This is a genomic window from Streptomyces sp. NPDC111516 (assembly GCF_055635345.1).
Window position 1 is genome coordinate 1 of the sequence record NZ_JBVKBV010000027.1, and the last position, 57108, is coordinate 57108.

The 57108-nt window shown below is 70.0% G+C and carries 48 protein-coding genes and 5 pseudogenes (1 of these 53 only partly in view); 21 read left to right on the forward strand and 32 right to left on the reverse strand.

Annotation, left to right across the window (positions count from 1 at the left end; translation table 11 throughout):
* Positions 1–142: 142 nt before the first annotated feature.
* The 3 genes and pseudogenes from ACZ7L9_RS32870 to ACZ7L9_RS32880 form a co-directional block, all read left to right on the forward strand.
* Positions 143–331, forward strand: a pseudogene (locus ACZ7L9_RS32870) (IS5/IS1182 family transposase); the annotation flags it as partial.
* Between the two features lie 194 nt (positions 332–525).
* Entirely contained in the window at positions 526–708 is a 183-nt protein-coding gene (locus ACZ7L9_RS32875; RefSeq protein WP_471421023.1) for a hypothetical protein, read from the forward strand.
* 690 nt (positions 709–1398) lie between these two features.
* Positions 1399–2748, forward strand: coding sequence for an NADH-quinone oxidoreductase subunit D (locus tag ACZ7L9_RS32880; protein ID WP_471421171.1), 1350 nt, complete (start codon positions 1399–1401; stop codon positions 2746–2748).
* Between the two features lie 529 nt (positions 2749–3277).
* On the opposite strand, the gene ACZ7L9_RS32885 is transcribed toward ACZ7L9_RS32880, so the two are convergent.
* From ACZ7L9_RS32885 to ACZ7L9_RS32895, 3 genes are all read right to left on the reverse strand, one after another.
* Positions 3278–5335, reverse strand: a complete 2058-nt coding sequence (locus ACZ7L9_RS32885) for an aconitate hydratase (RefSeq protein ID WP_471421025.1) — start codon at positions 5333–5335, stop codon at positions 3278–3280.
* A gap of 169 nt (positions 5336–5504) precedes the next feature.
* Positions 5505–5627 (reverse strand): DUF2267 domain-containing protein, encoded by a 123-nt coding sequence (locus ACZ7L9_RS32890; RefSeq protein ID WP_471421027.1) that lies wholly within the window; start codon positions 5625–5627, stop codon positions 5505–5507.
* A gap of 179 nt (positions 5628–5806) precedes the next feature.
* The gene (locus tag ACZ7L9_RS32895) at positions 5807–6370 is read right to left on the reverse strand and encodes an SLAC1 family transporter (protein ID WP_471421028.1); all 564 of its coding nucleotides are present in this window, start codon (positions 6368–6370) and stop codon (positions 5807–5809) included.
* A 349-nt stretch (positions 6371–6719) separates the two neighbouring features.
* On the opposite strand from ACZ7L9_RS32895, the gene ACZ7L9_RS32900 reads away from it, so the two are divergent.
* Entirely contained in the window at positions 6720–7328 is a 609-nt protein-coding gene (locus ACZ7L9_RS32900) for a MarR family winged helix-turn-helix transcriptional regulator (protein ID WP_471421031.1), read from the forward strand.
* Positions 7329–7471: 143 nt separating this feature from the next.
* Here the strand turns inward: ACZ7L9_RS32900 and ACZ7L9_RS32905 are convergent, their stop codons facing one another.
* Both ACZ7L9_RS32905 and ACZ7L9_RS32910 read right to left on the reverse strand, forming a co-directional pair.
* The gene (locus tag ACZ7L9_RS32905) at positions 7472–7801 is read right to left on the reverse strand and encodes a DUF3040 domain-containing protein (protein WP_471421033.1); all 330 of its coding nucleotides are present in this window, start codon (positions 7799–7801) and stop codon (positions 7472–7474) included.
* Positions 7802–7884: 83 nt separating this feature from the next.
* On the reverse strand, positions 7885–8337 hold the full coding sequence (locus ACZ7L9_RS32910; protein ID WP_471421035.1) for an SPW repeat protein: 453 nt from the start codon (positions 8335–8337) through the stop codon (positions 7885–7887).
* A 364-nt stretch (positions 8338–8701) separates the two neighbouring features.
* On the opposite strand from ACZ7L9_RS32910, the gene ACZ7L9_RS32915 reads away from it, so the two are divergent.
* The 3 genes and pseudogenes from ACZ7L9_RS32915 to ACZ7L9_RS32925 all read left to right on the forward strand — a co-directional run bounded on the left by ACZ7L9_RS32915 (position 8702) and on the right by ACZ7L9_RS32925 (position 10877).
* Complete coding sequence (locus ACZ7L9_RS32915; RefSeq protein ID WP_471421037.1) at positions 8702–9673, forward strand: patatin-like phospholipase family protein; 972 nt, start codon at positions 8702–8704, stop codon at positions 9671–9673.
* Positions 9674–9768: 95 nt separating this feature from the next.
* Positions 9769–10355, forward strand: a pseudogene (locus ACZ7L9_RS32920) (IS5 family transposase); the annotation flags it as partial.
* 51 nt (positions 10356–10406) lie between these two features.
* Positions 10407–10877, forward strand: a complete 471-nt coding sequence (locus ACZ7L9_RS32925) for a hypothetical protein (RefSeq protein WP_471421039.1) — start codon at positions 10407–10409, stop codon at positions 10875–10877.
* Between the two features lie 27 nt (positions 10878–10904).
* Here the strand turns inward: ACZ7L9_RS32925 and ppc are convergent, their stop codons facing one another.
* The gene (gene ppc, locus ACZ7L9_RS32930) at positions 10905–13634 is read right to left on the reverse strand and encodes a phosphoenolpyruvate carboxylase (RefSeq protein WP_471421041.1); all 2730 of its coding nucleotides are present in this window, start codon (positions 13632–13634) and stop codon (positions 10905–10907) included.
* Between the two features lie 335 nt (positions 13635–13969).
* Here ppc and ACZ7L9_RS32935 point away from each other — a divergent pair.
* The 3 genes and pseudogenes from ACZ7L9_RS32935 to ACZ7L9_RS32945 all read left to right on the forward strand — a co-directional run bounded on the left by ACZ7L9_RS32935 (position 13970) and on the right by ACZ7L9_RS32945 (position 16352).
* Positions 13970–14972, forward strand: a pseudogene (locus tag ACZ7L9_RS32935) (acyl-CoA desaturase).
* Positions 14969–15655 carry a TetR family transcriptional regulator gene (locus ACZ7L9_RS32940; protein ID WP_471421043.1) on the forward strand — a complete coding sequence of 229 codons (687 nt, stop codon included), beginning with the start codon at positions 14969–14971 and terminating at the stop codon, positions 15653–15655. Before ACZ7L9_RS32935 ends, ACZ7L9_RS32940 begins: the two are co-directional and overlap by 4 nt.
* Before the next feature lie 94 nt (positions 15656–15749).
* The gene (locus ACZ7L9_RS32945; RefSeq protein ID WP_471421173.1) at positions 15750–16352 is read left to right on the forward strand and encodes a Uma2 family endonuclease; all 603 of its coding nucleotides are present in this window, start codon (positions 15750–15752) and stop codon (positions 16350–16352) included.
* A 3-nt stretch (positions 16353–16355) separates the two neighbouring features.
* Here the strand turns inward: ACZ7L9_RS32945 and ACZ7L9_RS32950 are convergent, their stop codons facing one another.
* Entirely contained in the window at positions 16356–16721 is a 366-nt protein-coding gene (locus tag ACZ7L9_RS32950; protein ID WP_471421044.1) for a VOC family protein, read from the reverse strand.
* Positions 16721–17518: a trans-aconitate 2-methyltransferase gene (locus tag ACZ7L9_RS32955; protein ID WP_471421046.1), complete on the reverse strand. Its 798-nt coding sequence runs from the start codon at positions 17516–17518 to the stop codon at positions 16721–16723. Before ACZ7L9_RS32955 ends, ACZ7L9_RS32950 begins: the two co-directional genes overlap by 1 nt.
* 88 nt (positions 17519–17606) lie before the next feature.
* Between ACZ7L9_RS32955 and ACZ7L9_RS32960 the strand changes: the two genes are divergently transcribed.
* Positions 17607–18101, forward strand: a complete 495-nt coding sequence (locus ACZ7L9_RS32960; protein ID WP_471421048.1) for a MarR family winged helix-turn-helix transcriptional regulator — start codon at positions 17607–17609, stop codon at positions 18099–18101.
* On the opposite strand, the gene ACZ7L9_RS32965 is transcribed toward ACZ7L9_RS32960, so the two are convergent.
* The 4 genes from ACZ7L9_RS32965 to galT all read right to left on the reverse strand — a co-directional run bounded on the left by ACZ7L9_RS32965 (position 18063) and on the right by galT (position 22387).
* Positions 18063–18884, reverse strand: coding sequence for a LuxR C-terminal-related transcriptional regulator (locus tag ACZ7L9_RS32965; RefSeq protein ID WP_471421050.1), 822 nt, complete (start codon positions 18882–18884; stop codon positions 18063–18065). The genes ACZ7L9_RS32960 and ACZ7L9_RS32965 overlap by 39 nt on opposite strands.
* A gap of 319 nt (positions 18885–19203) precedes the next feature.
* Positions 19204–20370 carry a galactokinase gene (gene galK, locus ACZ7L9_RS32970; RefSeq protein ID WP_471421052.1) on the reverse strand — a complete coding sequence of 389 codons (1167 nt, stop codon included), beginning with the start codon at positions 20368–20370 and terminating at the stop codon, positions 19204–19206.
* Positions 20367–21347 (reverse strand): UDP-glucose 4-epimerase GalE, encoded by a 981-nt coding sequence (gene galE, locus ACZ7L9_RS32975; RefSeq protein ID WP_471421054.1) that lies wholly within the window; start codon positions 21345–21347, stop codon positions 20367–20369. Before galE ends, galK begins: the two co-directional genes overlap by 4 nt.
* Complete coding sequence (galT, locus tag ACZ7L9_RS32980; protein WP_471421056.1) at positions 21344–22387, reverse strand: galactose-1-phosphate uridylyltransferase; 1044 nt, start codon at positions 22385–22387, stop codon at positions 21344–21346. The genes galE and galT overlap by 4 nt, the downstream gene beginning before the upstream one ends.
* A gap of 100 nt (positions 22388–22487) precedes the next feature.
* On the opposite strand from galT, the pseudogene ACZ7L9_RS32985 reads away from it, so the two are divergent.
* A pseudogene (locus ACZ7L9_RS32985) lies at positions 22488–22673 on the forward strand (Na+/galactose cotransporter); the annotation flags it as partial.
* A 123-nt stretch (positions 22674–22796) separates the two neighbouring features.
* On the opposite strand, the gene ACZ7L9_RS32990 reads toward ACZ7L9_RS32985, so the two are convergent.
* From ACZ7L9_RS32990 to rsmI, 11 genes are all read right to left on the reverse strand, one after another.
* Entirely contained in the window at positions 22797–23492 is a 696-nt protein-coding gene (locus ACZ7L9_RS32990; RefSeq protein WP_471421058.1) for a helix-turn-helix transcriptional regulator, read from the reverse strand.
* Between the two features lie 277 nt (positions 23493–23769).
* A complete protein-coding gene (locus tag ACZ7L9_RS32995) occupies positions 23770–25659 on the reverse strand; it encodes an outer membrane protein assembly factor BamB family protein (RefSeq protein WP_471421060.1) in 1890 nt (629 codons plus the stop codon).
* Positions 25660–25819: 160 nt separating this feature from the next.
* The gene (locus ACZ7L9_RS33000; RefSeq protein ID WP_471421062.1) at positions 25820–27733 is read right to left on the reverse strand and encodes an outer membrane protein assembly factor BamB family protein; all 1914 of its coding nucleotides are present in this window, start codon (positions 27731–27733) and stop codon (positions 25820–25822) included.
* Between the two features lie 243 nt (positions 27734–27976).
* Positions 27977–28105: a hypothetical protein gene (locus tag ACZ7L9_RS33005; RefSeq protein WP_471421064.1), complete on the reverse strand. Its 129-nt coding sequence runs from the start codon at positions 28103–28105 to the stop codon at positions 27977–27979.
* An 8-nt stretch (positions 28106–28113) separates the two neighbouring features.
* The gene (locus ACZ7L9_RS33010) at positions 28114–29928 is read right to left on the reverse strand and encodes an ABC-F family ATP-binding cassette domain-containing protein (protein ID WP_471421066.1); all 1815 of its coding nucleotides are present in this window, start codon (positions 29926–29928) and stop codon (positions 28114–28116) included.
* Positions 29929–30049: 121 nt separating this feature from the next.
* Positions 30050–30943 (reverse strand): 4-(cytidine 5'-diphospho)-2-C-methyl-D-erythritol kinase, encoded by an 894-nt coding sequence (locus ACZ7L9_RS33015; RefSeq protein ID WP_471421068.1) that lies wholly within the window; start codon positions 30941–30943, stop codon positions 30050–30052.
* Positions 30940–31845 (reverse strand): 16S rRNA (adenine(1518)-N(6)/adenine(1519)-N(6))-dimethyltransferase RsmA, encoded by a 906-nt coding sequence (rsmA, locus tag ACZ7L9_RS33020; RefSeq protein ID WP_471421070.1) that lies wholly within the window; start codon positions 31843–31845, stop codon positions 30940–30942. The genes ACZ7L9_RS33015 and rsmA overlap by 4 nt, the downstream gene beginning before the upstream one ends.
* 79 nt (positions 31846–31924) lie before the next feature.
* Positions 31925–32437 carry a ubiquitin-like domain-containing protein gene (locus ACZ7L9_RS33025; RefSeq protein WP_471421072.1) on the reverse strand — a complete coding sequence of 171 codons (513 nt, stop codon included), beginning with the start codon at positions 32435–32437 and terminating at the stop codon, positions 31925–31927.
* Between the two features lie 123 nt (positions 32438–32560).
* The gene (locus ACZ7L9_RS33030) at positions 32561–33457 is read right to left on the reverse strand and encodes a TatD family hydrolase (RefSeq protein WP_471421074.1); all 897 of its coding nucleotides are present in this window, start codon (positions 33455–33457) and stop codon (positions 32561–32563) included.
* A 58-nt stretch (positions 33458–33515) separates the two neighbouring features.
* On the reverse strand, positions 33516–33908 hold the full coding sequence (locus tag ACZ7L9_RS33035) for a hypothetical protein (protein WP_471421077.1): 393 nt from the start codon (positions 33906–33908) through the stop codon (positions 33516–33518).
* 177 nt (positions 33909–34085) lie between these two features.
* Positions 34086–34964, reverse strand: a complete 879-nt coding sequence (gene rsmI / locus ACZ7L9_RS33040; protein WP_471421079.1) for a 16S rRNA (cytidine(1402)-2'-O)-methyltransferase — start codon at positions 34962–34964, stop codon at positions 34086–34088.
* Positions 34965–35017: 53 nt separating this feature from the next.
* On the opposite strand from rsmI, the gene ACZ7L9_RS33045 reads away from it, so the two are divergent.
* The 6 genes from ACZ7L9_RS33045 to ACZ7L9_RS33070 all read left to right on the forward strand — a co-directional run bounded on the left by ACZ7L9_RS33045 (position 35018) and on the right by ACZ7L9_RS33070 (position 42470).
* Positions 35018–36784 (forward strand): dolichyl-phosphate-mannose--protein mannosyltransferase, encoded by a 1767-nt coding sequence (locus ACZ7L9_RS33045; protein ID WP_471421081.1) that lies wholly within the window; start codon positions 35018–35020, stop codon positions 36782–36784.
* A 163-nt stretch (positions 36785–36947) separates the two neighbouring features.
* The gene (locus ACZ7L9_RS33050) at positions 36948–37652 is read left to right on the forward strand and encodes a hypothetical protein (RefSeq protein ID WP_471421083.1); all 705 of its coding nucleotides are present in this window, start codon (positions 36948–36950) and stop codon (positions 37650–37652) included.
* Between the two features lie 278 nt (positions 37653–37930).
* Complete coding sequence (locus ACZ7L9_RS33055; protein WP_471421175.1) at positions 37931–39571, forward strand: penicillin-binding transpeptidase domain-containing protein; 1641 nt, start codon at positions 37931–37933, stop codon at positions 39569–39571.
* 345 nt (positions 39572–39916) lie between these two features.
* A complete protein-coding gene (locus tag ACZ7L9_RS33060; RefSeq protein ID WP_471421085.1) occupies positions 39917–40744 on the forward strand; it encodes a M55 family metallopeptidase in 828 nt (275 codons plus the stop codon).
* 80 nt (positions 40745–40824) lie between these two features.
* Positions 40825–41712, forward strand: a complete 888-nt coding sequence (locus ACZ7L9_RS33065; RefSeq protein WP_471421087.1) for an alpha/beta hydrolase — start codon at positions 40825–40827, stop codon at positions 41710–41712.
* Positions 41709–42470: a phosphotransferase family protein gene (locus ACZ7L9_RS33070; protein ID WP_471421089.1), complete on the forward strand. Its 762-nt coding sequence runs from the start codon at positions 41709–41711 to the stop codon at positions 42468–42470. Before ACZ7L9_RS33065 ends, ACZ7L9_RS33070 begins: the two co-directional genes overlap by 4 nt.
* Before the next feature lie 94 nt (positions 42471–42564).
* Here the strand turns inward: ACZ7L9_RS33070 and ACZ7L9_RS33075 are convergent, their stop codons facing one another.
* On the reverse strand, positions 42565–42897 hold the full coding sequence (locus tag ACZ7L9_RS33075) for a glyoxalase superfamily protein (RefSeq protein ID WP_471421091.1): 333 nt from the start codon (positions 42895–42897) through the stop codon (positions 42565–42567).
* 66 nt (positions 42898–42963) lie between these two features.
* Here ACZ7L9_RS33075 and ACZ7L9_RS33080 point away from each other — a divergent pair.
* Positions 42964–43377: pseudogene (locus ACZ7L9_RS33080) on the forward strand (YbaK/EbsC family protein); the annotation flags it as partial.
* Between the two features lie 4 nt (positions 43378–43381).
* On the opposite strand, the gene ACZ7L9_RS33085 reads toward ACZ7L9_RS33080, so the two are convergent.
* The 6 genes from ACZ7L9_RS33085 to ACZ7L9_RS33110 all read right to left on the reverse strand — a co-directional run bounded on the left by ACZ7L9_RS33085 (position 43382) and on the right by ACZ7L9_RS33110 (position 50006).
* Complete coding sequence (locus ACZ7L9_RS33085; RefSeq protein ID WP_471421177.1) at positions 43382–45010, reverse strand: IS200/IS605 family accessory protein TnpB-related protein; 1629 nt, start codon at positions 45008–45010, stop codon at positions 43382–43384.
* Between the two features lie 380 nt (positions 45011–45390).
* Entirely contained in the window at positions 45391–46191 is an 801-nt protein-coding gene (locus ACZ7L9_RS33090) for an SDR family NAD(P)-dependent oxidoreductase (RefSeq protein ID WP_471421093.1), read from the reverse strand.
* A complete protein-coding gene (locus tag ACZ7L9_RS33095) occupies positions 46188–47351 on the reverse strand; it encodes a serine hydrolase domain-containing protein (protein WP_471421179.1) in 1164 nt (387 codons plus the stop codon). Before ACZ7L9_RS33095 ends, ACZ7L9_RS33090 begins: the two co-directional genes overlap by 4 nt.
* A gap of 66 nt (positions 47352–47417) precedes the next feature.
* Positions 47418–48188 carry an energy-coupling factor ABC transporter ATP-binding protein gene (locus tag ACZ7L9_RS33100; protein WP_471421095.1) on the reverse strand — a complete coding sequence of 257 codons (771 nt, stop codon included), beginning with the start codon at positions 48186–48188 and terminating at the stop codon, positions 47418–47420.
* A complete protein-coding gene (cbiQ, locus tag ACZ7L9_RS33105) occupies positions 48185–48946 on the reverse strand; it encodes a cobalt ECF transporter T component CbiQ (protein WP_471421097.1) in 762 nt (253 codons plus the stop codon). The genes ACZ7L9_RS33100 and cbiQ overlap by 4 nt, the downstream gene beginning before the upstream one ends.
* Before the next feature lies 1 nt (position 48947).
* Positions 48948–50006 (reverse strand): energy-coupling factor ABC transporter permease, encoded by a 1059-nt coding sequence (locus tag ACZ7L9_RS33110; protein WP_471421099.1) that lies wholly within the window; start codon positions 50004–50006, stop codon positions 48948–48950.
* Positions 50007–50209: 203 nt separating this feature from the next.
* Between ACZ7L9_RS33110 and ACZ7L9_RS33115 the strand changes: the two genes are divergently transcribed.
* Positions 50210–50578, forward strand: a complete 369-nt coding sequence (locus ACZ7L9_RS33115; RefSeq protein ID WP_471421101.1) for an SsgA family sporulation/cell division regulator — start codon at positions 50210–50212, stop codon at positions 50576–50578.
* A gap of 201 nt (positions 50579–50779) precedes the next feature.
* Here ACZ7L9_RS33115 and ACZ7L9_RS33120 read toward each other — a convergent pair whose 3' ends face one another.
* Together ACZ7L9_RS33120 and ACZ7L9_RS33125 are read right to left on the reverse strand one after the other, a co-directional pair.
* A complete protein-coding gene (locus ACZ7L9_RS33120) occupies positions 50780–53023 on the reverse strand; it encodes an MMPL family transporter (RefSeq protein WP_471421103.1) in 2244 nt (747 codons plus the stop codon).
* A 147-nt stretch (positions 53024–53170) separates the two neighbouring features.
* Entirely contained in the window at positions 53171–53743 is a 573-nt protein-coding gene (locus tag ACZ7L9_RS33125) for a TetR/AcrR family transcriptional regulator (protein ID WP_471421105.1), read from the reverse strand.
* A 170-nt stretch (positions 53744–53913) separates the two neighbouring features.
* On the opposite strand from ACZ7L9_RS33125, the gene ACZ7L9_RS33130 reads away from it, so the two are divergent.
* A protein-coding gene (locus tag ACZ7L9_RS33130) for a S41 family peptidase (protein WP_471421107.1) crosses the window boundary here: on the forward strand, positions 53914–57108 show its 5' portion. The gene runs 96 nt beyond the window's last position; 3195 of the gene's 3291 nt are visible here — the first part of the coding sequence; its start codon is at positions 53914–53916; its stop codon lies off the right edge, out of view.

Genomic DNA, 57108 nt, shown 5'->3' on the forward strand with positions numbered 1-57108 from the left:
GACGTGCACACCGTCGGGAAACCGGGCCCCGCAACGCGACGCACAAAGAAGAAGTCAACGACCCCACGTCCACGCCGCACAGGTTAAAGATCAAGCTAAGGGTTGTCCCGTAACTGCTGGTCACGGGTGAGATGATCTTGATATGGCTGGTGTGGTCACGGCGTCGGAGCCGTCCTGGATAGCCCCGTTCACTGGGCTGAGCCCGCGCTGCTTCGGCAAGTTGGTGACCGTGGTGCGTCGCGAGGTCGTGGACGAGGCGCGGCGCGGACGGCCGTGGAGCCTGCCGCTGGAGGACCGCATCCTGCTGGTCGTGGCCTACTGGCGCACGAACGAATAACGTCACGACGTACCCGCGGACCGCGGCTCAGCCGTTTCGTTTTGAGTCCAGGTTCTTAAACCACATGTCCCCTCCCTGGATGAACGGCGCCCGAAGCCGGGCGTGTCGCAGCAGTCCGCTGCGAGCCTTGTCTGCGCCAGAACGTCCGTATCCACCCAGTGAGCAGCACCGACCAACGGAGGTAAGCCATGCCCCGTACCACTACTGCCCTCGCGGCCCTGGCCGCCGCCGGCCTGATCACCGGGGCGGCGCCCACACTGTCTGTGGCCGCAACGCCCGGCGCTGCCAGCGCTGCCACCAACACCATGTGCCTGGACGTGGGCAACAGCCGATCACGCCATAAGAAACCCACCTCGATCAGGAGGGCATGACCTTCCCGCGCCCGTCATCGGCATCGGCTCCGCCGGGCGGACCGTCTCCGTCGACCTGGGCACCGACTCCCCGCACGCCTCCACACGGGCGGCGGCAAGTCGGAGACACTGCGGTGTATCGCCTGCCAGATGCTCCACCACGGCTCGCTCGTGTTCGTCCCCGACACAAGCGGATCTCCCACCCGTGGGCGCGTGGCCTGCGCCGACGTCGCCGACATCCACGACCAGCTCATCACCCTCGGCATGGAACGCCGGCGCCATACCCGCGAGGCCGACGAACTGGGCATCGACGCCGACCCGAAGGCCATCGGCCTGCGGCTGCTGATCCTCCTCGAAGAGGCCAACGCGACGATGAAGCAGCTGCCCCGCTACTGGGAGAAGATCCGCGAGTCCGGCGACCCGCAGGTCTCCCTGGCCGTCGACGTGCTCAACGAGATCCTCTACATGGGTCGCCAGCTGCGCACGCACGTGCTCTTGGTTGCCGACAGAAGGACACGGCACGGCTACCCGGCCCGGCCGGGTGTTCATGGTAGATGTGCGCGATCCTGGAATGGGCCGCCCCCATGCCGCCAAGCGTGCCCTTGCAGCTGGCGCGAGGGTACGGCCAGCCGAGACGGAACACGGCCGCCTTTGCCGATCACGCCGCGACACGTGGACGCGATCGGCGATCCGAGCGGAGGTCATGGGCTGATGAGCGACACCGAGCAGGAGCCGGCGGGAGCTCGGGATACGACCGAGGGCCGCGTCTACACCACCACCGGCGGCGACTGGGACTACGAGGTCGCCGACGCCGCGCAGCGACAAGGGAGGGCGGATGACGAGCGGATCATCGTCAACATGGGTCCGCAGCACCCGTCCACGCACGGGGTACTGCGGCTTGTCCTGGAGATCGACGGCGAGACGGTGAAGGAGGCCCGCTGCGGCATCGGGTACCTGCACACCGGCATCGAGAAGAACATGGAGTTCAGGAACTGGGTCCAGGGCACGACCTTCGTGACCCGCATGGACTACCTGACCCCGCTGTTCAACGAGACCGCCTACTGCCTGGCGGTGGAGAAGCTGCTCGGGATCACCGACCACGTGCCCGAGCGGGCCAGCGTCATCCGGGTGCTGATGATGGAGCTCAACCGCATCTCCTCGCACCTGGTGGCGCTCGCCGCTGGCGGCATGGAGATCGGCTCCACCACGCTCATGGTCTACGGATTCCGTGACCGCGAGGTCATCCTCGACATCTTCGAGCTGGTCACCGGTCTGCGCATGAACCACAGCTACGTTCGGCCCGGCGGGCTGGCGCAGGACCTGCCGCCCGGAGCACTGGACCAGATCCGCGAGGGCGTGCAGCTGCTGCGCTCGCGGATGCACGAGTACGACAAGCTGGCCACGAACAACCCGACTTTCAGGGCCCGCCTGGTGGACGTCGGCTACCTCGACCTCGCGGGCTGCATGGCACTCGGCGCGACCGGGCCGATTCTACGCGCAACCGGCCTGCCGCACGACCTGCGTAAGTCGGACCCGTACTGCGGCTACGAGCAGTACGACTTCGAGGTCGAGACGGCGGACAGCTGCGACTGCTACGGCCGCTTCGTGATCCGGCTGCACGAGATGGAGCAGTCGCTGCGGATTGTCGAGCAGTGCCTGGAGCATCTGGGGGGCGGCGGCGGTGCGGTGATGGTCGCCGACAAGAAGATCGCGTGGCCGGCGCAGCTCGCGCTCGGCGCGGACGGGTTGGGCAACTCGCTCGATCACGTCCGCACCATCATGGGCGAGTCCATGGAGGCGCTGATCCACCACTTCAGGCTGGTCACGGACGGCTTCCGCGTTCCGCCCGGGCAGGTATATGTGGCGGTCGAGTCACCCAGGGGCGAGCTCGGCGCGCACGTCGTCTCCGACGGCGGCACCCGGCCGTACCGGGTGCACTTCCGCGACCCGAGCTTCACCAACCTGCAGACGGTGGCCGCGATGTGCGAAGGCGGGCAGGTCGCCGACGTCATCGTCGCGGTGGCCAGCATCGACCCGGTGATGGGAGGCGTGGACCGGTGAAAGAATCCCTCGCACAGCGGCTACCCACCGCCGAGTCGTCGTCGGCGTTTTGGCAGATGCCGTCGGCGGACAGCCCAGATGACCGATCCGGCGAACTTCCTTGCCACGCCGCCAGTCTGCCCGCCAGGGTGTCCTCCACGGGGGCGCCGCCGTCCTGAGACCGGGGAACCGGACCCCGGCACGGGCAACAGCGGTCCGGCCCCGCCCACCAGGTCCCCGCCCACCCCTCTGCGAGGTGGCGGGCTTGCTGCGGTTTTAGAGGCGGATGCTGGAGAGTCGGCACGGGCATGAACAGTTCAATCATCATGCCGCGCACGGCCATCAGGCTCGATCCACAAGATCGGAGAGCTGCTGCGCAAGGGGCCTCCACAGGGAGGCAAATCTCATTATGCGGGAAATTCTGCCCACTTCAGCATCTCGCTGAATAGCATTCCGCCCAGAGGAGATGCGATGGGTGAGCACATTCACGTCCGCATTCGGGACGGCCTGAGGAGCCCCCGAAAAATGAGTAGCGGCGTGGGTGGCCGGGTCAGTCGCCGGGGTGGCTGAGTTCGCCCGGGTCCGCCAGCGCGGCCAGGGTGTCGATGCGGGCACTTCCCTGGTGCTGTTGCTCCTTGCGGGCGAGGGCTGCGATGGTGCCTCCCGCCAGTACGGTGCGGCGGCGGCCGTCGGAGAGGCGGTGTCGGACCGGGTAGGTCTCGTTCTTGCTGGTGTTGCGCAGTTGCAGGCGCGACTCGGCTCCGGGGGCCAGGGCCGCGTGGAGGTTCTCCAGCCGTAGCCGATTGCCGGTCTCGATGCGGTCGTAGTCGGTCGGCTCGGCGAATTCCAGCGGCAGGACGCCAAAGTTGGTCAGGTTCTGCCAGTGGATGCGGGCGTAGGACTTGGCGATGACGGCGCGCAGCCCCAGGTGGCGTGGGGTGATGGCAGCGTGCTCGCGGGAGGAGCCCTGGCCGTAGTTCTCCCCGCCGATGACGAAGTGGTGGCCGGGCCCGCCGTCGCCAGCGAGTTCGGCGGCGCGCCGGGGGTAGTCCGGGTCGATCCGCGTGAAGGTGAACTCGGCGAGCTTGGGGATGTTGGAGCGGTACGGCAGTGCTTTCGCGCCGGCCGGGGAGATCTCGTCGGTGGAGACGTTGTCGCCGCACTTGAGCAGGACCGGGCCCTCAAGCACGTCGGGAAGTGGGGCGAAGTCGGGCAGGCCGGAGATGTTGGGGCCACGGTCCAGCGTGATGCGGGCGGCCTGCTCGGGCGGCAGCGGCGGCTCAAGCATCGCGCGGTTAACCGACGCCTGCTCGGGCAGACGCAGCTGCGGGTGGGGCACGGCCTCCTTGGCCGCCCAGTCGCGGGGGTCGGTGATCGTGCCCGTGAGGGCGGAGACGGCGGCCGTCTCCGGGGAGCAGAGCCAGACCGCGTCCTGTTCGGTGCCGGAGCGGCCGGGGAAGTTGCGCGGGAAGGTGCGCAGACTGTTACGGCCGGGGGCCGGGGCCTGGCCCATGCCGATGCAGCCCAGGCAACCAGCCTGGTGGATACGGGCCCCAGCGGCAATCAGCTCGAAGGTGGCACCCATCTTGGTGAGGTCGGCGAGGATCTCGCGGGAGGTCGGGTTGACGTCGAAGCTGACGGCGGGGTGGGTCTGGCGGCCGGCGACGATCGCGGCGGCTACGGCAAAGTCGCGCAGCCCCGGATTGGCCGAGGAGCCGATGACGGCCTGCCCGATGGGCTCGCCCGTGGCCTCACGCACCGGCACGACGTTGCCGGGCGAGGTGGGGCGGGCGATGAGCGGTTCGAGTGAGCCGAGGTCGATCTCCTCGGTCAGGTCGTAGACAGTGTCCGGATCGGCGGCCAGCTCGTGGAAGTCGGCCTCGCGCTCCTCGACGCGCAGGAAGCCGCGCACTGCGGCGTCGGAGGGGAATACGGAGGCGGTCGCGCCCAGTTCGGCGCCCATGTTGGCGATGACGTGCCGGTCCATCGCGGTCAGCTGCTCGAGGCCCGGGCCGTGGTACTCCAGGATCCGGTTGACCGCCCCCCTCACGCCGTGCCGCCGCAGCAGTTCCAGCACCACGTCCTTGGCGCTCACCCAGTCCGGCAGCCGGCCGGTCAGGCGGATCCCCCAGATCTCCGGCATGGTGAAGTGCAACGGCCGCCCGGCCATGGCGAGCGCCACCTCCAGGCCGCCGGTGCCGAGCGCGAGCATGCCGAGCGAGCCGGCGGCGCAGGTGTGCGAGTCGGACCCGGCCAGCGTCTTGCCGGGGACGCCGAAGCGTTGCATGTGGATGGGGTGGGACACGCCGTTGCCGGGCTTGGAGTACCAGATGCCGAAGCGGCGGCATGCGGAGCGCAGGAAGGCGTGGTCCTCGGCGTTGCGCTCGTCCGCTTGGAGCAGGTTGTGGTCGACGTACTGGACGCTGACCTCGGTGCGCACCCGGTCCAGACCGAGGGCCTCCAGCTCCTGCATCACCAGGGTGCCGGTGGCGTCCTGGGTGAGCGTCTGATCGATCCGCAGCCCGATCTCCGAGCCCGGCTCCATCCGCCCATTGATGAGATGATCGGCGATGAGCCGGTGCGCCAGCGTGCCGTGGGAGAGCCTCATACCACCCAGGCTGCGCGCTCTGACCCGGGACCGGCAAGCCGCCGGACCGGTCGGCGGCCCCACCTCGGCTCCTGCCGACAGCGTGAGGAGCATATCGTGTTCGCTTATGTGCGTTCCGGTGGCGGGAATGTCTGGGGCATTCTCGATGCGCCACAGGTGTTCGGCGATCTCATACTTGCGCGGCGAGTTTGTCCGCCAGCCCGGCGGGGATGCGCTCGGCGAGCGTTTCGAGCATTGCGCGGGCCGCTCTTTCCGCGGCGCCACGACTGTCCAGCCGCGCCCCTGGCCGCAAGGCCTCTGCCCACCTCGCTGCCAGAAGCAGTAGCCGGCACCGCGGCCACGGCGTTCCAGACCTGCGGGGTGTGCTCGAAGACGTCGGTCATGGGCACAGATCACTACTGACGACGGATCGCCGACGAACCCGCTGGATAGATCACAAAACCGTACTGGAGTACTAGGCGTTGCTCTTCGTCAGCCGACGGCTTCCGTCTGGATTTGTCGCAGCAGTCCGGCGAGGGTGAGCAGCCATGCGGCGGCGGCGATCCACAACAAAACGGTTCCGGTGGTTGCGAGTTGATGAATGCCGGTGGCTGAGGGGGTGGCGAGGGAGGCGACGGCGGTCATGCCCATGGGAAAGACGGTGGACCAGCGGTGGCTGTTGTAGCGCGGGCGGGGATGCGTGAGTTCGGCGGTGGCCAGGACGAGGTACCAGGCGAAGGCGCAGCCGAGCAGCGCGAGCGTTGCTGTGCGAAGCGCGGTGTGAACACCCTCGGTCCAGATGGGGGAGGGCAGGAGCTTTGCTCCAGTGAGTGATGAGATCGCCGACGCGCCCGCGGCGATCCACTGGTCGCCGGTTCCGGTGACGATCTGCCGGGGATCGAAGTGGGCGAGTGCTGCGATGTAGAGGCTCACTCCGAGGCAAGCGGCCAGTACGGCAAGCCCCTGGGTGCACACAGACGAGAAAGACGGCCCCCGGTATCCCCAGGCGCCACTGCCGGATGTCCGCGAACAGCAGCCCCGGGCATGCGAGCGCACCCGTCCCGGCCGCAGGATCCGGATCCTGCATCCGCAGCACTCCCGGCACTTGTTCGCGGTCAGCGGTGAAGGGACCTTGAGGCCCTTCTCCTAGTAGTCCGCTCGCATGCGGCCCTGACTATCGAGGGAGTGTCGGATCTCGTAGGAGTCCTCCCAGGCGTGCCCGCACTGCACGAACGAATAGGCTTCGCGTATTGGCTCAGCCTTCAACGTCCTGTCGCTGGAACCGTCGCATCCGCCGGTTCCAGTCTGCGGATCCACTATAACATTGCATTCTGCAATAATTGCAGGGGGTGAGGACGCCATGCCGGACTGCGAGCCTGCCGAACGAAGGGCTGGAAAGAACGCGATGACGCGGCAGGAGTCCCGACTCAAGCCCTCCGATGGACAGCCCTCTCGCACGGAACTCGACCAGGAGGCCGAAGAAGTCACCCTGGCCGTCATGGCGGCTTCCAGGCTGCTCATCGCGATCTCGGCCCGCGCGCTCACGTCCGCCGACGACTCTCTCACCCTGCCCCAGTTGCGGGCCCTGGTGGTGCTTGACACGTGCGGGCCCGTCAAGCTCGCCGCCATGGCCGCGACGCTGGGGGTCAACCCCTCCACCGCGCTGCGCATGGTCGAACGTCTGGAGTCCGTCGGCCTCATAGACCGCAAAACCAACCCCGACAACCGGCGCGAGGTCATCCTCCGCCTCACATCCACCGGACGAAGCCTCGTCGAGCGCGTCCTCGCCCACCGGCGCACCGAAGTCCGCGCCCTCGTGCAGCAACTGCCCCCCGAAGCGCGCGCCACGCTCGTTCCCGCACTGAAGGCACTCACCGAGGCGGCGGACGAGATGGCGGTGGATCCCTTCGACGAGGTGCGCCGCGTCGGCGGCCTCATCAACGACCCGCTCAACCCCGCCCCGCCGGACGCTCCGCAGGGAGGAAGTCGTCGGCCAAGAGACAGGACGACCTGACTCCGGCCTGCGTAGAGCGATCCGTCTGAAGGAGCACACCAACGCCGAGTACAAGCTGTGGCGCCCGCTCCAGCGGCACACCGGGCGCCGCGGTGACTCGCGCGGTGGCCGCTCACCTGACCGGTGCCCAAGGGGCGCTACGGTCAGAGGTTCGTGCGGCCGCCGTGGCGAGAGTACTGGAAGGATCCCGTCAGTTTCGGCAGTGCCGAGACGCAGACCATGGCCATCGCCGCGATGAAGAGGGCCGGACTGCGAACGGCGATGGCCACGATCAGCAGTATTGCGGCGACCGACAGGAACACTGGGGTGGACAAAAGGGCCGCGCAGCAGCGCCGGAGCAAGCGCGGGAGGACGGTGCAGAGGGGGGTGGCCTTACCGAAGGAACTGAGCATCCGTGCCAGGTGGGGGTCGTCCTGGTTCAGATGCTGCTGGATGTCGGCGAGGACCCGCTGGTCTTGCTGGGAGAGGCTCATAGCGCCCTCACAAGTGCGTTCACGTGCCAGAGGCGCGGCCAGGCCACGGTGACGCAAACCTGCGCCGCGCCGATGCGGAGGCACTACTTCGTGGCGGTTCTGCGACCGGCCGACCTCATCATGGCCATGGCGGCCAGCCCCAGAGCGAGGGCGACGCCACCGATCCAGCAGTTGTTCCAGATGATCCCTGCAGAGGCGCTGTGGCCAGCGGTGACCACCCACGGCGAGATGATCATCCAGACGCCCATGGCGGCGACTGTCCAGCTCAGACGGAGCAAGCTCTCGCCCGCCAGTGTCAGCCCCAGGCCGATCACGGCCATGGTGATGCCGACAATCAGGTTGTTCACGGTGATGTCGGGCTGCGTATGGAAGTGCACGACCCAGGGCGAGATGGCCGTGTACAGCCCTGTCAGCAGGATCAGCCCGTCCACGGCGACGGCCTGACGGCCGCCCGCCACGTGTGCATAACGTTCCCGCATCTCGGCCACGTCGGGGTGGCCGGCGATGTCGGGTCGACTGTGGGAGAGGTCAGACATGCGACTCGCTTCCTCTCAGTGCCCTGAAACGCCCTGATGGGCTCAAGCGGTCACGTGCCGGCGCTGACCGCCGTATCACGATGACCGAGGGGACCGGGTGCGCCGGTAGGGCGACTGCGGCCTTCGGGGTGATCTTTGGGGGCGCCCACTCCACGGGACCCCTTTCTCGTGCGGCTCCGTCCACCCTCCGGACCCGCCTCTTCAAACGTACTCTTGCACTAGGCAATGATGCGAAGGTCGTACTGCGTGGTTCCCGGCAACCACATCGTGCGCGCATCAATCCAGCAGGTCGGAGAGCCGCTGAGCAATCAGAAGGTCGACTGTGGCGGCCTGAAATCCAGGGGGTTCGCGAAGAGGTTTCGTGATGACGACGGCATTTGTTCTGTCCGGGGGCGGCAGTCTGGGCGCCGTGCAGGTGGGGATGCTGCGTGCTCTTACCGTGCGCGGCATCCATCCCGACCTCGTCGTCGGCGCCTCGGTGGGCTCGCTGAACGCGGCCTTCTACGCAGCCCGGCCGGATACACAGGGTGTCGAAGAACTCGCGCGGTTGTGGCTGCAGGTCGGAGAACACGATGTGTACCCCCTGGAGCCCTCAGAAATGCTGCCGAGACTGCTCGCCAGCTTCCCCGGCCGCCCTGTTCGTGCCGTTATTCGGGCGCTGGGAGGACTGAACTACATCTTCCCCGTCAACCCGCTCCTGGTCGGCCGGGCGGCAGCCGGCCGGGCCGATCACGTTTTCAGCAATCGTCGTTTCGAGGGCTTCCTTCACCGCGTACTGCCGCTGGAGCGCATCGAGGACGCGACGGTTCCCCTCAAGATCCTGGCCACGGATGCATGCGACGGGCGAGGGTTCCTCCTCACCCACGGCCCGGCGGTACCGGCCCTCATGGCCAGCACCGCCGTTCCAGGGTTCTACCCGCCGGTGGCGATCGAGGGACGTCACCTCATCGATGGCGCCGTAGCCAATGGAACCACCCTCGACCATGCGATCGCGCTCGGTGCAGACGAGGTCTATGTCCTGGCCCCTGGGTTCTCGTGCCGCCTGTCCGCGGCGCCGTCCACCGTGCTCGCGATGGCCACTCACGCGTACAACCTGCTGGAAGAGCAACGCATGGCAGCCTCGATCGCGCAGGCCCGCGCCCGCGTGCGGCTCCATGTTCTGCCGCCGGTACGCCCGGTGGCACTGCTGCCCATCGACTTCCGGCAGACTGCGCAGCTCATCGAGGCGGCCACGGACACAACCCTTCAATGGCTCGACCACGGCCGACACAGCGCAGCAATTGCGACCTCTGAACTGCCCCGAGTTCTCCGGACAGGGCGCAGTGCCCCGAGTTGAGTGGAGTCGTGTCGCTTGGCTTTACGCACTCGCCCCAGGCAAGGCTCGGTAAGGGGCCTCTCCAGGAGGCGCCCGGGCCACCTACGGGCAGACGGTCCAGAGCCTGCCTCTGGGGCCGGCTGCACGAGGCGGTGCTCGACCGCATCGATGAGTGCGGACTGCTCGACCTGACCCGCGTGGTCCTCGACTCCGCCCACGTACGGGCCAAAAAAGGGGCGAACTCACAGGCCCGAGACCCGTGGACCGGGGTAAACCGGGTTCCAAGATGCACGTCCTGTCGGACGCGAACGGACTGCCCCTGGTCGTCGGGCTCTCCGCCGCCAACACCCACGACAGCCAAGGTCTGAAGCCCATGGTGGCCGGTCTCCAAACGAGACACGACCCCCACCGCGGCTGGAACTACCAACCCCGCAAGCTCCACACCGACAAGGCATACGACATCCCTGAACTGCATAGATGGCTGCGCGGTAAACGTATCGGCGTCCGCATCGCCCGCAAAGGAATCGAATCCAGCGAACGGCTCGGACGCCGAAGACGGGTCATCGAACGCACCATGTCGTGGCTGACCGGCTACCGCAGGCTCAACCACCGCTACGAACGCCACCCCCGCAACTACCTGGCCTCCCTCGGCCTCGCCGCCGCCCTCTGCTGCTACAAACGACTCCTCCGACTCACCACATAGGACACTGTCTAAGTTGACCAGGCGCGTTGCTCTGCCGAAGGATCGCTCCCCATGAAGCGGAACTCCTCACACCGCGCCCTGGTCCATGCCCGCAACGCGGCCATGGGCTGTGTCGTCCTGCTGCTGCTCGTCGCGGGTGTGCTCTCCTCCTGGAGTTCGGCGCACCACGTCGTTCTGCCCAAGGGCCGCGAGCACGGCACGATGACCGTCACGGGCTGTGGCGCCGATGTCTGTACCGGTCCGTTCGCACCGTCCGGGCAGGCTGCCGCGCGCGCCCGGGTGACGATCGAGAAGTCTGTGGCGGCGCGGCGGGGCGACCGCTTCCCGGTGGTCGTGAAGCCGGGTACGGACGACGTCGTACGCACCGGGATTGCGGGTTTCCTGCATGCGTGGGTGCCGCTGGGTGGTGCGTTGGTGCTGGCGGCTCTGCTGATCGGCGGCGGCCTGCGGCTGCCCCGGGTCGCCTGGGGTACGGGGATCGCGGGTGCGGTCCTGCTGGTGGCGACGTTCTTCGCCCTGTGAGTGGGACCGCACCCACGCCCCGGCGGCTCAGCCGGTGTTGCGCAGACCCGCTGCGACACCGTTCACGGTGAGCAGCAGGGCCCGTGCGAGCAGCGGGTCGGCCGCCTCGCCGCGTGCCGCCGCCTCGCGCTGACGGGCCAGCAGCGAGACCTGGAGGTACGAGATCGGGTCCAGGTAGGCGTCCCGGATGGCGAAGGTCTGCTGGAGCACCGGGCTGGTACCGAGCAGCTCGGATCCGCCGGTGACCTTCAGGACCTCCTGGACCGTGAGCGCGTGCTCGGCCTCGATGTCGGCGAAGACATGCTTCAGCTCGTCGGGGACCAGCGTGTCGACATAGTGGCGGGCGATCCGCAGATCGGTCTTGGCGAGCGTCATCTCCACGTTCGAGATGAAGTTCCGGAAGAAGTGCCACTGCTCGTGCATCTCGTCCAGAACGGTGTCCAGGCCGGCCTCGCGCAGTGCCTTGAGCCCGGAGCCGACGCCGTACCAGCCGGGCACGATCTGCCGTGACTGGGTCCAGCCGAAGACCCACGGGATGGCCCGCAGCCCGTCCAGGCCCGCGCCGGAGTCCGGACGCCGCGACGGACGCGAACCGAGGTGCAGTTCGGCGAGTTGGTCGACGGGGGTGGAGGCGAAGAAGTACGCGGGCAGGTCGGGGTCCTCGACCAGCTTGCGGTACGCGGCGTGCGCGGCGTCGGAGACGGTGTCCATCGCGGCGTCCCAGCGGGCCAGGGCCTCGTCGGACTGGCGGGGCGCGGTGTGCAGCGCGGAGGCCTGGAGGGTGGCCGCTACGGTCAGCTCCAGGTTCTCCCGGGCGAGCGCCGGGATGAGGTACTTGTCGGAGATGACCTCGCCCTGCTCGGTCACCTTGATCTCGCCCTCCAGGGTGCCCCACGGCTGGGCGAGGATCGCGTCGTGCGAGGGGCCGCCGCCGCGGCCGACGGTGCCGCCGCGGCCGTGGAAGAGGCGCAGACGTACGCCGTAACGGTGCGCGACGTCGCGCAGCCGGCGCTGTGCCCGGTGGATCTCCCACTGCGAGGTGGTGATGCCGCCGAACTTGGAGGAGTCGGAGTAGCCGAGCATGACCTCCTGCACGTCTCCGCGCAGGGAGACGAGACGGCGGTACGACGGGTCGGCGAGCATCTCGTCGAGAATGACGTCGGCGGCGCGCAGCTCGTCGGTGGTCTCCAGGAGCGGCACGATGCCGATCTTGGCCCAGCCGCCGTGCAGATCGAGCAGTCCGGCCTCGCGGGCCAGGACGGCGGCCGCGAAGACGTCGTCGGCGCCCTGGCACATCGAGATGATGTAGGACTCGATGACCTCGGGGCCGAACCGCTCGAAGGCTTCCTTGATGGTGTGGAAGACGCCGAGGGTCTTCTCGCCCGCGGCGTCCAGCGGCGCCGGGGTAGGGGCGAGCGGGCGGCGCGAGCGCAGTTCCTTGGCGAGCAGCTTCTGCCGGTAGTCGCGCGGCATGTCGGCGTAGCGCCAGGACTCCTCGCCGAGCCGGTCGAAGAGCTGGCCGAGGGCGTGGTGGTGGGCGTCGGCGTGTTCGCGTACGTCCATGGTGGCGAGCTGCAGGCCGAACGCGGCGAGGGTGCGGATGGTGCGGTCCATCCGGCCGTCGGCGAACAGGCCGCCGCGGTGCTCGCGCAGGGAGGTCTGGATGAGTTCGAGGTCGGCGATGAGCTCGGCGGTTCCGAGGTAGTCGCAGCCGGGGCGGTGCGGGGTGCCGCCGGCGAGGCGTTCGCGGGTGTTGAGGAGCTTCTGGCGGATGCAGGTGGCCTTGAGGCGGTACGGTTCCTCGGCGTTCAGCCGCTTGTAGCGGGGGCTGATCTCGGGGAGGCGTTCCAGGTCGGCCTGGAGCGAGGTCAGCAGTTCGTCGGTGGCGCCGGTGTAGCGGATGGAGTTGGAGAGCTGCGCGCGGAGGTGGTCGACGAGCTCCAGCGCGTCGGTGATGCCGTGCTCGTGCTGGAGGATCAGTACCTCGCGGGTGACGGCGGGTGTCACGTTGGGGTTGCCGTCGCGGTCGCCGCCGATCCACGTGCCGAAGGTGAGGGGGCGGGTGCCGGCGGGCAGTTCGATGCCGACGCGCTCGAGCTCGGCCGCGAGGTCTTCGAGTACGTCCCCGACGGCATTGGCGTGCAGTTCGTCGAGGTAGTAGATGGCGTTGCGGGCTTCGTCGGCGGGCTCGGGGCGGACGACACGGAGTTCGTCGGTCTGCCAGATGAGGTCGATGTTCTCGGCGAGGCGCAGGTCCTGGCGACGCCGGTCGGCGTCGATCACCGGTGTTTCCAGCAGTTCGGCGATGCGGCGGAGCTTGTTGAGTACGGAGCGCCGGGCGGCCTCGGTGGGGTGTGCGGTGAAGACGGGTCGTACGTTGAGGTTCTTGACGGTCTCGCGCAGGTGGACCGGGTCCGCGTCCTTCAGCCGGTCGGCGGTGCGGGCGAGGAGCCCGCCCTCGGCGGCGCGGCGGTCGCGCATCTCGTGGGCGCGGTGGACCTGTTCGGTGACGTTGGCGAGGTGGAAGTAGGTGGAGAAGGCGCGCACGAGTTGTGCGGCGGTCTCCAGGTCCGTGTCGCCGAGGAGTTCGGCGGCGGCCTCACCGTCGGTGCGGGTCAGGGCGCGGACGCGCTCGACGAGGTCGAGGAGTTCCTGGCCTTCCTGGCGTACGAGGGTCTCGCCCAGCAGGTCGCCGAGGCGGCGGATGTCGGCGCGCAGCTCGGCGCTGGCGGCGGGGGTCTGGTCGGCACTGCTCACAGTGTGCGGCTCCTTGCAGTGAATGAGGAGGTGCGTCGCGTAGCGAATCCCAACAAGGATGGCGGTGGGAGACGGGCGGGCGGGATCTCCGGGGCCGCGGTCGGCAGCGGTGCTGACGCCACCCCGGGAAAGCAGAGTGCGGACCGCGCTGTCCGGCACCACCAGGATAGGTGTCCACACTGTGGGCACCGCTCCGCCCCGATCGGGTTTCCCTTCGTGGACGGCCCGTCGCGCTCTCGTGCGGTGGGCCCTCGCGCTGCCATACTTACGTAAGCGTAGGTTACGGACGCGTAGCCGGAGCAGTCCGTCGTACTCCTCATTCCAGGGGATTCCCCATGAACACCAGCCCCGCTGTGGTCGACGAGGCCGAGCCGTCGGCGGCCGATGACCAGGCCCTTCCCTCCGCCACGCTCGGCGGGGACAGTAAACGGTCGGTCGAGCAGTTCGCTCTTCTGTTGTTCATCGTGGTGCCGTTCGTGGCGCTGGTCGCGGCGGTGCCGCTGGCCTGGGGTCGGGGCGTGAGCTGGCTCGATGTGGGTCTGCTCGTGGCGATGTACTTCATCGGCTGCCACGGGATCACGATCGGTTTCCACCGCTATTTCACCCATGGTTCCTTCAAGGCGAAGCGTCCGCTCCGTATCGCTCTGGCCGTCGCGGGTTCACTGGCCGTGGAGGGCCCGCTGGTGCGTTGGGTGGCGGATCACCGCAAGCACCACCGCTTCTCGGACGCGGAGGGCGATCCGCACTCGCCGTGGCGGTTCGGCGAGAGCCTCCCGGCCCTGTTGAAGGGTCTGTGGTGGGCGCATATCGGCTGGATGTTCGATGAGGAGCAGACGCCGCAGCAGAAGTACGCCCCCGATCTGATCAGGGATCCGGCGCTCCGTGGGATCTCGCGCCACTTCCTCACCTTCACGACCGTGTCGCTGCTGCTTCCGCCGCTGGTCGGCGGTCTCGTGACGATGTCGTGGTGGGGGGGCGGCGACGGCCTTCTTCTGGGGGTCTCTCGTCCGGGTGGCGCTGCTGCACCATGTCACGTGGTCGATCAATTCCATCTGTCATGCGGTCGGCAAGCGTCCGTTCAGGTCCCGTGACCGGTCGGGGAACGTGTGGTGGCTGGCGGTGCTGTCGTGCGGCGAGTCCTGGCACAACCTGCACCACGCGGATCCGACGAGTGCGCGGCACGGTGTGATGAAGGGGCAGATCGATTCGAGTGCCCGGCTGATCCGCTGGTTCGAGAAACTGGGCTGGGCGTCCGACGTGCGCTGGCCCGACTCCGCCCGGATCGAGTCCCGCCGTATCGACTCCCGGCGCGACCGTGCGCATACCGAAGCGGCATGATTGACGACGTGGCGACCGACTCCAGCACCAGCAGCGAGAAAAACCGTCCTTCTTCCGCCCGGCGCGCCCGCCGGGTGCGGATGACCGGTAAGGAACGTCGCGAGCAGTTGCTGGACATCGGCCGTACGCTCTTCGCCGACAAGGGCTTCGAGGGCACTTCGGTCGAGGAGATCGCGGCCCGCGCCGGTGTTTCCAAGCCGGTCGTCTACGAGCACTTCGGCGGCAAGGAGGGCCTGTACGCCGTCGTGGTGGACCGCGAGATGCGCCAGCTCCTCGACATGGTCACCGGCGCCCTGACCGCGGGCCACCCCCGCGAACTCCTGGAGCAGGCCGCGTTCGCCCTGCTCGACTACATCGAGACGTACACGGACGGCTTCCGCATCCTGGTCCGCGACTCCCCCGTCGCCCAGTCGACCGGCACGTTCGCCTCCCTCATCAGTGACATCGCCACCCAGGTGGAGGACATCCTGGGCCTGGAGTTCAAGGCCCGCGGCTTCGACCCGAAGCTGGCCCCGCTCTATGCCCAGGCACTGGTCGGCATGGTCGCACTGACCGGCCAGTGGTGGGTCAACGCCCGCAAGCCGGAGAAGGCGGAGGTCGCCGCCCACCTGGTGAACCTGGCCTGGCACGGCCTGGAGAACCTGGAGTCGAAGCCGCGGCTGATGGGGCACCGCAAGAGCTGAACCCGGGCGGTTGGTCACTCATTGTGATGACGGCACGGGGAAACGACCCCTACTGTGGTCGGTAGGGCCAAGAATCCCGTCCATGGGAGGAACCATGACCGCCGAGCCGATCACCGCGCACAGCTCCCGCTGGCCGGTGCCGCCCCAGGACGGATACACGGTGGACGATCTGTTCACCTTGCCCGATCTCCCGCCGCACACTGAACTGCTCGACGGGAGCCTGGTTTTTGTGAGTCCACAGCGAGATTTCCACGGCACCGTGATCGATCTGTTGGTGTCCGGTCTGCGGTGCACAGCGCCCCGGGATATGAAAGTCCGCCGCGAAATGACCGTGGTCCTCGACCGCCGCAACGGCCCCGAGCCCGACATCTCCGTCGTCCGCGCCGCAGCTGTCACCGGACGGGAATTGACCCGCTTCCAGGCCACCGACGTCCTCCTCGCCGTCGAGGTCGTCTCCCCCGACTCGGAGGCCCGCGACCGCAACGCCAAACCGCAGAAGTACGCCGCGGCCGGTATCCCGAATTTCTGGCTGGTCGAGACGGCCGGCACCGACCAGCATCCGGTGGTGCGGGTCTACGAGCTGGACCCGGTGTCCAAGACGTACGCCCTGACGGGGATCCATCACGACCGTCTCAAGACGGGCGTTCCGTTCCCGATCGACATCGACATCACGCTGGACGCGCTCGACCGGCTCTGAGGCTCACCCGTCCACCGGCTCCAGGAACTCCAGCCGGTTCCCCACCGGGTCGTGGCTGAAGAAGCGCCGGTGCCCCGGCAGGTCGCCGTCCCAGGTCACCTCCGCGCCGCGTTCCGCCAGCCGGGCCGCGTACGCCTCGATGTCCGTGACCCGCAGGCCCGGGTGGGCCTTCCTCGCCGGGCGGAAGCCGGACTCGATGCCCAGGTGGAGCTGGACCGGGCCCGCCCGGAACCAGCAGCCGCCGCGGGCCGCGAGTGCGGGGGGTTTGGCGATCTCCGTCATGCCCAGGGTGTCGACGTAGTACGTGCGCAGGGCGTGCTCCGAGCCTTCCGGGGCGGCCAGTTGGACGTGGTCGAGAGCGGCGATCATCACTTCTCCTTGCGGGCCACGGCGAAGATGCGGCGGAACGGGAAGACCGTGCCGTGCGGGCCCTGGGGGTAGGCGGTGCGCAGCAGGTCGCGGTATTCGGCGAGGAACGCGTCGCGGGCGTCGGCGTCGTCGGCCAGGGCTGTCAGGACGGGGCGCAGGCCGGTGCCCTTGACCCAGTCGAGCACCGGGTCCTCGCCGGGCAGCAGATGCAGATACGTGGTCTCCCAGACGTCCGCCGTGATGCCGGGGGCCGTCAGCGCGTCGAGGTAGGCGGCGGGGCTGAGCACCGCGTCGGCGTGGCGCAGCTCGCCGGCCAGACGGTCGCGCCAGCGCGGGGACCCCGCGAGTTCCCGCATCAGGACATGGCTGGGCTGGTCGAAGTTGCCGGGGACCTGGAAGGCGAACGTCCCGCCGGGGGTGATGGCGTCCAGCCAGACCGGGAAGCGGGCGGTGTGGTCCGGGACCCACTGGAGCAGGGCGTTGGAGAAGATCAGGTCGTACGGCTCCGCGGGGGTCCAGGTCGCGGCGTCGGCCTCGGCGAAGTCCAGGAGGGGGCCGGCGTGGGTGCGTGCCTGCTCCAGCATCTGCGGGGAATTGTCGTAGCCGGTGATGTGCGCCTTCGGCCAGCGGTCGGCCAGCAGCGTCGTCACGTTCCCCGCTCCGCAGCCGAGGTCGGCGATCCGGGGCGCGGGGGCGGCCGGCGGCTCGGTGACGCGGGCCAGGAGATCGTGGAAGGGGCGGGTGCGATGGTCCGCGTGGCGCAGGTACTGCTGCGGATCCCAGGTGGGTGCGGTCATGGGATCAGAATCACCGAGGAACTATCTTGATGTCAAGACACTCGAATTCAAGAGACTTCATGTCGACAGACCCTCTACACTGATCCACATGGAGGACGAGGTCGACCGACTGGTCGCTGCATGGCGCCGCGAGCGCCCCGACCTCGACGTGGAACCACTCGAGGTGCTCAGCCGCGTCTCCCGCCTGGCCCGCCATCTGGACCGGGCCCGCCGGATCGCCTTCTCCGAGCACAGCCTCGAGCCGTGGGAGTTCGACGTGCTGACGTCCCTGCGCCGCGCCGGCGCCCCCTACCAGCTCTCCCCCGGCCAGTTGCTCACCCAGACCCTGGTCACCTCGGGCACGATGACCAACCGCATCGACCGGCTGACCAAGAAGAACCTCGTCGAGCGGCTCCCCGACCCCAACGACCGCCGTGGCGTGCTGGTCCGGCTCACCGCCGAGGGTCGCGACAAGGCCGACCAGTCACTGGCCGGCCTGCTCGCCCAGGAGCGCGCCATCCTGGGCGAGCTCTCCATGCAGCAGCGGGGTGAACTGGCCGGGCTGCTACGCCGGTTGACTGCCCCGTTCGACAACATCCCGTAGGGCCTGTCCGGCCGCTTCCAGGTCCACCGGTCCGACACCCGCCCGCCGGGCCAGTGCGACGGCGGCCAGCGTCGAGTGCACACCCAGCTTTCCCAGCACGTTCTGCATGTGGGTACGCACCGTGTGCGGGGAGAGGTAGAGCCGCTCCGCCACCGCCTTGCGCCCCAGGCCCGCAACCATGCAGCGCAGCACCTCGCGCTCGCGCGGGGTCAGCGACTCGACGAGCTGTTCGCTCTCGGTGCGGTGCTTGCGTGCCGCCGTCAGCTCCCGCAGCACGCCCGTGAGCAGGGCGGGGGGCAGATGCGTCTCGTCGCGCAGCACTCCCCGGATGACCGTGAGCAGCCGTTGCAGCGAGCAGTCCTTGGCCACCCAGCCCGAGGCCCCGGCCTGCAGCGCCAGCGCGGCCCGGAGCGGGTCGTCCTTCTCGGCGAGCACCACCGTGTGCACGGAGGGCCGGCCCGAACGGACCACGGCGACCAGCGAGATGCCGTCCACCGGTACGGGCTCCCCGCTGCGGGGCGCCGGGACGGCTGCCCGGTGGCCCCGCGCACCGGCCGGGTCCCCCGCCCCGCCCAGGACGCCCAGTTCGGCATCGATCAGCATCACGTCGTAGCCGCGCCCCTCGGCGGCGGCCCGTTCCAGACACCGCAGCGCGGCGGGCCCGCTGCCCGCCGCCGCCACTTCGACGTCCGGCTCGGCCGCGAGCGCCGCCGCGAGCGACTCGGCGAAGATGCGGTGGTCGTCCACCACGAGAACCCGGATACGAACCACAGGCACCCCCATGCTGCCTCTGTTGCTGGGCCACCCCCGGCCCGACGAAGGGACGGAACGGCGGCGGGTACGGCCGCCCGGATCGAGGAGATGGACCGCAGTCCCACGGCCGCCGCCGTGTGTCGACTGCCACCCGCCCCGGGCGCCGTACCCGACTGTCTCGTACCCCTGAATCAGCACCGGCCCCCACCGGTGCTGTGCATCAGCGTACGGCCGTGCGGCCGATGGGGAAGGCGATTCGCAGAACTGGCAGGCTCCGCTCCGTAGGGTGTGATAGGTGATTCGTCGTGAGGCGGCAGTGAACGGGCCTCAGCGGTCACCCGACAGGCTCTCAGCCGAGGCGTCGGGCACCCGCCGAAGGAACCGCCGGAAAAATGCGCGGCGACGCGTACCCCGCCGAAGCGAACGCCGCCAGCACGGACTTGGCGACCGTGTCCGCCTGCGCCTCCTCCACCAGGACGATCGCCGAGCCGCCGAAGCCGCCGCCGGTCATCCGCGCGCCGAGCGCCCCGGCCTCGCCCGCCGCGGACACCACCAGGTCCAACTCCGGGCAGGAGACGCGCAGATCGTCGCGGAGCGAGGCGTGCCCAGCGTCGAGGACCGGGCCCGCTCCCCGCACATCGCCTGCGTCGAGCAGCGCGATGACCTGCTTCACCCGCTCGTTCTCGCTGACCACATGGCGTACGTAGCGCACCACGGGCTCGTCGACGCCGACCGCGGCCAGGGTGTTCAGGGCCGCGCCGAGTCCGTCGTACGGCAGCTCGCGCAGCGTACGTATGCCGAGTGCCGCCGCCCCCGCCTCGCAGCCGGCCCGCCGCTCGGCGTACGCGCCGTCGCCGAGCGCGTGCTTGACCTGGGTGTCGACGACCAGCAGCCGCAGTCCTTGGGCGGCCAGGTCGAAGGGGACCTGGCGCTGGGTGAGGTCGCGGGTGTCGAGGTACAGGGCGTGTCCCTCGGTGCAGCAGGCGGATGCCATCTGGTCCATGACCCCGCACGGCACGCCGACGAACGCGTTCTCGGCGCGCTGACCGATGACCGCCAGCTCCGAGGCGGAGAGCTCCAGTTCGAAGAGGTCGTTCAGCGCCAGCGCGGTGACGACTTCGAGGGCAGCGGAGGAGGAGAGTCCGGCGCCGGTGGGGACGGTGGAGGTCAGCTGGATGTCCGCCCCGGTGACCGGGTGACCGGCCTCGCGCAGCGCCCAGAGCACTCCGGCCGGGTACGCCGCCCAGCCGTGCCCCTGCTGGGGGGCCAGTTCGTCGAGCCGGAGCCGGACGACGCCGCCCGGTACGTCGGCCGAGTGGAGCCGCAGTTCGCCGTCGGTGCGACGGGCCACGGCGGCCCGCGCGGTGTGCGGCAGCGCGAGCGGCATCACGAAGCCGTCGTTGAAGTCGGTGTATTCGCCGATCAGGTTGACCCGGCCGGGCGCCGCCCAGACTCCTTCGGGGGCGGTGCCGTACAGCTCGGTGAAAGCGGTGCGCAGCTCGGCGTCGTCGGTCATGGGGTGGTGGGCTCCTCTCGGCGGGCGAACGTCCAGGCATCGGAGACGATTCCGGTCAGGTCGGCGCGTGACGGCGTCCAGCCGAGCCGCTCCCTGGCGGTGGCGGCGGAGGCGACGAGCACGGCGGGGTCACCGGCGCGGCGCGGGGCCGCGGTCTCCGGGACCGGGTGGCCGGTGACGGCGCGGACGGTCTCGATGACCTCGCGTACCGAGAAGCCGTTGCCGTTGCCGAGGTTGCAGATCAGGTGCTCGCCCGCGGTGGCCGCGTCCAGGGCGCGGAGGTGGGCCTCGGCGAGGTCGGCGACGTGGATGTAGTCGCGGACGCAGGTGCCGTCGGGGGTCGGGTAGTCGTCGCCGTACACGGAGATCGACTCGCGCTGTCCGAGGGCGACCTGGAGGACCAGTGGGATGAGGTGCGATTCGGGGCTGTGCCGTTCCCCGTAACTGCCGTACGCCCCGGCGACGTTGAAGTAGCGCAGCGAGACCGCGGCCAGTCCGTGGGCGGCGGCCTCACCGGTGATCATGTGGTCGACGGCGAGTTTCGTGGCGCCGTAGGGGTTGGTCGGCGCGGTCGCGTCGGACTCGGTGATGGGGGTGGTGACGGGTTCGCCGTAGGTCGCGGCGGTGGAGGAGAAGACCAGGGTCCGTACGCCGGCGTCCCGCATCGCGGCGAGCAGTGCGACGGAACCGCCGACGTTGTTCACCCAGTACTTCTCCGGTTCCGCGACGGACTCGCCGACCTGGGAGTACGCGGCGAAATGCAGCACCCCGTCGTAGGAGGCGTCCAGCCACTTCGCCGCGTCCTGGACGCGGCCCTCGATGAACTCGGCGCCGGCCGGGACGCCCTCCCGGAACCCGGTCGAGAGGTCGTCGAGGACGGTGACGGCGTGACCGGCCTCCAGCAGATGCTGGGCGACCACGCTGCCGACGTATCCCGCGCCACCTGTGACCAGGTACTTCTTCTGGGGCTTGCTCACTCGCTCGCTACCTCTCGCAGTCGCTGGGCCGCGGCCTCCGGCGGCACATCGTTGATGAACACATTCATGCCGGATTCGGAACCCGCGAGGAACTTCAGCTTGCCGGAAGTGCGTCGGATGGTGAAAAGCTCCAGATGGAGCCCGAAGTCCTCCCGCCCGGGAATCCCGAACGGGGCCTGGTGCCAGGCCGAGATGTACGGGGTCGGCGGCTCGCCGGGGCCGAAGATCCGGTCGAATCGCCTCAAGAGTTCCAGATAGACCTGTGGGAACTCCGTGCGCGCGGCCTCGTCGAGTTCCCTCAGATCGGGGACGCGGCGGCGGGGGTGGAGATGGACCTCGTACGGCCAGTGCGCCGCGTACGGCACGAAGGCGACCCAGTGCTCGGCGGCGATGACGATCCGCGAGCCGTCCTTCTCCTCGCGGGCCACGACGTCGTCGAAGAGGTTGCGGCCGGTCTCGGCGCGGTGGGCCTGGATCGAGCGGAGCATCAACTCGGTGCGCGGGGTGACGAAGGGGTATCCGTAGATCTGCCCGTGCGGATGGCCGAGCGTGACGCCGATCTCGGCGCCCCGGTTCTCGAAGCAGAACACCTGCTCGACCTGCGGAAGCCCGGCGAGCTCGGCGGTGCGGTCGGTCCATGCCGCGAGGACCAGGGCGGCCTGGTCCTCGGTGAGGTCGGCGAACGACGCATCGTGGTCGGAGGTGAAGCAGACGACCTCGCAGCGGCCGGAGTCGCCGGCGAGCGAGGGGAAACGGTTCTCGAAGACGGCGACGTCGTAGTCCGACTCGGGGATCTCGCTCAGCCGGCCGTCCCGCGAGGGACAGAGCGGGCACTCGTCGGCCGGCGGGTGGTAGATGCGGCCCTGACGGTGCGAGGCGATGGCGACGCTGTCGCCGAGGAGCGGGTCATGGCGGATCTCGGACGAGGTCGAGACCGCGTCGAGGGGACGCCGGTCAACGGCGTCGCGCACGACATCGTCGCGGCTGTCGTAGTAGAGCAGCTCCCGGCCGTCGGCAAGCGTCGTAACCGTCTTCTTCACCAGGTTCCTCCAAACATAACCAAACACAATGAATCACAAGTCAACAGGTGCGTCAACGGCGAACATCGCGCGAAAAAGGTGTGCGTACAAGGGGTCCGGGGGTCCGGCTGCCGCGTTCATGGCCGGCATGGCGGCGAACGTGTCGTCGTTCAACACGGTGTTCACCACCGATATCTGGGCCCGGTACGTGATGAAGGACCGGCCGGACGCGTATTACCTGCGCTTCGGGCGGCTGAACACGGCGATCGGGGTGCCGGCCTCCATCGGCACGGCAGTTCTTCCTGCTCCGGCTGAAGCTGCGCCCGACGCGGACGCCGGCCGAGGGCCCGGACCCGGCCGACGGCTGACGCACCGCCTTCGGCAGGAGGCCCGGCCTTTGGCGGAGCTCACAAGCAGGGGCCCGACGGCATCACCCGATGCCGTCGGGCCCCTTCATGTCGAGCGGCACCGCCCGGTCCAGCAGTCCCGTGCGGGCCGCGAGGGCAGCGGCCTCCAGCCGGGAGCCGACACCCAGCTTCATCAGTACCCGCTGCACATGGGTGCGCGCGGTGCTCGACGCGATCCGCATCCCGGCCGCGATCAGCCGGGTGTCCTGCCCCTCGGCGACCCGCACCAGGACCTCGATCTCGCGCGGGGTCAGCAGCTCCAGCAGCCGCTGTCCCTCGTCGTCCGGCGCCGCGGCCGGGTTGAGCAGCTCGGCGAAGGCGCCCTGGAGCAGCTGCGGCGTCACCGCGGCCTCACCGGCGCGCGCCTTGACCATCGCGCGCTCGACGCCTTCCATGCGCTCGTCGAGGCGGACGTATCCCGCCGCGCCCGCCGCGAACGCCGCCGCGATCCCGCGCGGGCTGGGCACCGGACCGAGCACCACCACCGCCACCTGCGGGCGCTCCCGCCGGATCCGTACGATCGGGTCGAAGGCACCGGGCTCGGCGGGCGCCGCGGTGCCGAACAGGCAGACGTCCGGAGCCCTGCTGACCACCAGCTCCGCCGCACCCGTGGTCGGCGCGGCCGCCGCGAGCACCCGGTGGCCCCGCAGTTTCAGCGCCGAGGCCAGCGCCTCGGCGAGCAGTCGGTGATCGTCGACCACCATGAGCCGCACGCCCATCGAGCACACCCCCGTAGCACCGGCGCCAGGCCCCCCGGCCCGCCCTGCCCCGGCAAGCTACACGCTTGTTCGACGTTACGGGCGCCTTACGGCAAAAAGCTTGAGACGGCCAACTCGGCGTGCGTTCAAGACCAGTTGACAGCCTGTCATGTTCGACCGGGCGTCGTTTCGATGCGCCTGCCGACCACTGACGTTCGACGATGGCAGCGTCCGGGCCGTGGGCGCGCGCGGGGGTGGAGCCGACGGAGGAACGCCACCCCGCGCCTGCGGTGGGCAGTTACTCCCTGCTGAAGCCGACCGCCAGGCGGCGGCTCTCGTCCAGGGATCCATGGGGCTTGCTCACCATGGTGCTGGACAGGTACAAGTGCCCGTCGTTGTAGAGGAATTCGGAGTAGTCCGGCGTGAAGCTGGTCTCCGCCTCGCGGACGGACCGGTCGCTCGGGTTCTCCATCAGCACCGTCTGCTTGAACGTTGCGCCGTCGATGGAGACGACCTGGCCGCCCTTGTCGTACGGGGGCTCCCGGTACGCGATGATGTTGCCGCCGTCCATGCGGATCGGGAACATCGTGTAGCGCTCACCCGCGTCGGCCCGGTCACTGGTCGGCTTGCCGGTCGTGAGGTCGAAGGAGACGATCTCGTTGGTGTCGCCGTACTCGCCGGTGCCCTCGTGGGCCTCGGTCGGCACGTAGATGCGGTTGTTGCCGACGGCCAGCTGGCTGCAGCTCTCGACCACGGTGGAGTGGCAGTTCGCGGCGTACTTCTCGCCGTCCGCCGCGATCCTGGTGAGCAGCTTGCCGGTGGAGGCGTCGATCGAGAAGAAGTCCGAGATGCCGCTGCCGTCACCGGCGGTGTCGCCGACGTCCGCCGCGACGACCAGCGGCTTGGTGGAGACGATGCTCGCGTAGTCGACACCGGGCGGCATCTTGTACGAGGAGATCGGGGCGCCGGTGGTCGGGTCCAGCGCCTGGATGACGAGCTGCGGGTCCTCGTACGTACCGCACTTGCGGACCACGGCGAGCGCGTCGCCGCCGCCGTAGCCGGTGTCGTAGCAGCCGTCGGTGGAGACCTTGGGCTTCCAGCGCTCGGCGCCGGTGTTGAGGTCGAACGCCGCGCCGCCCTCGGTGCCGGCCGCGGCGACCGTGGTGCCGCTGAGCGTGATCTCGTCGTACCTGACCGGCTCGTCACCGCTGGTGGCGGCGGTCACCGACTTGCTCCACATCAGCTTGCCGGTGCTCAGGTCGAGCACGCCGACCTGGTTGCACGGCTGGTACTTCTTGGCCTTGGTCGGCTTGCCCGCCTCGAAGGCGACGGCCGTCTTGTAGTCCTTGGACATGTGCCGGGAGGCGGCGCAGACCTGGCCCGCCAGCGGGATGGACCACAGCTTGGTGCCCTTGGCCAGGTCGTAGCCGACGATCTCGTTCAGGCCGGTCTTCACGTACGCCTTGTCGGTCAGCCAGGAACCGGCGACCTTGGTGACGTCACCGACCTTCGGCAGCGGCAGTTGGAAGGCGACCTTGGACTTGGGGTCCGCCGGTGCCTTCTCCTTGCCGCCGCCACCGACCGCGCCGCCCTGGCCGCCGCCCTTGCCCTCGGCGGTGCCGCCGGACTGGGACGCCTCCTCCTTCTTCTTGCCGTCGTCACCGCCGCTGGAGGAGTACCAGACGCCACCGGCGACGATCAGCACGACGGCGACCGACGCGGCCACGATGATCTGCATCCGGGTGCTGAACTTCTTGCCGCCGTCGCCGTTCCCGTTCGGCTGCGGCGGGTACTGCTGCTGCATCGGGGCGGTCGGGTAGCCGTACCCCTGCTGGGGCGGCTGACCGGGCGGCAAGCCCTGCGGGATGCCGTAACCCTGCTGCGGCCGGCCGGGCACGGGCGCCTGCGGGTAGCCGTAACCCGGCTGTGGCGGCTGCCCCTGCGGGTAGCCGTAGCCCGGCTGTGGCGGCTGACCCTGCGGGTAGCCGTAACCGGGCTGCGGCGGCGGCCCCGACGGGTAGCCGTAACCCGGGCCCGGCTGCTGCGGCGGGCTCCCGGGCGGCGGGGTCTGCGGGGCGCCTGCCGGTGGCGGGGGCTGGGGGGCGCCGAACCCACCCGGCGGGGGGTCCTGCGGGGCACCGAACCCGCCCTGGGGCGGGTCGTTGGGCGGCTGCGGCGGCTGCGTCATGGCGTACGTACCTCGGGGGGAAGGGAGAGTCGGTGAGTCGGGGCGGGCAGCGGACGAAGGTGCTCGGACCGCTGCCCGCCGTGAACCGTCGGGCGCCGACGGGTCGGTACCGTCCGTCGGACGCCGACGGCCCGGTTCCGTCAGAAGTCTTCGTGAGCCGTCAGTTGCCGAAGGCCATCATGGTCTTCGTCTCCAGCTCTTCCTTGTCGTTTCTCGCACTGACCCGTCCACTTGCGATGAAGGAACGGCCACCGGCGTAGACGACCTTCGTGTTGTAGAAGGTGCTCTCGATCTCGGACACCGAGACGGGGTGCTTCAGCACCATCTGCACGGTTCCGCCGGTCGGTGCGAGGGTGGCGATCCCGCCGCCCTTGTTGTAACCGGCCTCCACGTAGAGCAGCACATTGCCGCCCTCCATGCGCAGCGGCTTCACCATGCGCTCGGCCGGGGCCGCGGCCTTCCACTTGGGCTTGCCGGTGTTCAGGTCGAACGCCACGACCTTGTTCGTACGGGCGAGGCCGCTGGAGTCCGGCGAGGTCGACATGTAGAACGTGTTGGCGTCGGCGGCGACACCCGTGCAACCGTCCAGGGACTTGCCGAAGATGGCGAAGACGCTGCCGCAGTCCGGCGAGAACTTGTCGCCCTTGTCACTGACGAGCCCGGAGCGGAACGAGCCGTTCTCCTTGAGGGAGAGGATGCTCCACTCCTTGTCCTTCTTCAGGGAGACCACCAGCGGGCTCACCGAGAAGACCCGGTCGACCTCCCAGCCGCGCTTGGGCCGGTACGTCCACCTGGGCTTCCCGGTGGTCGGGTCGAGCTCCTGGATCTGGTGCTGCGGATTGTCGACGTCGTCGGTACGGCAGTTGGAGGCGGCGATCAGTTTGGGCCCGCCCGCGAAGGCGAACGGCTGGCAGTTGCCCGGCTGCTTGCCGAACAGTTCCTTGCCGTCACTGATCTGGTAGGCGTTGGAGTTGCCGGTGCGCCCGACCGTCACGGTGTTGCCGCTGATGGCGAGCGAGATGTCCGACATGATGTCCCAGATGCCGTTCTTCTTGATCGACTTCTTCCAGCCGGCCTTGCCGGTGTTGAGGTCGATCATCTGGAGGTCCGAACAGACCGCCTTGTCGGTGGTGCCGTTCTTGACCCCGATGACGATCTTGCCGTCGGTGGTGGTCTGCGAGGGCGCCGCGCACAGGTCGGCGGGCAGCTTCAGCGTCCACTTCTGCTTGCCGTCGGCCACGGAGTAGCCGGAAATGCTCCGGTACATGCCCTTGACGACGGTGTCGCCGACGACCCAGGGGCCGTACACGTCGGAGCCGCTGCGCGGCAGGTCGATGTCGTTCTTCTGCAGCCAGAGGACCTTCGCCTCGCCCTCCTTGCGGCCGGCGTTGAGGTCGTCGCCGGTCTCTCGGCCGTCGTCGTCACCGTTGCCGTCGCCCTCGTCGACGGAGGGCGAGTTGCTCGGCTTGGCGTCCTCGCTCTTCTCCGCGACGGGCTTCTTGTCGTCGCCCCCGCTCGTGGCGATGAAGACGCCGCCGCCGATCACGAGGAGCGCGACGACCGCGGCGCCGATGATCAGCGCGGGCTTGCGCTTGAAGAGGTTGCCCCCGCCGGGGCCGCCGGGACCGCCCGGGGCCGGTGCGCCGGGGTACTGCTGCTGCGGGTAGCCGTAACCGGGCTGCGCCTGCTGGCCGTACGGGCCGGGCTGCTGGTTGTACGGGCCGGGCTGCTGGTTGTACGGGCCCGGCTGCGCCTGACCGTACGGGTTGGGCTGCTGGCCGTAGGGGCCCGGCTGCTGCTGGTTGTACGGGCCGGGCTGCTGGGGGTAACCGTAACCGGGGGCCTGACCGGGTATCTGGCCGGGGGCCTGGCCCGGCGCCTGGCCGGGGGCCTGGGGATGGCCGTAACCGGGCTGGGCGGGCGGCGGGGTCTGCGGAGCCGGCGGAGTCTGCGGCGGCTGGGCGGGCGGCGGGGTCTGCGGCGGGCCCTGGGGCGGCTGAGGACTTCCCGGCGGCGGCTCCAGCGGTGCGCCGAAGCCTCCCTGCGGCGGTTGCTGGCTGGGCGGCTGGGTCATCAGCACGTCCCCCTTCGTGCGGTCCGGTGCCCGTTCCGGTCTCCCCCGCGATTCCACGGAGTTCAGGGCCTTGTCGGCCTCTGAACTCCACGGAAAGGAGCGAATCGGGCATGGATCCCGCAGTGTCACGACAGTCGAGCGGGGCTTCTTTGTACCACCCGCATCACCACGGACACCGGGTCGGTCCACCCCCTGTTCCCAAGGGAGAACCGGCCCGTGATGCCGCCGTTACGCCTCGGACCGTCAGTTGCCGAAGCCCGCTGTCGACTTCATCGACTTCTCCGCCTCGTCGTCGATCCCGCCGATCCTCGTGCGCACGAGGAAACCGCGCCCGTTCAGACAGGCGACCCGGGAATCGAATACCGCAGACACCGCAGCGATCAGGCGTCCTCGGCCAGTTCCAGCCAGCGCATCTCCAACTCGTCGCGTTCTGCGACCAGTTCGCGCAGCTCCGCGTCCAGCTTCGCGACCTTCTCGAAGTCCGTGGCGTGCTCCGCGATCTGTGCGTGCAGCGTGGTCTCCCGCGTCGACACCTTGTCGAGCTGCCGCTCCACCTTCTGCAGTTCCTTCTTCGCCGCACGTGCGGCCTGCGGGGAGACGGTCGCGGCCGGCGCGGTCTTCTCCTTGACCGCGGGTGCGGCGGAGGGCGTGGCCGCCTCCTCCATCCGCTGCCTGCGCTCCAGGTACTCATCGATCCCGCGCGGCAGCATCCGCAGCGTGCGGTCGCCGAGCAGCGCCATCACCCGGTCCGTGGTGCGCTCGATGAAGAACCGGTCGTGGGAGATCACGATCATCGATCCGGGCCAGCCGTCGAGGAGGTCCTCCAGCTGGGTCAGGGTCTCGATGTCGAGGTCGTTGGTGGGCTCGTCGAGGAAGAGGACGTTCGGCTCGTCCATCAGCAGGCGCAGGATCTGGAGCCGGCGCCGCTCACCGCCGGAGAGGTCGCCGACCGGGGTCCACTGCTTCTCCTTCGAGAAGCCGAACTGCTCGCAGAGCTGGCCCGCGGTCATCTCCCGGCCCTTGCCGAGGTCGACCCGGTCCCGTACCTGCTGCACCGCTTCGAGCACCCGCAGGTTCGGGTTCAGCTCGTGGACCTCCTGGGAGAGGTAGGCGAGCCTGACGGTCTTGCCGACGACGATCTTCCCGGCGGCGGGCTGGGTGTCGCCCTGCGTGCGGGCCGCCTCGGCGAGCGCCCGCAGCAGCGAGGTCTTGCCCGCGCCGTTGACCCCGACCAGGCCGATCCGGTCGCCGGGGCCGAGCTGCCAGGTGAGGTGGGTGAGCAGCGTCTTGGGACCCGCCTGGACGGTCACGTCCTCCAGGTCGAAGACGGTCTTGCCGAGCCGCGCGTTGGCGAACTTCATCAGCTCGCTGGTGTCGCGCGGCGGCGGCACGTCGGCGATCAGTTCGTTGGCCGCCTCGATGCGGTAGCGCGGCTTGGAGGTACGCGCGGGGGCGCCGCGGCGCAGCCAGGCCAGCTCCTTGCGCATCAGGTTCTGCCGCTTGGACTCCTCGGTCGCGGCGATCCGCTCCCGTTCGGCCCGGGCGAAGACGTAGTCGCTGTAGCCGCCCTCGTACTCGTGGACCGTGCCGCGCTGGACGTCCCACATGCGCGTACAGACCTGGTCGAGGAACCAGCGGTCGTGGGTGACGCAGACGAGCGCCGAACGCCGTGCCCGCAGATGGCCGGCCAGCCAGGAGATGCCCTCGACATCGAGGTGGTTGGTCGGCTCGTCGAGGACGATCAGGTCCTGTTCGGCGATGAGCAGCTTGGCCAGCGCGATGCGGCGCCGCTCACCGCCGGAGAGCGGCGCGATGACGGTGTCCAGGCCGTGCTCGAAGCCCGGCAGGGCGAGCCCGCCGAAGAGCCCGGTGAGCACATCGCGGATCTTGGCGCTGCCCGCCCACTCGTGGTCGGCGAGGTCGCCGATCACCTCGTGGCGGATGGTCGCCTGCGGGTCGAGCGAGTCGTGCTGGGTCAGGACGCCCAGGCGCAGCCCACCGCTGTGGGTGACGCGGCCGCTGTCCGCCTCCTCCAGCCTGGCGAGCATCCGGATGAGGGTCGTCTTGCCGTCGCCGTTACGGCCCACGACACCGATCCGGTCCCCCTCGGACACCCCGAGGGACACGCCGTCGAGCAGGGCACGGGTGCCGTACACCTTGCTGACCTGCTCGACATTGACCAGATTGACGGCCATTTCACTCCTGCCCAGGGGGATCGATCGACTTCCCAGGGTACGGGGCGGCAGGGACGGGACGTCCGCTCGCCCTTGCGGCCCCGCCTGCCGCTACCACTACGGCCGGTAGCGGCAGGCGGTGTCAGACGAGCGTGGCACCCGGCGCCGGGGAGACCGCGGCCCGGGCGTTCCGGCACGTGCCCGAGGTGATCAGCGCCTCGGCCACCTTCCGTGCCGACTCCTCGTCCGCCACCAGGAACGCGGTGGTCGGCCCGGAGCCCGAGACCAGGGCGGCCAGGGCACCGGCCCCGGTACCCGCGGCGAGGGTGTCGGCCAGCGAGGGGCGCAGGGAGAGCGCGGCGGGCTGGAGGTCGTTGCTCAGGGCGCCCGCGAGGGCGGCGGTGTCACCGGCCCGCAGCGCGTCCAGGAGTGCGGTGGACGCGGTGGGATCCGGGACGTCCGTACCGGCCGTGAGCCGGTCGAACTCGCCGTAGACGGCCGGGGTGGAGAGCCCGCCGTCGGCGACCGCGAAGACCCAGTGGAAGGTTCCGCCGGCATCGACCGGCGTCAGCCGCTCGCCGCGGCCGACGCCGAGGGCCGCGCCGCCGACGAGGCTGAACGGGACGTCGCTGCCCAGCTCCGCGCAGATGGCGAGGAGCTCTTCCCGGGTGGCGCCGGTGGACCAGAGGGCGTCGCAGGCCAGCAGGGCGCCCGCACCGTCGGCGCTGCCGCCCGCCATGCCGCCCGCGACGGGAATGTCCTTGTCGATGTGGATGTGCACATCGGGTGCGATGCCGTGCCGTTCGGCCAGTGCGATCGCGGCGCGGGCGGCGAGGTTCGTCGCGTCCAGCGGGACCTTCGCGGCGTCCGGGCCCGAGCAGGTGATGCGCAGCTCGTCGGCGGGGGTGACGGTGACCTCGTCGTACAGGCCGACGGCGAGGAAGACATTGGCCAGGTCGTGGAAGCCGTCGGGGCGCGGTGCGCCGACCGCGAGCTGGACGTTGACCTTGGCCGGTACGCGGACGGTGACGCTCACTCGCCCCTCCCGGAGGGCTCGTTCCCGGCGAGCTTGTTCTCGGCGGGCTTGTTCTCGGCGATGGCGGCGAACTCCTCGACCGTCAGCGCCTCGCCACGGGCCTGCGGCGAGATCCCGGCGGCGACCAGCGCCGCTTCGGCGGCGGGCGCGGAGCCCGCCCAGCCGGCCAGGGCCGCCCGCAGCGTCTTGCGGCGCTGGGCGAAGGCCGCGTCGACCACCGAGAAGACCTCGGTCCTGCTCGCACTCGTCCTGATCGGCTCGGTGCGCCGGACCAGCGACACCAGACCGGAGTCGACGTTCGGGGCGGGCCAGAAGACGTTGCGGCCGATGGACCCGGCCCGCTTGACGTCCGCGTACCAGTTGGCCTTCACCGACGGCACGCCGTAGACCTTGTTGCCCGGCCGGGCGGCCAGCCGGTCGGCGACCTCGGCCTGAACCATGACGAGGGTCCGCTCGATGGAGGGGAACCGTTCCAGCATCGTCAGCAGGACCGGAACGGCGACGTTGTACGGAAGGTTCGCGACCAGCGCGGTCGGCGCCGGGCCCGGCAGCTCCCGTACCAGCATCGCGTCGGAGTGCACCAGCGTGAACCGGTCGGCGCGCCCGGGCATCCGGGCGGCGACCGTGGTCGGCAGGGCGCCGGCCAGCACGTCGTCGATCTCGACGGCGACGACCCGGTCCGCCGCCTCCAGCAGCGCCAGGGTCAACGAGCCGAGTCCGGGGCCGACTTCGACGACGACGTCGTCCGGGCGGACTTCCGCCGTCCGCACGATCCGGCGGACCGTGTTGGCGTCGATGACGAAGTTCTGACCGCGCTGCTTGGTCGGGCGTACGCCCAGCTCGGCGGCCAGCTCGCGGATGTCTGCGGGGCCCAGGAGGGCGTCGGGCTCAGTGGTGCTCACCCGGTAAGCGTACGGCCGCGGCGCGGCCGTGGGCTCGCGCCCGTCGCGCACCCGGCTTCTCCGGCCGGGCGCCGGGCTCCTACCGCCGCCGGACCACGACCTCGTCGCCGTCGGCGAGTGGGCCGCCCAGGGCCGGGGTGACGCTGTCGCGGACCGCGAGCGTGACGCCCTGGTCGGCGAGGAGCTCGTCGACGTCGTCCGCGAAGGTGTGCAGGGTGCGGGGCCTGCCGTCGACGTCGAGGGTCACCGCCTTGTCGCAGGCCACGAACGCCGTGGTGCCACCGGCCAGGAACGCGACGACGAGGGCCTGCGGGACGAGGCGGCGCAGGCTCTCGGGCCCGACCGGCGCCCTGTGCCGCCGGGCGGCCCGGCGCGCGGCCGCCCGGCCGCCGGTGGCGTCGGGGGCGGGCGGACGACCGGTCGACGGCAGGTCGACGACGGTCGGAGCGTGGACCGCCCAGGCGGCAAGCGTCAGCCGCTCATGGAGCGGGACGGACGCAGGGGCGCCGGCCGGAAGCGGGGCGGGCGGTCGCGCCACCGCCGTGTGCCCCCTGCCGCGTGCCGCGCGGTGACTGCCCTTCGAGTTGCTCACGATGCTCTCCAGAGGGTCCGATCGGCCGGCTCGCCTGATGGCGCCCGGGACGATAGCGGAGCATCGGTGACTCTCCAAAACGGCTCGACCGCGTACCGTAACCGCCGGGTTGGGTGCGTACCGTCAGTAGTCGAATGCGCGAGCGGTGTTGTCGGCGATGGCCGACGCCAGGGTGTCCTCGTCCACGCCCTTCACCTCCGCCATGGCACGCAGCGTGACCGGAATGAGATACGGCGCGTTGGGCCGTCCGCGGTACGGGGCGGGGGTCAGGAACGGTGCGTCCGTCTCGACGAGCACCAGTTCCATCGGCGCGACGGCCAGCGCGTCGCGCAGCGGCTGGGCGTTCTTGAAGGTGACATTGCCGGCGAAGGACATGAAGTACCCGGCGTCCGCGCAGATCCGGGCCATGTCGGCGTCGCCGGAGTAGCAGTGGAAGACGGTCCGCTCGGGGGCGCCCGCGTCGGCGAGGACGCGCAGCACGTCCGCGTGCGCCTCGCGATCGTGGATGACCAGTGCCTTGCCGTGCCGCTTGGCGATCTCGATGTGGGCGCGGAAGGACTCCTCCTGCGCGGCCATGCCCTCGGGGCCGGTACGGAAACAGTCGAGCCCGGTCTCGCCGACACCGCGTACGTGGTCGAGTGCGGCCAGCGCGTCGATCTCCGCGAGCGCCTCGTGCAGCGCCGCTGTCCCGCCGCCTTCGCGCGCCCCCTGCCGCGACCCCCCTCCCCCAGCCCCAGGGGGCTGGGAGGTGCCCCCCTGGTCGCCGTGCACGATGCGCGGCGCCTCGTTGGGGTGGAGGGCGACCGCCGCGTGCACGTTCGCGTGCGCGGCGGCGGTCTCGGCGGCCCAGCGTGAACCGGCCACGTCGCAGCCCACCTGGATCACGGTGGTCACGTTGACCGCCGCGGCCCTGGCCAGGCTCTCCTCGACGGTCGCGTCCTGCATGTCCAGGTGGGTGTGCGAATCGGCGACCGGCACCCGGAGGGGTTCGGGCAGCGGCGGGGCTTCGGTACGGCTCATGACGACGATCGTACGAGGACCGCGCCGGGCGCCTCGCCGGCAGTGGAAGCCGGACGCCCTACTTGCGATGGAAGGGGTGCAGCAGGTCGGACAGGTGCCAGTGGTGCTGCGCGCCTGCGGGTGCGGTGGTGGCGACGGCCATGGCCTCGTCGTCCCGGGCGTCGATGCCCTCGACGGGCGGCCGCGTCGGCTGGGGGGTGTGGAGCAGCTTCTGGACGGTCGAGACCCGGCCGGCCCGCATGATCCGGAGCACCTGCCCGCCACAGTTCACGCAGCTGGGCCGGGAGAGGGGCGAGGGAACTCGCTCCCCGTCCGCCTTGTATATGACGTAGTCGTTGTTGGAGCCGTCGACGTGGTGCTCTATCTCGTAGGCCTGTTCCCAGCCGTGTCCGCACTTCATGCAGGCGAAGGCATACGCCTCATGGACGGTGGTAGGTGTGATCTCGCTCATGCCTGCTCCTTTGGTCCGCCGGACAAGCACTCCGGAGAATGCGTCCTTGGTCCAGTGCACGCCCTTACCGGTGGGAGCGCATCGGAGCGTGCCGAGTGTTGGAGCGGTTTTGGCCTTCTCGTGGCAGAAAGGCCCGGTACGCGACTCTCGCTTTGCTTACGGGATCGATTCGTTGACCTATGCGGGGCCGGTTCGCTCCGCGTTCTTTGCCGCCACGACCGCGTCGAAGACTTCGCGCTTGGGCAGCCCCGCGTCAGCGGCCACAGCGGCGATGGCTTCCTTGCGTCGCTCCCCCGCCTCCTCACGCACCCGCACCCTTCGTACCAGCTCCACGGCGTCCAGTTCCTCGGGTCCGGAGGCGGCCGCGCCCTCGACGACGACGGTGATCTCGCCGCGTACCCCTTCGGCCGCCCAGGCCGCCAACTCGCCCAACGGGCCGCGCTTCACTTCCTCGTACGTCTTGGTCAGCTCCCGGCACACGGCCGCCCGGCGGTCGGCGCCGAAGACCTCGGCCATCGCCGCGAGGGTGTCGTCGAGCCGGTGCGGGGCCTCGAAGAAGACCATGGTGCGGCGCTCGTCGGCGACCTCGCGCAGTCTGCCGAGCCGTTCGCCCGCCTTGCGCGGCAGGAAGCCCTCGAAGCAGAACCGGTCGACGGGCAGCGCGGACAGGGCGAGAGCGGTGAGCACCGCGGACGGGCCGGGAACCGCGGTGACCTTGATGTCCTTCTCCACCGCCGCGGCCACCAGCCGGTAGCCGGGGTCGGAGACGGACGGCATCCCGGCATCCGTGACCAGCAGGACACGGGCGCCGCCGGTCAGTGCCTCGACGAGTTCGGGCGTACGGGCCGACTCGTTGCCCTCGAAGTAGGAGACGACCCGCCCCGTGGTGTGGATGCCGAGGGCCTGGGTGAGGCGGCGCAGCCGCCGGGTGTCCTCGGCGGCGACGACATCGGCCGTCTCCAGTTCGGCGGCGAGGCGTGGCGGGGCGTCCGCCACATCGCCGATGGGGGTTCCTGCGAGTACCAGCGTTCCAGTCGTTCCAGTCACATGAGTCATCCTCCCAGCACGGGCGAGCGCACTCGCACAGACGCGTTCCCTACGATGGCGCGGTGACGAGTACTTCGCCCGAAGCCCAGCAGGGCAAAGACGCCGGGGAACCGCACGGCGAAGAGCCGGCCTCCTGGCAGCAGCGGCTGCGCCGCTTCGGCCATTCGCCCCGGCCCGGAATCGGGCTGCGTGAACGGCTGGTGCCGCCGTACACCCGCCCCGGCGCCCAACTGTGGGCGGTGCTCGGGATCTCCCCGCCCATGGCCGAGCGCCTGGTGCGGTGGTCCGCCTGGGGCGGTCCGCTGCTGGTGGCGCTGGTCGCCGGGGTGCTGCGGTTCTGGAACCTGGGCAGCCCGCACGCCCTGATATTCGACGAGACGTACTACGCCAAGGATTCCTGGGCGCTGATCAACCAGGGGTACGAGGCGGACTGGCCCAAGGACATCGACAAGCTCATCCTCGCCGATCCGTCGAAGGTGCACATTCCGGTGGACCCGGGCTATGTGGTGCATCCGCCGGTCGGCAAGTGGATCATCGGGCTCGGTGAGCACTTCTTCGGTTTCACGCCGTTCGGCTGGCGGTTCATGGTGGCGGTGCTCGGCACCCTGTCGGTGCTGATGCTGTGCCGGATCGGGCGGCGGCTGTTCCGCTCGACGTTCCTGGGGTGCCTGGCGGGCACGCTGCTCGCCTTCGACGGTCTGCATTTCGTGATGAGCCGCACCGCGCTGCTCGACCTGGTGCTGATGTTCTTCGTGGTGGCGGCTTTCGGCGCGCTGCTGATCGACCGCGACTGGGCGCGGCGCAGGCTCGCCGCGGCACTGCCGGTGGACGCGGAGGGCGTGCTGCGCCCGGATGCCGGGGTCGCGGAGAATCTTCGGCTGGGCTGGCGCCCGTGGCGGCTCACCGCCGGTCTGATGCTGGGGCTGGCCTCCGCCACCAAGTGGAACGGCCTGTACATCCTGGCCGCCTTCGGTCTGATGACGGTGCTGTGGGACGTGGGCGCGCGACGGACCGCGGGGGCGGTACGCCCGTACCTGGCGGTGCTCAAGCGCGATCTGCTGCCGGCGTTCGTCTCCACGGTCCCGGTCGCGCTGCTCACGTACCTCGCGTCCTGGACCGGCTGGATCGTCACCGACAAGGGCTACTACCGGAACTGGGCACAGACCGACGGCACGGGCGGCCACTGGACGTGGCTGCCGGACTGGCTGCGCAGCCTGTGGCACTACGAGTACCAGGTCTACGAATTCCATGTGAATCTGACCTCCGGCCACACCTACCAGTCCAATCCCTGGAGCTGGATCGTGCTCGGCAGGCCCGTCTCGTACTTCTGGGAGGAACAGCCGGGCTGCGCGGCGTCGGAGACCGGCAAATGCTCCCGCGAGGTGCTTGCCATCGGGACGCCGCTGCTGTGGTGGGCGGCGTGTTTCGCCCTGGTGTACGTGTTGTGGCGCTGGTTCTTCCGGCGCGACTGGCGGGCGGGGGCGATCGCCTGCGGTGTGGCGGCGGGCTGGCTGCCCTGGTTCTTCTACCAGGAGCGGACGATCTTCCTCTTCTACGCGGTCGTGTTCGTGCCGTTCCTGTGCCTGGCGGTCACGATGATGATCGGCGCGATGCTGGGCCCGGCGGCGGGGAGTGGTCCCCGGCAGGAACTCGGCCTGGTGACCGGCGACGCGTCGGGTGAACGGCGGCGGACGCTGAGGGCTGTCGCGGCGGGCGTGCTGGTGCTGCTGATCATCTGGAACTTCATTTATTTCTGGCCCATCTACACGGGAACGCCCATTCCCGACGGGTCCTGGCGGAACCGGATGTGGCTGGATACCTGGATCTAGCTGGGCAGGAGCACCAAGAGGGCGCAGTCGTCGACTGCGCCCTCTTGGTGGTTGTCGGCCATCATCGGTGACCAATGGCGGCCCTCGGACGGCCCATAGCGCAACCATGAGCGGCCTTCAGGCATCATGATCATCAGCCAGTGATCCACGAGAAGGGGCATCCGTGCACGCAGACAGACGCTGGGCCAGATCCGCCGGCGCCGTCGCAGGGGCGGTGATTCTCTTCGCCACCGCCTGCGAGGGGCCGTCAGCCCTGGCAGGCGGGGACAAGGGCAATCCCTCGCCCGGTACTTCGGCGCAGGCGACGCGGGCGCAAAGCCCGCCGGCGGCCGCGAAGAGCTCGCCGAACCCCGGCTTCGCAGCCTTCCGGGCCAACCCCTGCCCGAAGCTCACCGCTGCCGACAAGGCCGGCGGCCACCTGATCGCCACGGTCGCCGGCCCGCGCGAAGGCATCGCCGTCCACCCCGGCGGCGAACCGCGATCCGTCCTCGTCAAGCTCTGCAACACCACCGGCAAGGCACTCCGCGACATCGCGCTCTCCGCGCAGGTCGAGTGGAACTACGCGGGCGAGCAGCCGCCCGGGCTGACGGTGGAACGGCGCGAGGCCCCCGATGGCGACTGGCACCCCGTCGAGCTGGTCGTGGTCAACGACTACCAGCCGTTGACCGGCGCTTCCGGTGCGCGGGACCTGCCCGCTCACGGCACCCGCATCGTGGAGTACCGGATCAGCGCCGCCGAGGACGCCCCCGCAGGCCGGGGACGGCTCGGTATCCATGCTGTCCGGGCCGACGCGGACCCGCTCGACATGGAGGACATGCGGGGCGGCGGCAGCGGAGGATTCCCGCTCACCACCGCCCCTCGTAAGTGATGGGCCCGACGACATCCCACCTACGGGGTCCCCTGGGAATCCTCACGATCGGATGCGGGGCCCACGCCCGGCGAGAGCCGCACGTTCAGCAGGTCAGCGAATTCCTTCGTGCCGTCGAGCACCGCTGACCGACCGACGCTCGGCCAAGAAGGCTGGTCTGCCCACGCATATCGCGTTCCTATAACAACCATCTCGGCTGTCACCACAGTCCCGTAGGGTGCCCAGCAGTATCCCCCTTGAACACGTTCAAGGGGAACTCCTGGGGAGGGGGACTGACGGTGCGCAGTGGAGCGAAGGTCGCGATAGCCGGCGGAGTGTTCGCAGTCGTGGTCGGCGGGGTGGGCTACGGCGCGTACAACGTCCTGGACGGGCTGAACGGCGGTGGCGGCAACGGTACGGACGGCAAGTCCACCGCCGCCGAGGTGAAGACGGGACCCGTCACCGAGGCGGAGATCGATGACACGGCGAAGAAGTTCCTCAAGGCCTGGGCGAGCGGCGACGCGACCGTCGCGTCCCAGCTCACCAACAACGCGACCGAGGCCGAACCGGCCCTGAGCGGCTACCGCGAGAGCGCCCATGTCACCGATGCGGTGATCACTCCGGGCCCGGCGGTCGGCACGAAGGTGCCCTACACGGTGAAGGCGACCGTGTCGTTCGACGGGAAGTCCAAGCCCTGGTCGTACTCCTCCGAACTGACCGTGGTGCGTGGCCTGACCACCGGCCGGCCGCTGGTCGACTGGGCCCCCACCGTGATCCACCCGCAGCTGACGGCCGGTGCGTCGCTGAAGACGGGTGAGGCGTCGACGCCGTCGATCGAGGCCGTCGACCACAACGGCAGGGTGCTCACCAAGGAGAAGTACCCCTCCCTGGGGTCGATCCTGGACGCGCTGCGCGACAAGTACGGGGAGAAGGCCGGCGGCACGGCCGGCATCGAGACCTGGATCGAGAGCGCGAACGCGGACGGGCCGGACAAGACCCTGCTGACCCTCACCAAGGGCAGGCCGGGCAAGCTGCAGACCACGCTGGACGCGAACGCCCAGGCGGCGGCCGAGACGGCCGTGAAGAAGTTCAGCCAGGCGTCGGTCGTCGCGGTCAGGCCGTCCACGGGTGCGATCCGCGCGATCGCCAACAATCCGGCCACCGGCTTCAACGCGGCGCTGCAGGGCAAGCAGGCACCCGGGTCGACGATGAAGATCGTGACGGCGGCGCTGCTGATCGAGAAGGGCGTCGCGGCGGCCGACCGTCCGGTCGAGTGCCCGAAGGACGCGATGTGGCAGGGCCGCACCTTCCACAACCTGGACAACTTCTCCCTCCCCAACACGGCCACGCTCACCACCAGCTTCGCCCGGTCCTGCAACACCGCCTTCATCAAGCTGATCGACGAGGTGGGTGACGACACCGCGCTCGCCAAGGAGGCCCGTGACGTCTTCGGCATCGGGCTGAACTGGCAGACCGGTGTGGTGACCTGGGACGGCAGCGTGCCCGAGGCCACCGGTGGCGAGGCGGCCGCCCAGTACATCGGTCAGGGCACGATCCAGATGAACGCACTCAACATGGCGTCCATCACCGCCACCGCGAAGAACGGCACCTTCCGCCAGCCGATCCTCGTCGACCCGGACCTCGACGACAGGCCGATCGCCACCGCCTCCCGGTCGCTGTCCCCGTCCGCCTCCCAGCAGGTCACCAACATGATGCGCCAGACCGCGAGTTGGGGCACCGGAAAGGCCGCGATGGCCTCGGTCGGCGGCGACAAAGGCGCCAAGACGGGCTCGGCGGAGGTCGACGGCCAGGCCACGTCCAACAGCTGGTTCACCGGCTTCAGCAACGACCTCGCCGCCGCGGCGGTCGTCCAGTCCGGCGGCCACGGCGGCGACGCGGCGGGTCCGGTGGTGGCGGCGGTCCTGCGCGCGGGGCCGTGACGCATCCCCTCGGTCTTCCGATCCCTCCATACTCCTGCTCGTCCACTCGCACTCGCGAATGCCTGGGACGTCGCCAGCGGGAGCCGTTGTCTGGCGGGAATCCGACACGGATGTGTGCAAGCCCAGGCCGCATCCGACCGACGGGCCTCGTGTAACGAGATGCTGCCCATTCTCAGGTTCTGGCTTAGCTTCTGTGGTGCATCAACGCTGAGCGACGGATGTGGTCTGCTGGACGGCTCGGGAAGTTGCCCCGAGGACGAGCCTGAAAAGCCCTGCAGATGGAGCAACCATTGATGGTGTGGCTGACATCGTCCATGTGTTCAAGGTCTTGGAGGACTTGCCCCAGTGCGGATCTATATCAGTGTGGACATGGAAGGCATTACGGGGCTCGTTGACGCCAACGATGTTCAGCCCGGTGGCCGGGACTACGAGCGCGGACGTCAGATGATGGCCGAGGACGTCAACGCGGCCATCCGAGGAGCGGTCTCAGCAGGCGCCACCCACATCACCGTGAACGACGCACACGGCCCCATGCGCAACCTTCTGCCCGAGGCCCTGCACCCGGCGGCCCGCCTCATCCGCGGCAAACCCAAGAACATGGGCATGCTGGACGGTCTCGCTACCGACCACGACGCCGTGATCTGCGTCGGTTACCACTCCCGAGCCGGCACACTCGGTGTGCTGAGCCACAGTTTCATGGGGCACGAGATCGAGGACATGTGGCTGGACGGCCAGCGGGTGGGGGAGATCGGCCTGGCCCACGCAACCGCAGCAGCTCTCGGTGTTCCCGTGGCGGTCCTCACCGGCGACGACCGCGCCTGCGAAGAAATGACGGAGTGGGACGCCTCGGTCACCACCGTGGCCGTGAAGTACGCCCGTGACCGCTTCGCGGCCGAACTACGCCCTGCGGACGAGGCACGTACAGCAATCGAAAAGGCCGTTGCCGCAGGTTGTGTTGCACCGAAGGTCCCGTCGACGGCTTCGGAAACGGCTACCCTCACCGTCCGATGGCAGTCGGCCTCGGTGGCCTCCGCGCTTCAGGGAATTCCCGGGGTCACCGCCACGGACTTCCGGACCGTTCAGGTGCAGGGCGCTCTGCCCAGCCTCTACCGTCAGTTCGGGGTGTGGATGCGGGTGGCGGCTTCCATGACCAACCAGCCACCGTACTGCTGACCACTGTGAACGGAACTGAATCGCACCAGGTCTCATTCGACCTTGCCCAGCACCGGCCACAGCGTGAGTGAATAGGGTGCATGCTCTTCGACTTCACGCACGACCACGACGGTGAACGGCTCAGCGGTGTGTACGGCGGTGGTCCTTCCGGGGTCACCGCAGTGGTGCTGCATGGCGCGGGCGACAGCAGCACAGAGCGACTGCTGCCGCTGGTACGGGAGTTCGTGGCACATGGCTGTCGAGGGGTCGCCCTCGACTTCTCCGGGCATGGCGAAAGCACCGGAAAGCTCAGTGAGTCAAGCCTGCGACGACGGTTCGAACAGGCCGTCGCGGCGATCGACACATACGCGGGGGCGGACGGGCCGCTGGTCCTGACGGGCTTCAGCATGAGCGGGCAGACGGTGGCGGATCTCGTCGCGCACTACGGGAATCGGGTGGCGGCGCTGGGGCTGTGCGCGCCCGCCGTCTACACGGCCGAGGCGTGGAACGTGCCCTTCGGGGAAGGAAACGGGCGGTTCAGCGAGATCATCCGGCGGCCGGACAGCTGGCGGGAGGCGCCCGCGCTTCAGGTGCTACGAGCCTACGAGGGCCGGGCGGTGCTCGCCGTGCCGGGCACTGACGCGGTGATCCCGCCCGCGGTGACCGAGGCCGTACAGGACGCGCTGGCCGCCCGCGCCCAGTACACACGGTTCGAACTCCCCCACGCACAGCACCAGCTGGGGCTGTGGTTCCGCGATCACGACGACGACCGGCGGGAGTTCGTGGAAGCGGTGCTGACCGGCCTCGACGACCGGGGATGGTCGGCCACGCGCGCGTGGGTGGCCAAGCAGCTCGGCCACGGCCGCTCGGTCGCCGCCTCCCACCTCCTGTCCGGCGGTTGGAGCTCTCAGATGCGCCGGCTATCGCTCGACGACGGCACGGCCCTGGTGCAGACGACGGCACGGCCCTGGTGCAACGGACCTTCGTGAAGCCGTTCTTCCGCCACCACGGACCCGGACTGCTGGCCCGCGAGGCGTCCGTCCTGGCGCTGCTCGCCGGGAAGGAGAGCATCCCGGCGCCCAGTCTCGTCGCCGTGGACGCCACGGCCGAACACTGCGACCACCCGACCCTGTTGATGTCCGCGCTGCCCGGCCGTGTCCACGTGGACGAGGACGACCTCGACCGGCGCCTGGACCTGCTCGCGACCCAGCTCGTCCGCATCCACAGCGTCGTACCGGACGAAAGACCGCGCCCCTACCAAGCGTGGACGTCCCCGCAGCGCGTCCGCACCCCGGACAGCCCCCTGTGGAAGCGGGCCGTCGACGTGATCCGCCGCGACCCGCCGCCGTACGAAGGCTGCTTCCTGCACCGTGACTTCCACCCCGGGAACGTGCTCTTCACGGGAGCCGGGCCCACGCTGCGGATCACCGGTGTCGTCGACTGGGTCGAGACCTCGTGGGGCCCCGCCGACCTGGACGTAGCGCACTGCTCGACAGCGCTCGCGCTGCTGCACGGGCCTGCCTACGGGCTGGAGTTCCGCGAGCGGTACGAGGCACATGGCGGCCGCGACCTCGCCAATGGCCCCGACCACTTGTACTGGCGGCTGCTCGACGCCCTCGCCTACTCCCCCGACGCGGCGAAGCTCGCCGAGCCATGGCGTGAACTGGGACGAGACGATCTGACGTCCGAGGTGCTGAGAGAACGGCTGGAGGCGTACGTGGACGGACTGCTGCAGCGATACGGCTGACGGGCCCTGGATCACTCGTCTGAAACCGACCCGAGGAAGCGTGCGCATTGGCCGTCGCGGTGCAGTTCCGCTGCCACGCGCCGGCCGAGGGCGTTCAATCCGCAGGCGTGCCCACCCGCAGCCGGTTGCCGTCAGGATCACGCAACTCAATCTCGCGCGCCCACGGAGCGACCTTCGCCTGAACACCGAACTCGTCCGCGATGGCGTCGACATCACGGACGCGGAGGTACACCAACGTATCGGGGCGGGCGTCGCCTTTGTGCTCCGACAAAAACAACCTCACCGGGCCACGGGCTACCTCCACGAACGTGGGAAGTCCCGGTTCGAAGCGATGTTCCCACTGCTGGGCGAAGCCCAGACGGTCATACCACGCGACCGCCACAGCGGCATCCTTGACGTGAAGAATCGGGATGACTTCCTCGTCCATGTGGCCCATCATCCCAGAACAGCCGACAGGGCGAATGTTGCTTGATGCGGCACTAGTGTGCGGGGCATGAGCACAGACCGCGCCACCACCGCCCCCGAAGCCCATCCCCGATTCGCCGAGGCCCTGCTGGAGCTGGGGCTCCAGGTCGAGGTCCGCCGGTTCCCGGAGACCACCCGTACTGCCGCCGAGGCCGCTGCCGCGATCGGCTGCGAGCTCAGCGAGATCGTCAAGTCCTTGATCTTCGAGGCCGACGGCGTCCCGGTGCTGGTTCTGATGGACGGTTCCTCGCGTGTCGATGTGGAGCTCGTACGCAGCGAATTAGGCGCCGGAAAGGTCAAGCGGGCCGGGGCCGAACTGGTCCGGGAGACGGCCGAGCACGCGATCGGTGGCGTGCCGACCTTCGGGCACCGTACGAGGACCCGGGTGCTGGCCGACCGCGGGCTGCTGGACCACGACGTGGTGTGGACGACTGCGGGCACCGTTCCTAACCAGTGTGCAGGAGTGAGTCCTGGACCCACTGCTGCGTTCTGGGCGCATCCCGAACGGTGTTGGATGCACTCGGTCCCCGCTTTCGCGTCCCGTTCGGTGACGGCCCTCCGGGGAGCCGGTCCGTTGCGGGCGGGCGGTTTCCGTCACGTCCTCGGTTGCCTGGCCTGGCCTGGGCGGTCCGATGCCCCGCACGATCTCTCCGGTCGTGTGGGGGCGGTGCCGTCCGACGCCGGACCGGGTGTCCGAGGGCGCGGCGTCCGATCGCGATGCCGGCGGCATCGTGACGGGACATTCTGCGGTGCGGGGTGGCCAGCGGTTTCTGCCAGTGCTGGGCACCCCACAGGGAGGTGTAGGCGGGATCGACGGCCACGATCGCAAGTCCCTGTTCGGCGGCCATGGAGACCAGCCGGGCCTTGAGCCTCCCGGTCGGGATGCCGGAGATCAGCCGCCTGAATTGTTTCCTGCGGCCGTGTTTCTCGCGGGTCTTCTCGGCGGTGAAGTCGAGGTCCTCGATGCCGATCGCGGCAACACCGGCCTGCTTGGCCCAGTGCAGCAACTGGGTCAGGGCGTGGCGGATCTGTGCGTCGCGGTGGGCGGTGGTGCCGGACAGGTCGTAGCCGAAGCGGTGCGGGTCGCCCACGGGGTTGCCGTGATGGTCGAGGTGGTAGGCGGCGAAGTGGTCGGCGTTGGTGTCGACGCCGATCATGCCCCGGGCGCGGGCGGTGGCCAGCGGGATGGTCTGCACCATGGGGCGTTGCCAGGACGCGGTGAGGTACCAGCGGCGGCGGTCGGTGTCGAGGTGGATGCGGTACGCGACGGCCCGGTTCGCGGTGACGCGGTCGGCCCACTCCACGCCCCGGTGCGCGAACGCCACGGTCGAGGTGAGGGTGTAGCGGCCGTGTTTGGTGTTGGCCAGGTGGGCGAGCGGGGCGGGCAGCTTGATGGACACCTCGCCGTCCGAGGTGACGCGGATCGTCTCGTTCCCGAACCGCTTCCCCGACTCACCGTCCGCCGCGATGAACCAGCGCTCCGCCTCCCAGCGCTCCCGCCACCGCTCCTCGGTCATCCGGGCCTGGGTGAGGTGGTGGCGGGTGTTGAGGAGACGTTTGCCGCCCCGCACCACACGCACCCGCCCGGCCTGCCGGTCGGCGACAACGGCCGCATGCCGCGCCTCCAGGGCCGCGAGGCGCCGGGACTTGTGGAACCACTCACTGCGGGAGCGGTAGCCGCCCGCGGCCCGCTTCGTCCCGGGTTCCCTGATCGGGAGGGACAGGCGGTGGCGTAGCGTCCTGATTCCGGTTTCCAGTGTCTGGATGTGTGCGGTCTGGCAGCGGCGGGCCAGTGCCCACTGGTCGTGTGTGGCCTTGGTGATCGCACCCGCGATCCGCGACGACGACAGCGCCGTTAGGTCCCGCTTGCGCGACGCCCAGGTGTCCGCGCTGTGCTCCAGACCGTCCGCGCAGCGAGCTTTGAGATCACGCGAGGCCAGACGGCCCTGATGCTCACCGACCGCACGGAGAACGTTCTCGTCCTGGGGCGTGAGGTGCTTCAGACGGTCCCGGACCGCCACCCCGCGAGGCCCGGGCACCACGAACGGTGCCGCCAACTCCCGCAAACCACCCACCACATCACCCCCCTTTCACCAGGTCGAGCACCTGCCACCCAGCCCAACGAGCAACAGCCACCAAGGTCACCCATTCGGCCCCAGAACCCCCGTTCCCACCCCGCGAACCCACCGCAAGGACTCACTCCCGCTCACCACAACTCACTTCAGGGCAGCAAACCGGCAGCAGCTCGCAACCCCAAGACGCTGATCGGGCACGCCGGCGGAACCGTGGTGGATGTGCGCGAGCAGTCCCGGTGACGCCGCTGGTCACCTTCGCCGAGCCGCCGGGACGCTCCGGCCCCGCTCGGCAAGACGGCCCCGGCGGCGGAGCATGGGGAAGAGAGGAACGTCGGGATTCGGATCGGCGCCCCGTGCCGTGTGGCGTGGGCAGGTTCTCCCTACTCCCCCGAAACCGCCTGCCGGAAGCCTGAGTTCACGGCTGTCAGACCCCCGTCCACGCGCAGCGTCGTTCCCGTGATCCAGGCCGCGTCGCGTGAGGCGAGGAAGGCGACGGCGGACGCGATGTCATCGGGCTCGCCGACCCGGCCGAGCGGGTAGAGGCCGCTCACCCGGGACAGTTCCGCGTCACGACCCGCCCAGGCGTCCGTGCGGATCGTGCCGGGCGCGACCAGGTTGACGCGTACGCCGCGCGGTCCGGCATGGCCCGCGAGGGTGCGGGTCAGGCTGCCCAGGCCGGCCTTGGCAGCGCTGTAGGCGTGGTTGCCGAAGTCCTGTTCGCCGTTGACCGAGCCGATGTTGACGATCGCGCCCCGGCCGGAGGCCACCAGGTGCGGAAGGGCGGCGCGGGCGCACCGGTACGGGCCGGTGAGGGTGATGTCGAGGTCGCGCTGCCAGGCCTCGTCGGGCTCGTCCTCGAAGAGCGGGGCATCGGGCGTGCAGGCGTACGCGTTGTTGACCAGCACGTCGAGGGAGCCGAAGGTGGCGACGGCGTGGGCGACCGCGGCCTCGACCGCTGCCCGGTCGGACACGTCGCAGGGCGTGGCCCCGGCGGTCCCGCCCGTCTCGCGTATCGCCGCGGCGGTGCGTTCGGCGCGGTCGCCGTCCAGGTCGGTGACCAGGACGCGGGCGCCCTCCGAGGCCAGCCGGCGGGCCGTGGCCGCCCCGATGCCCTGGCCCGCTCCGGTGATGAGTACGCCGTATCCGTCGAACCGTGAACCAGCAGAGGAAGGAGGAGTCATAGCGCCGACCGTACTGCCCTGACCAGGGCCTGGGCACGGGGATCGGCGGTGACTCCCTTCTGCAGACCGTTCGTCACATAGCCCAGCGCGACGCCGGATTCGGGGTCGGCGAAGCCGAGCGAGCCGCCCCGGCCGGGGTGGCCGAAGGAGCCGGGGGCGAGCAGCGGGGCCGCCGGGCCGTGCAGCATGTAGCCGAGGCCGAAACGGGTGTTGACGACCAGGACCCGGTCCGGGCCCGCCGACTCCTCGGTGCGGGCGAGGGTGAGTGTGGCCGGGGCGAACAGACGGTGGCCGTCGACCGGGCCGATCATCGCGGCGTAGCAGCGGGCCAGCGCGCGGGCGGTGGCGATGCCGTTGGAGGCGGGGAGTTCGGCCGCCCTGTAGTCGGGGGCGTTTTCGTCGGGGAAGGGGTCGATGGCCCCGAAGGCGCGGCGGGTGAGGGACTCCGGATCGCGATACGCCTCGGCGACGGACCGCTTGGGGCGCATCCGCAGGGCGCCGCCGTTGCCCGCGACGACCGACGGTTCGACGGGGCCGATCCGGCCCACCCGGTGCGCCTCGTCGGCCGGGAGGCCGAACCAGAAGTCCAGGCCGAGCGGGCGGGCGATCTCCTCGGCGATCCAGCGGCCGACGGTGCGGCCGGTGACCCGGCGCACCAGTTCGCCGATGAGCCAGCTGTAGGTCTGGGCATGGTAGCCGTGGTCGGTGCCGGGTTCCCACTGGGGGCGCTGGGCCGCGACGGCCTGCGGACCGGAGATCCCGTCGGCCGCCTCGGAGGGGGTCAGCGGGCAGTCCAGGGCGGGTATGCCGGCCCGGTGGGCGAGGAGGTGGCGGACGAGCACCCGCTCCTTGCCGGCTGCCTTGAACTCCGGCCAGTACGTGCCGACCGGGGCGTCGAGATCGACCTGGCCGCGCTGGTGCAGCAGCAGCGGTACGGCGGCGGCGATGCCCTTGCCCGCCGAGCGGACGATCTGCACGGTGTCGACGGCCCACGGCTCGGCCCCGTCGACGTCTCTCGTACCGGCCCACAGATCGACGACCTTGCGCCCGTCCCGGTAGACCGTGACTGCGGCGCCGCGTTCGCCGCGCTGCTCGAAGTTACGGACGAAGGCATCCCGGACCGGTTCGAATCCGGCCGCCACCGTGCCCCGTACGTCCACACCTGTTCCTGCGCTCCCGCTCATCCCCCCATGGTGCATCCCGTCGCAGGTCGGACGTGGGGCGGGTCACCCGATGTTCACGGTCACGGAACGCGGGTCGAAGCCGAAGGGCAGTTCCAGACGGTGGCTGCGCATCAGCTTCTCGTCGCAGAGCAGATCCTGGGTGCGGTCGTCGGCGGCGATGACGCCCTCGCTCAGGACGACCGCGCGCGGGCAGAGCTCCAGGGCGTACGGCAGATCGTGCGTGACCATGAGCACGGTGACGTCCAGGGACCGCAGGATGTCGGCGAGTTCGCGCCGCGAGGCCGGGTCCAGGTTGGAGGACGGCTCGTCCAGGACGAGGATCTCCGGCCGCATGGCGAGGACGGTGGCGACGGCGACGCGGCGGCGCTGGCCGAAGGAGAGGTGGTGCGGCGGCCGGTCCGCGTACTCCGCCATGCCGACCTGCGTCAGCGCTTCGGTGACGCGTTCCTCCAGCGCGGCGCCGCGCAGCCCGGACGCGGCGGGGCCGAACGCGACGTCCTCCCGGACGGTGGGCATGAAGAGCTGGTCGTCGGGGTCCTGGAAGACGATGCCGACGCGGCGGCGGATCTCGGCGAGGTTGCGCTTCTCGACGGGGAGACCAGCGACCCGGACGGTGCCCGCGCCGGCGTCCAGGATGCCGTTGAGGTGGAGGACCAGGGTGGTCTTGCCGGCTCCGTTGGGGCCGAGCAGGGCGACGCGTTCGCCCCGGGCGACCGTCAGGTTCACGCCGAAGAGCGCCTGGTGGCCGTCGGGGTAGGCGTAGGCGAGGCCGCTGACTTCCAGAGACGGCGCGGGGGCGGGGTGCAGGCTCATAGGGTCCATCCCAGCAGACAGATCGTGAGGGCGAGGACGGGGAGGGCAGCGGCGTACGCCCACTGGGTCCGGGAGGCCGTCACCTCGTCGATGACCGGCATGGAACCGGCGTAGCCGCGGCTGACCATCGCGAGGTGGACGCGTTCGCCGCGCTCGTACGACCTGATGAAGAGCGCGCCCGCCGATTTGGCCAGGACGCCCCACTGCCGTATCCCGCGGGCCTCGAATCCGCGGGAGCGGCGGGCGATCGACATCCGGCGCATCTCGTCGGTGATCACATCGCCGTACCGGATCATGAAGGACGCGATCTGGACCAGCAGCGGCGGCAGCTTGAGCCGTTGGAGGCCGAGCAGCAGCGCGCGCAGTTCGGTGGTGGAGGCGAGGAGTACGGAGGCGGCGACGCCGAGGGTGCCCTTGGCCAGGACGTTCCAGGCGCCCCAGAGGCCGGGGACGCTGACGGAGAGGCCGAGGACGTGGGTCTGCTCGCCGGGCACCACGAACGGCATGAGCAGCGCGAACGCGACGAACGGCACCTCGATGAGCAGCCGCTTGAACAGGAAGCCCGCGGGGATGCGGGCCAGTGCGGTGACGGCGCCGATCAGTACCGCGTAGAGCGCGAACGCCCACACCGCCTCGCGCGGCGTCGAGACGACGACCACGACGAAGCAGAAGGCGGCGGCGAGCTTGCAGTGCGGCGGCAGGTCGTGGACGGGCGAGTGCCCGTGCCGGTAGAGCTTGTGCGCATGTCCCGCGCCCATGTCAGACCATTTCCCGGTCGCGCGCGGAGCCGGCGGGCGCGTCCGGGATGCGGCGGCGGCGGATCACGTAGAAGACCCCGCTGCCGACCACGATCGTGGCACCGACACCGATCACCCCGGCGAGGCCGCCGGATATGCGGGCGTCGGAGATGGCCTTGACACCGTAGTCGGCGAGCGGGGAGTCCTTGGCGGCGTGCTCCTCCGTCTTCTTGTCGATGCCCTGGTCGGCGGCGACCTTCTCCAGGCCGTCGGGGCTCGCGGAGGCGTAGAAGGAGACGAAGCCCGCCAGGACGAGGGCGGTGACCAGGCCGGTGGCCCAGAGTCCCCGGGTGGAGCGGGCGGCGACCGGGGCGACGGGCCGACGGGCCGGGGCGTCGACGAGCTCGCCGTCGACCCGGAGCTTGAGCGGAGCGGTGAGTCCGCGGGCGCCGTGGACGAGATCGGGGCGTACGGCGACGACGGCGCCGACGGTCAGCGCGGTGATCACGGCCTCGCCGATTCCGATGAGGACGTGGACCCCGACCATGGCGGTGAAGACCTTGCCGATCGGGATGTCCGTGGTGCCGCCGATCCAGTAGATCAGCGTGAAGACGCAGGCCGCGGCCGGTACGGAGACCAGGGCGGCGACGAAGGACGCGACCGTCACGGAGCGACGGGTCCGCGGGAGGACGCGGGCCAGCCCGCGGAAGAGGGCGTACGCGACGACGGTGGTCGTGATGCCCATGTCGAGCACGTTCACGCCGAGCGCGGTGAGACCGCCGTCGGCGAAGAGGATGCCCTGCATGAGCAGGACGACGGAGATACAGAGCACCCCGGTGTACGGCCCGACCAGGATCGCGGCGAGCGCCCCGCCCAGCAGATGCCCGCTGGTGCCCGCGGCGACCGGGAAGTTCAGCATCTGCACGGCGAAGATGAACGCGGCGACGAGACCGGCGAGCGGCGCGGTGCGCTCATCCAGCTCGCGGCGGGCGCCCCGCAGGCTGACGGCGACGGCGCCCGCGGCGACGACTCCGGCGGCTGCGGAGACGGGGGCGTCGATGAATCCGTCGGGTACATGCATGGGGGCTCCGCTTCCTGCGATCCTGCGTTACCGCGGACGGTGTCGTGAACCGCTCAATGATAGAGCCTTGTTGCGAACGCTTCGCAAGAGCGGGTATGTCACAGCTGGCCACCCCAGGCACCCCGGCGGGAAATCTCACCGCCCTCTCGACGGGAAATATGGGACATTAGATGACGAACATGAACAGACTGGAGGAGTCGGCCATGCCCCCCGTGATTCATGAACAGGCCGAGGCCTGGCTCGTCAATGACACCCCCGACCTCCCAGCAGTACCGGTCGACCTGCTGTACGACGCCGACGTCGACCCGCGCACCGTCCACGTCGCCTTCCCCGGCGGCATCGACTGGGCCCTCAGCCGCGACCTGCTGGAGCGCGGACTGCGCTCCCCCGCCGAACGCGGCGGCATCCGGGTGTGGCCATGTGGCCGGACCCAGCTGGTCGTGGAGCTCCACTCGAAGGACGGTGTGGAGGTGGTGCAGCTCGACAACGCACCGCTGATCCGTTTCCTGCAACGTATCTACGGCGAGAACGTCGACGACGACGAGGGCGTCGGCACCCACGCGCCGGCATGATCCACGCCTGACGCCGATGATGACCCTCGCCTGACGCTCACGCACGACGGAAGCCCCCGCGCCGCTCGCACGGGGGCTTCCGTCATGGCCCCGGTCCCCCGTCCCCACAGGTGACCGGGGCGTCCGGGGCCGCGCTCCCCGCTCAGACGCGGACCCCGGAGGCTCTGCGGGGCAGGGCCGGTCGGCCCCGCCCCGTACGGTTCAGACGCGGGTCAGCTCACGCTCGCCCTCGGCGTCACCGCCGCGTCCCTGGTCCCCGGCGCCGCCCTCGGGCATCTCGCCGAGCTGCTTGCGCAGCCCCTCGCCCTCCACGTCCACGTTCGGCAGGAGCCGGTCCAGTCGGCGCGGCAGCCACCAGGCACGCTTGCCGAGCAGGGCGAGGACCGCGGGCACGATCGCCATCCGGACCACGAACGCGTCGAAGAAGACGGCGATGGCGAGCGAGAAGCCGATCATCTTGACCATCTGCTCGCTGGAGCCGATGAAGCCGGCGAAGACCGCCATCATGATCACGGCCGCGGCCGTGACGACCCGGGCGCCGTGCCTGAAGCCGGTGACGATCGCCTGGCCGGGCTTCTCGCCGTGGACGTACGCCTCCCGCATCCGGGTCACGAGGAAGACCTCGTAGTCCATGGCCAGACCGAAGACCACGCCCACCATGAAGATCGGCATCATGGACATGATCGGGCCGGTCTGTTCCACGCCGAAGAGCGAGCCGAGCCAGCCCCACTGGAAGACCGCGACGACCGCGCCCAGGGCCGCGACGACCGAGAGCAGGAAGCCGAGGGCCGCCTTCAGCGGCACCAGCACCGACCGGAAGACCAGCATCAGCAGCAGGAAGGCCAGGCCGACGACGAGCGCCAGGTACGGCAGCAGCGCGTCGTTCATCTTCTGCGAGAAGTCGATGTTCATCGCCGTGGAGCCGGTGACCAGAACGTCGGCGCCGGTGCCGGACTTGATGTCCTTGCCCGTGTCACGGATCGCGTGGACCACGTTCTCGGTCTCGGTGGAGCTCGGCCGGTCCTTCGGGACGACGGTGATCATCGCGGTGTCGCCGGCCTTGTTGAACTGGGCCGGGGAGACGGCGACGACGCCCGGGATGCCGGAGATCTCGTCGGAGACCTGCTTGGCCGCGGCCTTGCCGTCGGAGCTGTTCGCGGTGTCGACGACGACCATCAGCGGCCCGTTGAAGCCGGGGCCGAAGCCGTCGGAGAGCAGGTCGTAGGCGCGCCGCTGGGTGGTGCTGGTGGGCTGGGAGCCGTCGTCCGGCAGGCCCATCTCCAGGGAGGCGGCCGGTACGGCGACGGCACCGAGGCCGATGACACCGGCCAGCAGCACCCAGACCGGCTTACGCAGCACGAACCGCGCCCAGCGGGTGCCCATGTTCGGCTTCGGCTCGGGCCGGCTCTCCGCCCCGGCGGCCTTGCGCGCCTTGCGTCCCATGACCCGCTTGCCCGCGAAGCCCATCAGCGCCGGGACCAGGGTGAGCGCGATGAGGACGGCGATGGCGACCGTGCCGGCCGCGGCGAAGCCCATCTTCGACAGCATCGGGATGTTGACGACGGCCAGGCCGACCAGCGCGATGACGACGGTGAGGCCGGCGAAGACGACCGCGGAACCGGCCGTGCCGACGGCCCGTCCGGCCGCTTCCTCGCCCTCCCGGCCCTCGGCCAGCTCGGCGCGGTAGCGGGAGACGACGAACAGCGCGTAGTCGATGCCGACCGCGAGGCCGATCATCATCGCGAGAATGGAGGTGGTGGAGCCCAGGTCGAGCACGTTGGCCAGCGCCGTGATCGTCGAGACACCGATGCCGACCCCGACCAGGGCGGTGAGCAACGGCAGCCCGGCGGCGATCAGCGAGCCGAAGGTGATGACCAGCACCACCGCGGCGACCGCGACACCGATGATCTCGGTGACCCCGGTCTCCGGTATCGCCTGGAGCGCGTCACCGCCGATCTCCACGGTCATCCCGCTCTTCTGCGCCGCGTGGCCCGCGTCCTTCAGGGCGTTCCGCGTCGCGTCGGTCAGCTCCATCGAGTTGACCTTGTAGGACACGGAGACGTACGCCGTGGAACCGTCCTTGCTGACGGCGCCCGCGGTGTACGGGTCGGTGACGGAGGCGATCTGGTCCGAGCCGGACTTCAGCTCGTCGGCGAGCTTGTGCACCTCGGCCTTGTTCGCCGGGTCCGTCATCTTCTGCTCGTCGGGGGCCTTGAAGACGACCCGTGCGGTCGCGCCGTCGGCGCTGGCGCCGGGGAAGCGCTGTTCCAGCAGGTCGAAGGCCTTCTGGGCCTCCGTACCCGGGATCGAGAAGGAACTGGAGGTGGCGGTGGACGCGGAAGCCGCGCCGAATCCGGCGAGTGCCAGCAGTGCCACCCAGATCAGGGCGACATAGCGGCGGCGCCGGAAGGCGAGCCGTCCGAGCTTGTAGAGGAATGTGGCCACGGGGGCGTACTCCCGGTCAGGTCGTGTGAGTGGAAAAGGGCGTGAGAAACCAGCCCGACGACGAGAGCGGCGTGTCAGGTGGAGCTTGGGGAGGGGGCCGTACCAAGGGGGACGGGTCGCGCTGAACGGACCTGCTGCGCGAAGGTGTCAGACTCCGAGAGCGGGGAGTATCACGGAGTCGACGTAATCGGTGAGAAACGCCTGGTCGACGACGCGGTCCTCGACCAGCTGCCGGGCGGTGAAAGCACCGATCAGCATGTGCGGTACGTATTTCAGCGCCGGGTTGTCCGGACGCAGCTCGCCCCGGTCCACTGCTCGGCGCAGCAGCGTGTCGAGGCCGGTCATCTCCGGCTCGATCAGCAGGTCGCGCAGGGCCTGGAGCAGATCGGGATTGTCGTGGACGGCATGGGTCAGGCCCCGCATCAGTGCGGAGTTCTTCTCCATCTGGCAGTCGTCGCTACGGCTCAGTGCGGCGTGGAAGTCGCCGCGCAGCGATCCGGTGTCGGTCTCTGCGAGGGACACCGGCTTGTTGTGCCGCAGGGCCGTGACGACCAGCTCGGGCTTGCTCCCCCACTGGCGGTAGAGGGTGGCCTTGCTGGAACGGGTGCGGGTGGCGACGGCATCCATGGTCAGGGCGTCGTAGCCGACTTCGCGAAGCAGGTCGAGCACGGCGGCGTACAGCTCGCTCTCACGCTCGGGCGTGAGCCGGGTGCGCGCCATGGGTCGACCTCCTGTTCGCCATGCTGTTCGCGACTCTCGCACAGCAGTCAATCGAACGAAACTGTTTCGTACACTTCGACGCTACCCCGCCGCCCAGCGAAACGAAAACGTTTCGCTTGTGTTCCGCACCACAAGTTGCCGGGGCCCCCGCGCGCGGAAAGCATTGAAGAGTGAGTGACGACGTCGCGTATCTCCGGTTCCCGCACCTCCACGACGATCTGCTCTGCTTCGCTGCCGAGGACGACCTCTGGGTCTCTCCCCTCGCGCCGCAGGGGCAGCGGCCGGGCCGCGCGTGGCGGGTGACCGTCGACCGGACCAGAGTCAGCCACCCGCGGTTCTCCCCCGACGGGAGCCGTATCGCCTACACGACCTGGCGCAGCCTCGACCCCGAGATCCATCTCGCACCGGTCGAGGGGGGCCCGGCGAGGCGGCTCACCTACTGGGGGTCGACGGACGCCCGGGTCTGCGGTTGGACCCCCGATCCGGGGGACGCCGCCCAGATCCTCGCCGTGTCCTCGCACCGCCAGCCGTTCGCGCACGATTCCTGGGCCTACAGCGTCCCCACGGACGGCAGCCCCGGCGGCAAGCTGCCCTGGGGGCCCGTCTCGGACATCGCCGTCGCCGACATCGACGGCGAGCGACGCACCCTGCTGCTGACCGGCAAACCGCCGCACGAGCCGGCCTCCTGGAAGCGGTACCGGGGCGGTGCGACGGGGCGGCTGTGGCTGCACGGCGAGCGGCTGCTCCCGGACATCGGCGGGCATCTCGACTCGCCCATGTTCGTCGGTGGCCGGATCGCGTTCCTCTCCGACCACGAGGGAGTCGGCAATCTGTACTCCTGCCTGCCCGACGGAACCGACCTGCGCCGCCACACGGACCACGACGCCTTCTACGCCCGGCACGCCTCCAGCGACGGGCGCCGGGTCGTCTACCAGTGCGCGGGCGATGTGTGGCTGGTGGACGATCTGGGGTCGCCGGACGCGGTGCCGCGGAAGCTGGAGGTGCGGCTCGGCGGACCGCGCGCCGGACGGCGTACGTACCAGGTACCGGCCGCCAGCAATGTCGACTCGCTGTCCGTGGACGAGACGGGCCGGGCCAGTGCCGTCTCCGTACGCGGCAGCCTGTACTGGCTCACCCACCGCGACGGACCGGCCCGGACGATCGCCGACACCCCGGGGGTCCGGGTCCGGCTGCCCGAGATGCTCGGCAGCGGCGGCCAGGTCGTCTACGTCACGGACGCGGACGGCGAGGACGCGATCGAGATCGCCTACCTGCCGCGCGCCAGCGGCGACCGCGCGCCGCGCCGACTGGCCTCCGGACAGATCGGCAGGGTCCACGAGCTGATCTCCGACCCGGACGGCGAACGGCTGGCGATCGCCACGAACGACGGGCGGCTGCTGCTCCTGGACATGGACGAGGAGTCCACCGGCGAACCCACCGAGCTGATCCGGTCCGTCAACGGCCCGGTCCGCGACATGGCGTTCTCACCGGACGGCGCCTGGCTGACCTGGTCGCACCCCGGGATCGGCCGTTCACTTCGACAGATCAAACTGGCGCGCATCCTGGGGTCCGGCGCTCCGGTGATCGTCGATGTCACCAACGGCCGCTTCGAGGACGAGAATCCCGTCTTCACCGGCGACGGGCGCTACCTCGCCTTCCTCTCCTGGCGTGGCTTCGACCCGGTGTACGACGTCCACACCGGGGACCTCTCCTTCCCGCTGGGCTGCCGCCCGTACCTGGTGCCGCTCTCCTCGGCCACGCCCTCCCCGTTCGCCCTGACCCCGGAGGGGCGTCCGGCGGCGGGCGGTCTCGACCCGGCCGACGACGTCGTCGTCGACGCCGGTACGGGCGAGGGGCCGTCCACGGTCACGGTCGAGTTCGAGGGGCTGGAGAACCGGGTGACGCCGTTCCCGGTCTCCGCCTCGAAGTACTCGGCCCTTCATCCGGTGAGCGGTGGCGGGCTGGTCTGGCTGCGCTGGCCGATCTCCGGCGCGCTCGGCGAGACGTTCGCCAACCCGGCGGACATGTCGGGTCGCCCGACGCTCGAACACTTCAACATCTCCAAGGCCAGGAAGACCGAACTCGTCGGCCATCTGGACTGGTTCGCGGTCAGCGGCGACGCGACACGGCTGGTCGTCATGGACGAGGGCGAACTGCGCGCCGTCCCCGCCACCGAGACCGGCGACAGCGACTCCACGGTCTACATCGACCTGCGCCGCATCCTGCACGAGGTCGACCCGGCGGCGGAGTGGCGGCAGGCGTACGGGGAGGCCGGCCGCATCATCCGCTCGTACTTCTGGGAGCCGGATATGTGCGGCATCGACTGGGACGGCGTGCTCGACCAGTACCGCCCGCTGGTCGAACGGGTCGCCTCCCCCGACGAGTTCGCCGATCTGATGCGCGAGGTCCTGGGCGAACTGGGCACCTCGCACGCGTACGTCGCACCGGCCCGCCGCAACGAGGGCCCGCCGCACTACCAGCGGGCGATCGGGCTGCTCGGCGCGAACCTGTTGTGCCGGGACGGCGACTGGACGATCCGGCGCATCCTGCCCGGTGACTCCTCCGACTCCAAGGCCCGTTCCCCGCTGGCCGGTACGGGCATCCGGGAGGGATCGGTCCTCACCCATGTCGACGGCCGCCCCGTCGACCCGGTGGCGGGCCCGTACCCCCTCCTCTCCGCGGCGGGCGGCACCACGGTCGAACTCACCTTCCGCCCGCCCGGCGACGAAGGTCCTTCCCGCCGCGTCGCGATCATCCCCCTGGTCGACGAACGCCCCCTGCGCTACCAGGACTGGGTGGCCAAACGCCGTGAAGTCGTAAGGGAGTTGAGCGGCGGCAAGTGCGGGTATCTGCACATCCCCGACATGGGCGGCTCCGGCTGGGCACAGTTCAACCGGGACCTGCGCATGGAGGTGTCCCGCCCGGCACTGATCATCGACGTACGCGGCAACGCGGGCGGCCACATCAGCGAGTTGGTGGTCGAGAAGCTCACCCGCACGATCCTCGGCTGGGACCTGACCCGCAACGCCCAGCCGGTCAGTTACGCCTCCAACGCGCCCCGGGGCCCGGTGGTCGCCCTGGCCGACGAGGCGACGTCCTCCGACGGCGACATGATCACCGCCGTGTTCCGGCTGCTGAAACTGGGCCCGGTGGTGGGTCAGCGGACGTGGGGCGGTGTGGTCGGCATGACCGGCCGGCACCGGCTGGGCGACGGCACGGTGATCACGGTGCCGATGAACGCGGCCTGGTTCGACACGTACGGCTGGTCGGTCGAGAACTACGGCGTCGAACCGGACCTGGAGGCCCTGCGCACCCCGCTCGACTGGGCCGAGGGCCGGTACGCGGTGCTCGACGACGGAGTGCGG

Coding starts and splice junctions, on each gene's coding strand:
- ACZ7L9_RS33115 (WP_471421101.1), top strand. CDS start 50,210: ATGCCCCCCGTGATTCATGAACAGGCCGAGGCCTGGCTCGTCAATGAC.
- ACZ7L9_RS33000 (WP_471421062.1), bottom strand. CDS start 27,733: ATGACCCAGCCGCCCAGCCAGCAACCGCCGCAGGGAGGCTTCGGCGCA.
- ACZ7L9_RS32995 (WP_471421060.1), bottom strand. CDS start 25,659: ATGACGCAGCCGCCGCAGCCGCCCAACGACCCGCCCCAGGGCGGGTTC.
- rsmI (WP_471421079.1), bottom strand. CDS start 34,964: ATGACTCATGTGACTGGAACGACTGGAACGCTGGTACTCGCAGGAACC.
- ACZ7L9_RS32915 (WP_471421037.1), top strand. CDS start 8,702: ATGACGACGGCATTTGTTCTGTCCGGGGGCGGCAGTCTGGGCGCCGTG.
- ACZ7L9_RS33075 (WP_471421091.1), bottom strand. CDS start 42,897: ATGGACGAGGAAGTCATCCCGATTCTTCACGTCAAGGATGCCGCTGTG.
- galK (WP_471421052.1), bottom strand. CDS start 20,370: ATGACCGACGACGCCGAGCTGCGCACCGCTTTCACCGAGCTGTACGGC.
- ACZ7L9_RS33035 (WP_471421077.1), bottom strand. CDS start 33,908: ATGAGCGAGATCACACCTACCACCGTCCATGAGGCGTATGCCTTCGCC.
- ACZ7L9_RS32910 (WP_471421035.1), bottom strand. CDS start 8,337: ATGTCTGACCTCTCCCACAGTCGACCCGACATCGCCGGCCACCCCGAC.
- ACZ7L9_RS32885 (WP_471421025.1), bottom strand. CDS start 5,335: ATGAGGCTCTCCCACGGCACGCTGGCGCACCGGCTCATCGCCGATCAT.
- ACZ7L9_RS33090 (WP_471421093.1), bottom strand. CDS start 46,191: ATGACTCCTCCTTCCTCTGCTGGTTCACGGTTCGACGGATACGGCGTA.
- ACZ7L9_RS32880 (WP_471421171.1), top strand. CDS start 1,399: ATGAGCGACACCGAGCAGGAGCCGGCGGGAGCTCGGGATACGACCGAG.
- ACZ7L9_RS33110 (WP_471421099.1), bottom strand. CDS start 50,006: ATGCATGTACCCGACGGATTCATCGACGCCCCCGTCTCCGCAGCCGCC.
- ACZ7L9_RS32950 (WP_471421044.1), bottom strand. CDS start 16,721: ATGATCGCCGCTCTCGACCACGTCCAACTGGCCGCCCCGGAAGGCTCG.
- cbiQ (WP_471421097.1), bottom strand. CDS start 48,946: ATGGGCGCGGGACATGCGCACAAGCTCTACCGGCACGGGCACTCGCCC.
- ACZ7L9_RS33125 (WP_471421105.1), bottom strand. CDS start 53,743: ATGGCGCGCACCCGGCTCACGCCCGAGCGTGAGAGCGAGCTGTACGCC.
- ACZ7L9_RS32945 (WP_471421173.1), top strand. CDS start 15,750: ATGACCGCCGAGCCGATCACCGCGCACAGCTCCCGCTGGCCGGTGCCG.
- ACZ7L9_RS32905 (WP_471421033.1), bottom strand. CDS start 7,801: ATGAGCCTCTCCCAGCAAGACCAGCGGGTCCTCGCCGACATCCAGCAG.
- ACZ7L9_RS32900 (WP_471421031.1), top strand. CDS start 6,720: ATGACGCGGCAGGAGTCCCGACTCAAGCCCTCCGATGGACAGCCCTCT.
- ACZ7L9_RS32965 (WP_471421050.1), bottom strand. CDS start 18,884: ATGGGGGTGCCTGTGGTTCGTATCCGGGTTCTCGTGGTGGACGACCAC.
- ACZ7L9_RS33065 (WP_471421087.1), top strand. CDS start 40,825: ATGCTCTTCGACTTCACGCACGACCACGACGGTGAACGGCTCAGCGGT.
- ACZ7L9_RS32875 (WP_471421023.1), top strand. CDS start 526: ATGCCCCGTACCACTACTGCCCTCGCGGCCCTGGCCGCCGCCGGCCTG.
- ACZ7L9_RS32960 (WP_471421048.1), top strand. CDS start 17,607: ATGGAGGACGAGGTCGACCGACTGGTCGCTGCATGGCGCCGCGAGCGC.
- ACZ7L9_RS33030 (WP_471421074.1), bottom strand. CDS start 33,457: ATGAGCCGTACCGAAGCCCCGCCGCTGCCCGAACCCCTCCGGGTGCCG.
- ACZ7L9_RS33100 (WP_471421095.1), bottom strand. CDS start 48,188: ATGAGCCTGCACCCCGCCCCCGCGCCGTCTCTGGAAGTCAGCGGCCTC.
- ACZ7L9_RS32990 (WP_471421058.1), bottom strand. CDS start 23,492: ATGGGCGTGCGGCTCATGGTGGTCGACGATCACCGACTGCTCGCCGAG.
- ACZ7L9_RS33010 (WP_471421066.1), bottom strand. CDS start 29,928: ATGGCCGTCAATCTGGTCAATGTCGAGCAGGTCAGCAAGGTGTACGGC.
- ACZ7L9_RS32955 (WP_471421046.1), bottom strand. CDS start 17,518: ATGACCGCACCCACCTGGGATCCGCAGCAGTACCTGCGCCACGCGGAC.
- ACZ7L9_RS32940 (WP_471421043.1), top strand. CDS start 14,969: ATGATTGACGACGTGGCGACCGACTCCAGCACCAGCAGCGAGAAAAAC.
- ACZ7L9_RS32925 (WP_471421039.1), top strand. CDS start 10,407: ATGAAGCGGAACTCCTCACACCGCGCCCTGGTCCATGCCCGCAACGCG.